The following is a 57,671-nucleotide window of genomic DNA, read 5'->3' as shown; positions in this document are numbered from 1 at the left end:
CGCCGATGGAGTTTCTGCAAAGCGCGCGCATCGACCGCGCCAGGAACCTGCTGGAAACCGGCGACCTGCCGCTCAAGACCGTGGCCTATAAAAGTGGCTTTGGCAGCGTGCGGCATATGCGTTTTCTGTTCAGTGAAAAGCTCGGCCTGACCCCCACTCAATACCGCGAACAGTTCAGCTAGCGCGATTGTCCGTTCCGCGCACCGTGATGACCGTGACGCTCCTCCCGTGGCCGTTGTACCGTCACCCATGCCTGCCAAGATACCCGTGAACTCTTTGATATGGAGGTGCGGGAACCTGGATGGACGGGTGCGATAGGTTCTGCGGTACCTTGAGCCTGCCAGGTTTTCAGCGCGCGAACGTGCATGAATAGCCTCAGAGCAATAAACAGCGACACGGTGCTGCGGTTCGGGCCGTACGCCTTTCACCTGCATCAACGGCTGATCCTGGACGGTGTTCGGCCGCTGCGCATGGGTGGACGGGCCCTGGATATTTTGCAGGTGCTGGTCGAGCGCGCCGGTTCGGTGGTCAGCAAGGAGGCGCTGATTGCCCACGTCTGGCCGACTTCCGTGGTGGAAGAAATCAACTTGCGGGTACACATTGCCGCCTTGCGTCGGGCCCTCGGCGACGGGGAGAACGGCCAGCGCTACATCGTCAACATTCCCCAACGCGGTTATAGCTTCATCGCCCCGGTGCAACGCGACCACGCAGGCACGCCGGTGCTGATCGAGAGGGTGCACAAGCTTCAGCACAACCTGCCTGCGCGGCTCACACCGGTGATCGGTCGTGACTCGATCATTGGCAGTGTGGTCCGGCAGTTGCCGGTTCGGCGTCTCATGACCCTGGTCGGTCCGGCCGGCATAGGCAAGACCACCGTGGCGCTGCGTGTGGCCGAGTTACTGTTGCAGCACTATCAAGACGGCGTCTGGGTGATCGATCTCACGGTCATCGATGACCCGTCGCAGCTCGTCGATCATGTGTCGCGAACTCTGGAACTGGACGTCGGCGCACAGGTGCTGGCACAACGGCATGCCTTGTTGGTGCTCGACAATTGTGAGCACCTGCTCGAACGTTGTCGGGCAGTGGTGGACGATCTGCTGGCCTCGGCGCCACGGCTGTCGATCCTGGCCACCAGCCGCGAACCACTGCAAGCGGCGGGGGAAACGTTGCTGTGTTTACCGGCTCTGACGGTGCCGCCCGCTTCGGTGATGTACAGCGTGGCCGAGGCCATGGGCTATTCGGCGGTGCAGTTGTTCGTGAGCAGCGCCCGAGCCCGTCAGCAAGGGTTTGCCCTGCGCCAACAGGACCTCAAAGCGGTGCGCGAAATCTGTCGACGGCTTGATGGACTGCCCTTGGCCATTGAACTGGCGGCGACGCAGATCGATGCGCTGGCACTGGTGGGGTTGCAAGCGCAACTCGACAACTGTTTTCAGTTGTTGACCCAAGGCCGACGCACCGCCGTGCCTCGGCATCAGACCCTCAAAGCGGCGCTGGACTGGAGCTATGAGCGGCTGAGCCCATTGGAGCAAGCAGTGTTGCAGCGGCTGGCGGTGTTCAAAATGGCGTTCACGCTGGACGCGGCGATTGGCGTGATCAGTTGCGCAGTGCTGTTGCCTGCCAGCCTGGTTAAAGGGGGGGAAAGCCTGGCGCGCAAATCGCTGCTGTCGGTGGAGCAGGGCAGCGGCGTGACCCGTTACCGCTTCCTCAACACCACCCGCACTTACGCCCTGGAGAAACTCGACCACAGTGGCTACTTGCGAGCCTATGAACTGCGTTATGAGCGCTACATCAGCCGGGCACGCTGGATATCAGAAGGTCAGGTGTCGCTGCAGCTCGTCGAGTAACCGACGGACTTTCGTCAGGTCCGGTGTGGCAAAACCCTCGGTGAACCGATGGTAAATCGGTGCCAGCAACTCATGGGCTTTCTGGAAGTGACCCTGACGCTGCCACAGTTGGGCCAGCGACGTGGCGCTGCGCAGCTCCCAGGCCAGCGCTCCCTGGGTTTTTGCCACGGCTAACGCCTTGAGCAGCACCGCCTCGGCCGCGTCGGCTCGGGTGGGGCAATCCTCGGCCAGCAACGCGTCGGCCCGGGCGCGCAGAATTTCCGCGGTGCTCCAGCCTGCCATGCCGTTTTCGGCCCGCTCCAGCAGCGCGTCATCGATGAAACCCGCATCCAGGGTGACCATGATTTCCTTGATCAACCCGGTGTTCGGCAGCGGGGACGACGGCGCATCGGCAGCGTCGATCACCTGCGCGTAATGTTTGGCCCAAGTGTAAAACAGCAGCACCGAGTGTTTCTGAGCTTGCTCAAGCAGCAGGCCCACGAGTTCGCGGGCGACCGGAGTGTCGCCGTTGTAGTGGGCGATCAGGCAACCGGACAGCGCCAGGGTGTAGCAGATGGACGTGCCGTGATCGATCTGGATCGCAATGTCGAGCGCCTGCCGCGCGGTGTGCCAGGCTTTTTCCGGGTGCCCTTGCAGCCAGAGGATGCGTGACAGAATCGTCAAGGCCGCAACGCTCTGGTCGTACTGCACGCCAAAGCCGTGGGTGAAGCGGTTGAGGTGACCGCTCTGGGCCAGGCGCTGAATGACCTGCTCGGCATTCTCCCGCGCCAGTGCCTGATCCCCGGCAAAGTGCTGAGCCAGGACCCGCAAGCGCTGATTGCTGAGGGACAACACCGCATTGCCGTGCAGGCCCAGTCGGTCGAATTGCCGGCTCTGCTCCAGAGCCATTTGGTAGTTGCCGCAACTGAGGTTGACCGCCATGTGCCCCGAGACAGCTCTGAGCTGACCCACCGCATCGTTGCACTGTTCGGCCAGTCGTTTGGCGCTGACGAACGCTTCGATGGTCTCAGCCGTGCCGCCCTGAGTGTGGTAGCAGGAACTGCCGAGGGCGAGCTTCAAGGTCATTTGCAAACGCGGGCAGGGCTGATACGCCGTTTCAAGCAACGCCAATGCTTTGCGCACATACACGCCGTGCTCCTTGAGCAGCGACAGTTCCTGCCAGAGTGGCGTCGAGGTCGCGGCGAGCTGGATCGCCAAGGCTTGTGGCCCTTGAGCATTCAAACCCCAATCGAGTGCGCAACGAATATCTTCCAGGCTGCGGGCGTAACGCTCGGTCCAGCGCTCGCTCGGGATGTGCTCCCAGTCGTTCTGGGCCTGCTGCATCAAGGCCAGGCAGCGTTCGACGTGGCGCTTGCGGGTGTCTGGCAGCTCTTGGGCCTGGGCGAGTTTTTCCAGTGCATAGCCGCGCGTGGTGTCGAGCAAGCGGTAGAACACCTCTTCATCACCCACTTCCACGTTCAACAACGACTTGGCGACTAATTGAGTGATCGAGGCAAACACGACGTCGGGCTCGACGTGCTCGCCGACAATCACGGCGGCCGCTGACTCCAGGGTAAAACCGCCCCGGAATACCCCCAATCGGCGCAGGCAGGTTTGCTCGCAGGCATTGAGCAGTTCGAAGCTCCAGTCCAGGGTCGCGCGCAGAGTCTGATGGCGGCCCAGGGTCGTTTGGCTGCCTTGGGCAAGCAGACGAAAACTGTCTTGCAGTTGTGACAGCAAGCCACTTAAACCCAGGTTGCCTACTTGCGCCGCCGCCAATTCGATGGCCAGCGGAATGCCGTCCAGACGCCGGCAGATTTCAATCGCCAGCGGCAATTCGTCGTCGCTCAGTTCAAAACTGTCGTGGCTGGCCATCGCCCGCTCGACAAACAATTGCAGCGCCGAAAACATCAGGGCTTGAGCGCGGTCGAGCACGGCGATGGTCGGCGGACAGTCCAACGACTCCAGGCGCTGCACGCATTCGCCTTCGGCCCGCAGACTCTCTCGACTGGTGGCCAGAATGTGCACTTGGGGCGCCGCGCGAAGGAGGCTTTCGCTGAGCAACGCAACGGCGTCGATCAGGTGTTCGCAGTTGTCGATGACCAGCAGCATCTGCCGTTCGCGCAGGAAGGTCGCGAGACTGCTCATGGGTTCGGTGTCGTGCAAGGATAAATCCAGCAGCGTCGCCAAATGCGTGGTGATTGTTAAAGGGTCATTGATCGGTGCCAGGTCCAGCAGGCGAATGCCGTCCCGGTAGTGGCCGATCAGTTGCTCGGCGACGCGCAGTGCCACGGTCGTCTTGCCGATCCCGCCGGGGCCCACGAGGGTGATGAAGCGCTGCCGCGCCAGTTGCGTCACCAGGCTGTCGACCAGCGCCTGGCGACCGATCATGCGGGTCCGGCGAATCGGCAAGTTATGGCTGCCCGGCGCATGGGCGTCGTTTTCCGGGTGTTGCTGGATCGGCTCAAGGGAAAACGGCGCGACAAAACTGTAGCCACGTTGGGCGACGGTGATGATGTAACGCTGGCCGGCCTGACCGTCACCGAGGGCTTTGCGCAGCGCGGCCATGTGCACCCGCAGGTTGATGTCCTCCACCACGCTTTTGGGCCAGACCCGGGCGATCAGTTGCTGCTTGCTGACCACATTGCCGGCGTGTTCCAGCAGGATCAACAGAATGTCCATGGCTCGCCGACCCAGGCGCAGGGGTTGGTCGGCCTCCATAACCAGGCGTTGTCCGGGGTAGATCCGGTAGGGGCCGAAATGGATGGCCTGTTCGGGGGAAAGGGTCAACGGGTCACTCCTGCTTGCATCCGTCTATCACGCGGTATCCGGGCATGTTCCTCAGGTTTTTTCGGCAGCGCAACGCAGCGTCGGGCAACTATTGGCGGCGCACAGCGGCGGCTGACTTAGCATCAACGCTCATCGCCCCCGTATTTATTGGGCGCGGCGCCGGCGCAGGGGCAGCCACGTTCGTGGGCGCTCTGCTGAAAATTAACAACGTTTAACTCGTCCTGTGTCCGGTCTACGCTCAAAAATCCATTTCTTCAAGTTCACCCGAAGGCATCGGCCTTCTTGCAACAAAAAGCGTGCCAAAAAGGATGAACACTTCTGGAGGAGCCGGAATGAGCAACGTGGTGGTGGTCTATCACAGTGGCTACGGGCACACCCGGGTCATGGCCGAAGCCGTGGGCCAGGGTGTGGAACGGCACCTGGGCAGCACCTGTCGGCTGATTCCGGTCGAAGAAGTGGATGATCACTGGGAGCGCTTGCACCGCGCCGATGCAATCATCTTCGGCGCACCGACTTACATGGGCAGTGCCTCGGCGGCCTTCAAGGGCTTTATGGAAGCCACCGCGTCGTTCTACCTGGCCCAGCCCTGGCGCGACAAACTGGCTGCCGGGTTCACCAATTCCGGCTGCCTGTGCGGCGACAAGCTCAACACCTTGCTGCAGCTGACGGTGTTCGCCGCGCAGCACTCGATGATCTGGGTCGGCCTCGACCTGCTGCCGGCACGTTCGAGCACCGGTTTGTTCGATGGGCAGTTGAATCGCCTCGGCAGTTCGCTGGGGGCCATGGCGCAGTCGAACGTTGAACAACCCCCCAGCCTTGCACCGCCGCCCGAAGACCGCCACACCGCCGCGCATTTGGGCGAGCGGGTGGCGCGCCTGGCTGAACGAATGGCCCACACCGCTGATTAACCGCCGCAAAACCCATGCATGAGGAGACATCACCATGAGCACCTTTACCACCCGAGACGGCACCGAGATTTACTACAAGGACTGGGGCACCGGTCAGCCGATCGTCTTCAGCCACGGTTGGCCGTTGAATGCCGACAGTTGGGAATCGCAGATGATCTTCCTGGCGTCCAAAGGTTACCGGGTCATTGCCCATGACCGCCGTGGTCACGGTCGTTCGAGCCAGCCATGGTTCGGCAACGAAATGGACACCTACGCCGATGACCTGGCGCAGCTGATCGACCATCTGGATTTGCAGAACGCCGTGCTGTTTGGCTTCTCCACCGGCGGTGGCGAAGTGGCGCGCTACATCGGTCGCCACGGCACCGGTCGCGTAGCCAAGGCCGGGCTGATTTCCTCGGTGCCGCCGCTGATGCTCAAGACCGAGGCCAATCCTGGCGGCCTGCCGCTGGCAGTGTTCGACGGTATTCGTCAGGCGTCCCTGGTCGACCGTTCGCAACTGTACAAGGATCTGGCCAGCGGTCCGTTCTTTGGTTTCAATCGGTCGGGTGCCAAGCCGTCCCAGGGCATGATCGACTGGTTCTGGCTGCAAGGCATGATGTCCGGCCACAAGAACGCCTATGACTGCATCAAGGCGTTCTCCGAAACCGACTTTACCGAAGACCTGAAGAAGTTCGACGTGCCGACGCTTGTGGTACATGGTGACGACGACCAGGTCGTGCCGATCGAAGCCGCCGGCATCGCCTCGGCGAAACTGGTCAAGGGTTCCACATTGAAGGTCTACCCCGGTGCGCCCCATGGTCTGACCGACACCCACAAGGATCAGCTCAACGAAGATCTGCTGGCGTTCCTCAAGGGCTGATCAAGATCAAAAGATCGCAGGCTGCGCCAGCTCCTACACGGCTATGGCTGCGATCTTTGTTTCGCATTCAAGATCAAGAGATCGCAGGCTGCGTCAGCCCTACACGTGAATCCCTGTAGGAGCTGCCGAAGGCTGCGATCTTTTGCTGTTGAGAGAGGGCAGGGCACGCACGGCCCGGCAACGCCAGGCAAACGGTGTGATGCCTTCGCTGCGGGTGAAGATATGGGAAAAATGTGCCTGATCGCAGAAGCCGCATTCCAGGCTGATTTGCGTCAGGGTCAGGTCGGTGTTCTGGATCAACTGCTTGGCCAGGCTGATGCGTTGTTGACGAATCCAGTCTTGTGGCGAGAGGCCGGTGCTGCACTTGAACGCACGGGAAAAATGACTGCGTGACAACGCGCAGGCCCGTGCCAGTTCTGTCACTTCCAGGGTTTCACCCAGATGGTCGAGGATCAGCCGCTTGGCCAGACTTTCACGCCAGGGGCTGAGCCCGCCAATGTTTTTTTTTCCCGTTAAGGGGGCGGACGCACTGATCGCGCTTTGCTGAAAATGAGCCATGGCCAATGTCCGTGTCGGTGGGGCGCGCGCGGGTTCACTGCAAGGTGAATCAGCACGTGCCCTCTGAAAAAAAGCTCTATGCAGGGAGCTTGATTCTTGGTCGCGGAGGCTTTGGCTTGCGAGTTAAACGTTGTTAATTTCGCCGTCAGGCCAAGGGTGAAACAGCGTCAACTGAGCACATCGCTGCAATTCGTGCCGACACAGGGCCGTGCAAGATTGACGACGTGTAGCGGCCTGCGCTGGGCCGCTTTTTTCTGGCTCGATCAACGGTGATCTCATGAAGCATTCCCGCGTTTGCAGGCTTGGCGGACTCGGCCTGGCATTGGCGCTGATGTCCGGCACCAGCCTGGCCCAGGCACCGGCTCAGGTGAACACTCAGGTACCCGGCTATTACCGGCTCGCGATGGGCGACTACGAGGTGACGGCGTTGTTCGATGGCTACAACGACCTGTCGCCCAAACTGCTCGACGGTCTGACTCAAAACCAGATCCGTGCGTTGCTGGCTCGTCGCTCGATTGAAACACCGGGGGTGCAAACCGCGTTCAATGCGTTTCTGGTGAACACCGGCAAACGATTGATTCTGGTGGATACCGGAGCGGGGCAGTGCATCGGTGCCACGGCGGGTCAGCTGTCGGCGAACATGAAAGCCGCCGGTTATCAGCCAGAACAGGTCGATACCATCCTGCTCACCCACTTGCATCTGGATCATGTGTGCGGGTTGGTGGACGGGCAGCAAAAACCGGTGTTCGCCAATGCAACGGTCTACGCGGCCAAGGCAGAAGCCGATTACTGGCTTGACCCTCAGGCCATGGTCAAGGCACCGGCCGGCGCCAGGGAGTTTTTCAAGATCGCCCAGGACTCCACCGCGCCGTACATCGCGGCGGGCCGCTTCAAGACCTTTACTGCCGGGCAGTCGCCAGTGCCGGGGGTTGTCGATGCCGAACTGGAGGCCGGGCACACACCGGGCAGTACCACGTATCGGTTCAGCTCCCAGGGCCAGAGTATTCTGTTCATGGGCGATCTGGTGCATAACCTGGCGGTGCAGTTCGAGCATCCTGAGGTATCGATTCGTTTCGACGTCGACAGTCAGCAAGCGATCAAGAGTCGCGCCAAGGTTTTCAGCGATGCGGCGGCCAGCAAGATCTGGGTCACGGCGGCGCATTTGCCGTTTCCGGGTGTCGGCCACATCACCGCAGTGGACAAGCATTTCCAGTGGGTACCTATCGAATACGGGCCTTACAAACGAGCGGCGAAAGTGCCGATGATCGAGTAAAGTCCGACAGACTCGCGCCTGGCTGAACACACAAGGGAACCGTGCCCATGAACCGTAACGATCTGCGCCGTGTCGACATGAACCTGCTGGTGATTTTCGAAGCCCTGATGTTCGAAAAGAACCTGACCCGGGTCGCCGAAAAACTGTTCATGGGCCAACCGGCGGTGAGCGCCGCGTTAGCGCGGTTGCGTGATTTGTTCGACGATCCGTTGTTGTTGCGCAACGGTCGCGGCATGGAACCGACCGCCCGGGCGCTGGCGATTCTCAAGGAGTTGCAACCGGCGATGGACACCATCTCGGGGGCAGTCAGCCGCGCCAAGGAATTCGACCCGACGACCAGCTGCGATGTGTTTCGCATCGGGCTGTCGGACGATGCCGAGTTCGGTCTCTTTCCTCCGTTGCTCCGGCAACTGCAAGAAGAAGCGCCGGGGATCGTGGTGGTCGTGCGCCGCGCCAATTACCTGCTGATGCCGGCGTTACTGGCGTCCGGCGAAATCTCGGTGGGCGTCAGCTACACCACCGACCTGCCGGCCAACGCCAAACGCAAGAAACTGCGCGACATCCCCTGCAAAGTACTGCGCGGCGACAACCGCCCGGAACCGCTGACCCTGGATGATTACTGTGCGCGGCCCCATGCGATGGTGTCGTTTTCCGGTGACCTGAGCGGCAACATCGATCTGGATCTGGCCAAGGTCGGGCGCACGCGACGCGTTGTGCTTGGGGTGCCGCAATTCAGTGGCTTGCGCGCGTTGCTCGCTGGCACCGAGATGATTGCCACTGTCCCCGATTACGCAGCCTGCGCGTTGGTGGAAGGCTGCGCCTTACGCGCCGAAGATCCACCGTTCCCCATCGACGCCGCGCAACTGTCCATGGCCTGGAGCGGGGTGCACGACAACGATCCGGCGGAGCGCTGGTTACGTTCGCGGATCAGTCATTTCATGTCTGAACCCCTGAAAATACCGGCCCCGTAGGAGCTGCCGAAGCCTGCGATCTTTTGATCCTGACAGCCGACCCGATTTTGCGGATATACCCGATCCCCTGTGGGAGCGAGCCTGCTCGCGATGACGGCGTGTCAGACAACATCATTGTTGACTGGAAGGCCGCCATCGCGAGCAGGCTCGCTCCCACAGGGGAATGTGTGTTGATTCGAGGGCTGTGTTTAATGGTGTTTAGCGTTACTTCCTGAAAGCTACAGATCCTTGCGCCGTTGCCTACGACTGCGCCAGAATCCGCCGGCTTGTGCGCTTTGGGCCTGGTCTTTATCGTTTCCGCATCGCTGCCAATCAGCGATCGGGTTTAGCGACCTGAACAGGTATAAGCGCAACAACGCTCCGTCATATTGCAGGCATTCCATGTCTGCAGTTTCGATATGGTGGCTGTGCGCGGGAGGCCCTCGGGTCTGCCGGGTCTTATACCTCTCGGTTCGCTAACCTGCGTACAGCCGCCACCCTTACTTGTTTAGCGACAGGTACTGGTGGTTCCATCAGGTATAACGGAGATTCACCATGTTCAAAGACACACCTAACCCGCCACAAACCGACGACGTTTCCCCCTACGATCCCCTCGATCCCAAAAGACTCAACGAAGCCGCCGAGCGTGCTCTCGATCACTACCTCAAACCGTCCGACCCCGACGGTGCCAATCAGCCCCCGCGCAAACCGAGCACGATTTATACCGTCGCCCCCAACATCGACATCGAAGAGCTACTGGCCAATGCCTGTGAATCCTTTGCCTCGGCCAAGGTGATCGCCAGTGACTGTGCCGGGTTTCTGGAGGGGCCGCAGCGCAATACGATACTGGGCGTCGCGCAGCTCATCATGATAGGTGAACTGGCTGTGAGTCGGGCGCTGGATAGTCTGGAGCTGAAGGCAGCCCCGGCCGTCTGACCGGATTCAATACGAAACGGCCTTCGGGCCGTTTTTTGTGCCTGAGCAGTAGCGGGCACACACACACAAAACCCTGTGGGAGCGAGCCTGCTCGCGATGACGGCGTGTCAGACAACATCATTGTTGACTGGAAGGCCGCCATCGCGAGCAGGCTCGCTCCCACAGGGGATGTGTCGTTTTGGCGTCCAGTGTGTTGGGGCAAAGAGAGCACGTACATTCAATTTTTCCCGACCCCTTGGCGGCACTATTCAGGCCAGTGATTGAACAAGGGTGAGCCATGAACGCTTCGCAACGGGATGAACAGGCGCGGGATGTCGGGCTGCTGTTTTTGCGGGTCAGTGGCGGTCTGTTTCTGCTGTGGGTTCACGGCTTGCCCAAGCTGCTGGACTTCAGTGCGCAGTTGCAACTGATCGAAGACCCTTTCCACCTCGGTGCCCACCTCACCCTGAGCCTGGCGATTTTCGCCGAAGTGCTGTGCCCGCTGCTGATCGTCGCCGGTGTTCTGGCGCGATTGGCGTGCTTGCCTATTCTGTTTGTGCTGCTGGTGGCGCTGCTGGTCGTGCACCCGCAATGGAGTGTGGCCGAAGGGCAGTTCGGCTGGTTGTTGTTGATTATCTTCACCTCTGTGTTTATCGCCGGGCCGGGACGGCTGGCGCTCAATGTTCGCTTGCCCGGAGTGCTCCGTTATGTCTGAAGCCCACACTCAAAAAGCGCCGGGGTCCGATGAGATCGTGACGCTGATCGTCAAGCACCGGGTCAAGGCCGGTTTCGAAGCGGCCTATGAAGCCTGGCTGCGCAACATCGTCAGCGTAGCGGGGCGCACGGAAGGACATCTGGGCGTGGACGTGATCCGCGGCAAGAACGCTGGCCTGGACATGTTCACTTGCGTGCTGCGCTTTTGCTCCACCGAGGCCATGCAGCACTGGCTCGACTCGCCGCAACGTCAGGCGCTTATCGATGAAGCCGCGCCGATGCTGGCCGACGGCGACCAGACCGAGGTCAACCCGGTCAACGAATTCTGGTTCGCGCCATTGGCCGATGCCGCCTCGCCGCCACCGCGCTGGAAGCAATCGGTGGTGACGCTGCTGGTGATTCTGCCGCACACCTTGCTGGTGCCACTGATCTGGGGGCCGCTGCTCAAACTCAACGCTTTTCTCTCCAACTACGTGGTCGCCACGTTCCTGATCACCCTGACCATCGTGCTGTCGGTGGTGTACGTGTGCATGCCGGCCGCGACGCGCTTGTTTGCGCCGTGGCTGACGGCCAGTCAGCCACGGGAGCACCTCGAATCCAACGCAAATTCGCCGCGCTGAGCTGGCGCTTTTTTGCTTCATTTCACTGATGACGAAGGAACTGCGATGAACGCCGATCTGATTCTGTTCAATGGCCAATTTCATACCGTAGACCGCGAAAAACCCCTCGCCAGCGCCGTGGCGATCAAGGGCGGCCGCTTCGTCGCGGTCGGCACCGACGCCGAAGCCATGGCCCTGCGCGGCTCGGGCACTCAGATGATCGACCTCAAGGGCCGTTGTGTCATCCCGGGCCTCAACGACTCGCACCTGCACCTGATCCGTGGCGGTTTGAACTACAACCTCGAACTGCGCTGGGAAGGCGTGCCGTCCCTGGCTGACGCGTTGCGCATGCTCAAGGAGCAAGCCGCCCGCACACCGACGCCGCAATGGGTACGGGTGGTCGGTGGCTGGAATGAATTCCAGTTTGCCGAGAAGCGCATGCCGACCCTGGAAGAGCTCAACCAGGCGGCGCCAGACACCCCGGTGTTCGTGCTGCATTTGTACGACCGCGCCTTGCTCAACCGCGCAGCATTGCGGGTTGCCGGTTACACCCGCGACACGCCGAACCCGCCGGGTGGCGAAATTGTGCGTGATGCTAACGGCAACCCGACTGGCATGTTGGTCGCAAGGCCGAACGCAATGATCCTGTACTCGACCCTGGCCAAGGGGCCGAAGTTGCCGCTGGAATATCAGGTCAACTCGACCCGCCAGTTCATGCGCGAACTCAACCGCCTCGGCCTGACCAGTGCGATCGATGCCGGCGGTGGTTTCCAGAATTACCCGGACGATTATCAGGTGATCGAGCAGTTGGCCAAGGACGAGCAACTGACCATCCGCATCGCTTACAACCTGTTCACGCAGAAGCCGAAGGAAGAGCTGACCGATTTCCAGAACTGGACCGGCAGCGTCAAGTTGCATCAGGGCGACGACTTCCTGCGGCACAACGGCGCCGGGGAAATGCTGGTGTTCTCGGCGGCGGATTTCGAAGACTTCCTCGAACCGCGTCCGGACCTGCCGCAAACCATGGAAGACGAGCTGGAACCGGTGGTCCGCCACCTCGTTGAGCAGCGCTGGCCGTTCCGTTTGCACGCCACCTACAACGAATCCATCAGCCGCATGCTCGACGTGTTCGAGAAGGTCAACCGCGACATTCCCTTCAATGGTTTGCCGTGGTTCTTCGACCATGCCGAAACCATCACCCCGCAGAACATCGAGCGGGTGAGGGCGCTGGGCGGGGGCATCGCGATTCAGGACCGCATGGCGTTCCAGGGCGAGTATTTCGTCGAGCGTTACGGCGCCAAGGCCGCTGAAAGCACACCGCCGATCAAGCGCATGCTGGCCGAAGGTGTGCCGGTCGGCGCCGGCACCGATGCGACTCGAGTGTCCAGCTACAATCCATGGACCTCGTTGTACTGGATGGTCAGCGGCCGCACTGTCGGAGGCTTGGCGCTGCACGAAGAAGGCTTGTCGCGGCAGACCGCGCTGGAATTGTTCACCCACGGCAGTGCCTGGTTTTCGTCGGAACAGGGCAAGAAAGGCCAGATCAAGGTCGGTCAGCTGGCTGACGTGGCGGCATTGAGCGCGGACTTTTTCAGTGTCGAGGAAGAAGCCATCAAGTGGATCGAGTCGGTGCTGACCGTGGTCGGTGGCAAGGTGGTGTACGCCGCCGGCGACTTCGAAAAGCTGGGGCCGGCCAGCGTGCCGGTGCTGCCGGACTGGTCGCCGGTGGCGAAGGTTCCGGGACACTGGCGGCCGAACGCGCCGATGCAGGCGCAGGTGCACCAGTGCAGCGGCCCGTGCGCCGTGCATACCCACAGCCATGAGAAGGCCCGTATGTCGAACGTGCCGGTGAGTGACTTCGCCGGTTTCTGGGGCGCCTTCGGCTGTTCCTGCTTCGCGTTCTGAGTCTTGCAACAAAGCGTCGGCCATCGTGGTCGACGCTTCACCTCATCACCATCCGAGGAGTTTCACATGAGCAACGTTCCTTACAAACGCTTGAACAAAGACGACGCCGTTGTGCTGCTGGTCGATCACCAGACCGGTCTGATCTCGCTGGTGCAGGATTTCTCGCCCAACGAATTCAAGAACAACGTGCTGGCCCTGGGCGACATCGCCAAGTTCTTCAACTTGCCGACCATCCTCACTACCAGTTTCGACAGCGGCCCGAACGGTCCGATCGTGCCGGAGCTTAAAGAGCAGTTTCCGGACGCTCCGTTCATTGCTCGTCCAGGCCAGATCAATGCCTGGGACAACGAGGATTTCGTCAAGGCGATCAAGGCTACCGGCCGCAAGCAACTGATCATCGCCGGCGTGGTGACCGACGTCTGTGTGGCGTTCCCGACCTTGTCGGCGCTGGCCGAAGGTTTTGAAGTGTTCGTGGTGACCGATGCTTCCGGCACCTTCAACACCACCGTGCAACAGGCGGCGTGGGCACGCATGTCGGCGGCGGGTGCACACCTGCTGAACTGGTTCTCCGTGGCCTGCGAGCTGCAAGGCGACTGGCGCAACGACATGGAAGGCCTGGCCAACCTGCTGTCCCAGCGTCTGCCGAACTACCGCAACCTGATCAACAGCTACACGAAATTTACCGCCAAATAAGTGCAAAACCTGTGGGAGCGAGCCTGCTCGCGAAAGCGGCGTGTCAGATGACATCAATGTCACTGATATTCCCTCTTCGCGAGCAGGCTCGCTCCCACAAGGTCGGTACCTGACAGTTGTTTAACGACTCTGCAACCACCCCAAAAAACCACCTTTCCTGATCGGTGCCGGTCTGGCCATCAACGCCAGCCGACTGTTCTGCTGCCGCACCGCCTGCAACTTGTTCAACGCCCGACCCACTTCGCTGCGCTGTTCCATGCACTGTCGGGTCAGGTTCTTGTCGAGACGGTAGATGATCGAAGACGTCAGCGCGGTAAAAGTCGCCTGTGACGGCGTATCGGCCAGGATGCTCTGTTCGCCCATGACTTCGCTCGGCCCCATGCGACCGGCCTCGGTGAAACCGTTGCCGTCCGGTACGCTGGCGCTGACGACGCCGGTGGCGATCACGAACAGGCTGTCTGGCACTTCATCCAGATCCAGCACCACCTGGCCTGCGGCGTATTGTTGCGCGACCATCGATTCGGCGAGACGGTCACGTTCTTCATGGCTCAGCGAGCGGAAAATCTTCACTTCATCGAGCAGCGCGCGGGCGCGGGTCGAGGGTTCGATCACGCCGTCGGGGTGTCGCGAGATGCCGGCCGCTTCCAGATGGCGATGGGCGAGGTCGAACAGTTGATTGCGCACGTCACTTTTCTTGCCCAGCTCAGCGATGAAACCGCTGGCCACGTACTCGGACATCTCTTCGCCGGCCTCTTTCAACACCGCTTTGGGGGCCGGGTTCAGCAACAGGTTGCTACTGCCTTGCAGCGTGCGGTCGAGGGCGTCGAGCACCCGGCGTGGGCGGATGTGGTTCGCCACCTTGATGCTGATCGACACTCCGTGCAGATTGTTCGGGCGGCTGAGGTTGACGATTTTGGCCTTGGCCGCCACCGAGTTCGGCACCACGGCCATCGTGCCGGCGCTGCTCAACAGGTGCGTGGCGCGCCAGTTGATGTCCAGCACTTTACCCTCGACGCCATCGATAACGACAAAGTCGTCCACCTGATAGGGTTTGGTGGTATTCAGCACAATGCCGGAGAACACGTCGGCCAACGTACTCTGCAACGCCAGACCGACCACGATGGCGAACACGCCGGAAGTCGCGAGCAGCCCTTTGACCGGCAGATCCAGCACATAACCGGCGGCCGCGACGATGGAGGCCAGAAATACCAGCGCACCGATAACGTCCTGCAACAAACGGCCGCTGTGGCCTATTCGGCGCATCAGCACCAGACCGAACACTTCCGTGAGTACCCGTGCGGCATACAGCCACCAGAGAATCCCCAGCGCCGTTGCACCGAGTTGCGCCACCTGGTCATCGGCAAATAACGGTGCCTGCAACGGGCTGACGCCGGCATTGATGACCAGCGCACTGAACGCCAGAAACAGCACCAGCCGCACACCGACCTTTGGTGCGCGATGCTTGAACGGGGCGAGGTGCCAGAGCAGAGCGTCGAGCACCAGCAGCAGGGCGCTCCAAGGCAACAGGTGGGCAGAGAAAAGGCTCATGGATTGCACTCCAACGGGCACAAAAAAACTCGCCACACCCTGGGGTGTGGCGAGAGGTTGGACTTAGTTCAGATGCGTCTTGAGCTCGGCCGCGGCCTGACGTACCGCCGCTTTGACTTCCGGAATCTGATTCAGCGGATTGAGCAGGCCAAAGTCATGAATCATCCCGTTGTAGCGCACCGAGGTCACCGGCACACCGGCCGCATCGAGGTGGCGGGCGTAGCCTTCGCCTTCGTCACGCAGCACGTCGAATTCGGCGGTCTGCACCAGTGCGGCAGGCAGGCCCTTGAGTTGTTCGGCGCTGGCGTTGAGCGGCGAGGCATGAATCTGCGCACGCTCGGCCGGGTTGGTGGTGTAGTTGTCCCAGAACCACTGCATCATCCCTTTGGTGAGGAAGTGCCCCTCGGCGAATTGCTGGTACGAGCCGTCGTCGAATTGTGCGTTAGTCACCGGCCACATCAACAGCTGGAAGCGCAGGGCAGGGGTTTTCTGCTCCTTGGCCATCAGTGCCACGACCGCCGCCATGTTGCCGCCGACGCTGTTGCCGGCCACCGCCAGTCGCTTGCCATCGACACCGATCTCTTTGCCATGCTCGGCCACCCATTTCGTCGCGGTGTAGGCCTGGTTGATAGCGGTCGGGTATTGCGCTTCCGGCGACGGCGTGTAGTCGACGTATACCGCGACTGCACCGGAGCCCACTACCAGGTCACGGATCAGGCGCTGGTGAGTCGGGAAGTCACCCAATACCCAGCCGCCACCGTGGAAGAACATGAACACTGGCAACTCACCCTTGACCTTGGCCGGACGCACCACTTTCAGGTTGATGGTCTGGCCGTCGACTTTGATGGCCTTGTCGCTGATTTCAACGCCCGACAGATCGACCTTCACCGAAGCCTGGGCGCCGGTCAGCACCGCGCGGGCGTCTTTCGGGCTCAGTTGTTCCAGCGGTTTGCCACCGCCGGCGGCGAGGGCATCGAGGAAGGCCTGGGTGTTGTGTTCGACACCGGGGCTGCCGGCGGCGAATGCGTTGCCGATGGACAGGGCGAGGACGGAAGCGGCGAGGGCTTTCTTGATGTTCATGTGTCATTCCTTTTTAAATCGTTTGAGTTTTTGTATGCCTTGGGATCGGGCTGCTGTAGTGCTGGGGTTCGGGCCTCAGCAACACCGTGAGCACAGATTAATGAGGTGCCGGAAAGTGAAAAAGCGGCTATAAAGTGAATGACTGTCAACCAGGGCGCGACAATGAACCCGTTCGAAGATATGCGTATTTTTTGCCAGGTCATGGACTCCGGCAGCTTCACCGCAGCGGCTGATCAGTTGGGGCTGTCCAAGCAGTTCGTCAGCCGCCGCCTGATGCAACTGGAAGAGCGCCTCGGCGTGCGCCTGCTCAACCGTTCGACCCGGCGGCTGGATGTCACGCCGTTGGGGCAGAGTTATTACGAATCGGCCCTGCGCCTGCTTGGCGAAGTCGAGCAAGTGGAGCAGGGCATCGCCGGCCAGACTACCGAGCCTCGCGGCACCATTCGCTTGAGCGCGCCGCTGTCATTTGCAGTCGCACATTTGGGCAGTCTGTTGCCGGTATTCTTGCAGCGTTATCGCCAGGTCACGGTGGAGGTCGACCTGAGCGATCGGCCAGTGGACTTGCTCGGCGAGGGCTACGATCTGGCATTGCGCATTGGCGTGCTGGAAGATTCGACGCTGATCGCCCGACGCCTCGCCGCCATCGAGCGGGTGTACTGCGCCAGCCCGGCGTATCTCGCCGAGCGCGGTACGCCGCTCAAACCCGAGGATCTGCACAGCCACGATTGCCTGCCCTATGGCCACGGTCGTCAGGTGCAATGGCGGTTCGACGGGCAGGGCAAGCCGTTGGCGGTCACCGTTACCGGCCGGATGCGGGTCAACAACGGTGAGTTGCTCAAGGACGCGGCCATTGCCGGCATGGGGATCACATACCTGCCGACCTTCATCGTCGGTTCGGCCCTGAAGGACGGTCGGCTGGTGTCGGTACTGGATGATTTTCGCCCCGAGCCGCTGACCTTGTCGGCGGTCTACCCGCAGCATCGTCAGGGCTCGCGACCGGTGCAGGCGCTGATCGAGTTCTTGCGTGAGCGGTTGAATCAACGCGAAGAGGGTCCGCACTATCGGTGATTACAAGATCGCAACAAAGCTCGAATGGCGATTTTCCTGACGCTGATCCAGACTCGTGCCGGCCTATCAAAGGCCCGAATTCTGGAGCGTGCAATGGAAATGCCGACAAAAGAAAAAGCCATCGCCAGCAATCGCGATGCGTGGAATGACTCCGCCCAACACCACAAGAACACCCCTGAGTGGCGGGCCTGTTTGAGTGCCGTGAGCCATGGCGATTTTTCCTGTCTGGATGACACCCTCACCGGGTTGCTTCAACAGGTCGGCGTCGACGGCAAGGATGTGGTGCAACTGGGCTGCAACAACGGACGCGAAAGTCTTTCGCTGTTTGCCTTGGGGGCCCGTCGTGTCGTGGGCATTGACCAGTCGGAGGCCTTTCTCGATCAGGCCCGGGAGCTGGCATCCCGTTCGCCCCATGAGCCCGAATTCATCGAGGCTGACATCCATCGCCTGCCGACAGATCTTCACCAGCGCTTCGATGTAGCGCTGATTACCATCGGTGTATTGAACTGGATGCCGGACATCGCCGAATTCTTGCGCCATGTCGCGCAAACCCTCAAGCCCGGCGGTGCGCTTGTGGTGTACGAAACCCACCCGTTCCTCGAAATGTTCGACCCCGAATCAGCCGATCCCTATCGCCCGGACAGCTCGTATTTTCGCAGCGAACCTTTCGTCCAGAACCAGCCGATCGTCTACGAGGGTAAAGTCGAACAGCAGGCGTCAGCGTCTTACTGGTTCGTTCACACCCTGGGCGCCATCTTCACCGGTGCCGTCGAGGCGGGGTTGCAGATCAGCCATTTCAAGGAATACCCGCATTCCAACCGCGAAGAACTCTACGATCGGTATCAGCAGCAAAAGGCGCAGTTGCCGTTGTGTTACACGTTGGTGGCGGTGAAGCGCTGAGTTTCGGTTTCGCGGGCAAGCGCCAATGCCAGTCACAGGGAGCCGAACTTGTGGGAGCGGGCTTGCTCGCGAAGAGTGCGTGTCAGTCGATATTAATGTTGCCTGGCACACCGCCTTCGCGAGCAAGCCCGCTCCCACATTGGTCTTAGTCAGCCGCAAAACTAGTGGCTGACAGAGATCGATGTGGAAGCAGGCAAGCCCGCGATAGCGACGACATAGTCCTCAGTCAGACAACGACAATCGCTCCCACCCGCCAAAATCACGCCTGAGCCGCCGTCACTGCCGGCTGCACAGGTTTGCGCAGCTCAGTCAGTCGCGAGCCGCTGTAGTGGGTTTCGCGGAAGAAGCGCCAGCGGCCAAACAAGTCGTAGACGTGGGTGATACGCCCTTGCTCCTGGTAGTCCATGCGCAGGTGCATTTTCATGGCCTGGATGTTGCGGGTATCGCAGACGTCCACGACCTTGTTGCAACCCTGGACCCGCATCGCATCCCAGATCTTGAACTGGGCGTCCACCGACAGGCTGGAACCGAAGTAGAGCGGGATCATTTCACCGCCGAACTGGAAAAACTCACCGGGATTGACCCGGAACCAGCAGCCGTAATAGTGCTGGTCAAAGTAGTCCCTGGCGCTGCCCCAGATAAAGCCGATGGCGTCACCTTCCTCATCCACGTACATGTGCCCGGTGTGACCCTCGGCGGCGATTTGGGCCATGGCCTTGACGCGGTTACCGTAATACTTGCTGAAAGCCGTGGCGTTCTCCTGGGTAATGGTCACCAGATGCAAACCCGTATAAGGCCGTAGTTTGTGCGGTGCCACCGGGGTGACCAGATCACGCCCCAGCCACAACAGTTCTCGGTGGAAGTACACATAGCGCTTCCAGAGCGTCTGCAAGGTATGAAACAGGCCTTTTTGTTTGATGCGTTCGCGAAGCTTGGCGATGGCGCTCATGAAGTCCTCCGAGGCTGAAGCCAGGGTGTGGTGGGTAAAGTTTGCGATGGCAATAGATCCAGGGTTGTAATCTCAGTCCGGTCGAGGTGCAGCGGCTGCTCTTTGAAAATTCCGGGCACTACGGCATAGGAGACTCTCGGAATACCGGGTAGACAGCGTTCCAGTACATGGCTCAGAGACTCCCCCGGGTTCAAATACGCATCGCCAAAATCGGCGCCGATATGCACAGGGTGAACGACGATTTCCAGCAGGCCATCGTTGGGCATCGCCACGTTGCGCAGGTCGACCGGCGTGCAGACGTACTCGGCGGACGCCCCGGCCAAGTGGTTCAATCGATAATTGAGCAATGTCTTGAATACCCGCTTGGGCACACTCAGGTTATTGCCCAGATGGCGGGCCAGTCGCACGGGCACCCCTTGGTAAGCGGCAAAGCGCGCGACGATTTCGCCGATGGGCCAGATGTTGTGCACGTGCTGATGGGAATCGATGTGGCTGGGGCGCAGGCCGTTATCCAGGCAGCGTTGCCATTGGGCTTCGAGCTCCTCCAGCACTGCATTGCGATCATGGCGGTTGAGCCAGAGGCAATGGCGAGCCAGGTTGAGGTCGAACAGGCCCTGGCTGTCACAGAACGTCGAACGCGCGAGAATCGACGGGCTCAACGGCCGACCGTAGGTGAGGTTGAAGTGCAAGCCGATACGCCCCATGAGCAACGGTTGCCGGGCCAGGACGCAGGCCGCCTCGAAGGCCGGCATATTCGCCATGGCGGTGGCTGAGCTGATGACTCCGGCCTGGAAGGCGCCCAGGATCACCGCGTTCTCACTCACGCTGAGACCGAAATCGTCAGCGTTGACTATGACTTGGTGAGGCATGTTCACCCTCCATGGTTTTTTCAATGGGCGCAGGGCCTTTGTCGGCAGGCTCGGGTGTAGGAGTGGGGGCAGGAACAACCAGCGCGGCAGCCCGCCATGCCCGCCATTTTTTTAGCCAGGGTTTGAGCCGGTGCCACAATCGCATGGCTAATCCAAGGGCGAGGCCGCTGGGGCGCCAGGAGTAGAAACTCCAGCGCCAATGCTCAAGTTGCCCGGTCATGCGCTCCTGGAGTTGATGGCTGGAGTTCATCAGGCTGACCCGCGAAGCGTCGATCCAGCGCCAGTTATCGTCCAGACCCCAGCGAATCCACTCTTCGAGCAGCACACGGCCGCTGCCCAGATCGGCGTATTGCGGCATGAAGGCCAGGTTGTAATCGTACAACCGGCCCTGTTCCAGCAACCCGAGGCGGTAGCTGATGCAGCGCCCATCCAGTTCCAGCACCACCACCCGCACCAATCCCTGTTCGGCGAGAGCGGTGAAGGCCTGGTTGATCCATTGTCGGCTGCGGCTGTTGGTGAAAATTCCGATGCCTTCAATACCTTTCCAGCTTTGTTTTTCGACTTCTGCGAGGGTCTGCAACAGCGGCCCCACGGTGGAGGCGTCAGGGACGATCCGCCGGATCTCGGCACCACAGGCCGCGATGCGTTTACGCGCACGGCGCAGTTTGTAGCGCGGGTCGCCGGAAACTTCCTGGCGGTCAGCTTCGCTGATCAGGTGCACCGGCACCCGGCAACTGAGGCGGCGTTCGCCGGTCGAGCTGTGGGCCATCCATGCGGTCAGCGCGCTTTCTTCGCCGATGGGTTCCGACAACTCGTTAAGTTGCAGCATCGCATGGGGCAGGTGACGGCGGATGATCACCAGCGCCTTGTGCATGCTGCGCACATCAAGGCAAGTGAGCAGCGCCAGGCGATCGGTCAGGGGATAACCCAGATGACGCAGGACACTGAACGGTAGTCCGCCAAAGCGCTCCATGGACGCCACCAGCGGCAGGCACAAGACCAATTCCTCGCCTTGCCAGCCGAGCATCACATGCAATCGTTCGCTGGCTGTTAATGCCCGTTCCGACGCGCACAGCCAGGCCAGGGTGTTGAACGGCGTGTGATCCGTCACGCGCAGGCGCAACCCCTCATAGGCCGCTGCCGGAAAGTCCGGGGCGCACAATGATGTGCACCATTCGAATCGTGCCACCATAGGATCAGGCTACCGACACAGGAACGGGTGAACGGGACGGTTTGCGTAGCGCATCCAGGCGTGAGTCGTTGTAACGAGTCTCACGAAAGAAGCGCCAGCGGCCGAATAGTCTGTAGACGTGCATGATGCGTCCCTGTTCTTGATAGCCCATGCGAATGTGCAGCTTCAGTGCCGGTACGTTGCGGGCATCGCAGACATCCACGACCGTGTTGCAGCCTTGGGCCTGCATCGCTTTCCAGAGGCGCAGTTGCAGGTCCACCGAGAGCGTGGTGCCCCAATAGGCCCGGGCCAGTTCGCCGCCGAATTCGAAGAATTCGCCTTTCTTTATCGGGAACGTGCAGCCGTAGAAATGCCGGTCGTGATACGCCCGGGTGCTGCCCCAGATGAACGCCACCGCGTTGCCTTCGCCGTCCAGATACATGTGCCCGGTGTAACCCTCGGCGGCCAGTTCCTCCATGGTGTTGACGCGATCGCCAAAGTGACGGGCGAAGGCTGCGGTGTTGTGCACGGTGATGGTCTTCAACTGCAGCGGTTTGTAAGGCTTGAGCTGATGGGGCGGCACCGGGCTGACCAGGTCTCGCTTCATCCATAGCAATTCCCAGTGAACAAATACGTAGCGTCTCCAGATGAGCCTGAACGTTGCGCGCAGGCCTTTTCGTTTGATGTGCTGGCGAAGTTTGCCTAAGACATTCATGGCAATGCCTCCTGACAGGGACCGGCCGCGGAGGGCGTACTGCAACGCGCAGTCGATAGCGGCGCGGTCGTGGTAATGCAAATTGACGGCGTTCATGAAGCGCTCCAGCTCAGGGCGAACAGGGTTTGCCCAGGCAGGTCGAAGCTGACGCGACCGTCATGACAGTTGAACTGAGCGCTACGAGTGCGGCTGTCGGCACCGAAATACACCAGCGCTCCCTTGGCCAGCGGGCATGTCGTCCCGGCCAGGTCGACACGCTGCAAGCGCGTCCCTTTGTTGACCCCCAGCAGACTGCGCTGGCGTTCGGTGGCCATGGCCAGCACGTCGACTTCGAAGGCATCGTTATCCAGGCGCATGACGTTTTTCAGCCAGTGTTGGTGGATGAATTGCTGGGCCAGACCCACCGGTTTGAGCTCGAAACGATCATCGCCGAGCATCCGCACCATGCCTTTTGGGTAGTTCGGTTCGTCGGCGGCCTGGAACCAATTGAGCATGTCCAGCAAACCGTCCTGCGCCGAGTTGATGACCACCGAGGTCCACCACAGCGAGGCGAAATGGGTCTCCTGATCGTAGGGGCTCAGGCTTGAGCCGCTGGACAAATTGGTCTGGTCCAGCAACAGGGCCTTGCGCGGCCGACCCTTGGCATCAAGGCCCACCAGTTCGGCGGCGCGGCGCACGCTGTCGCGATACACACGGGTTGCCAGCAGGTCGCGAATCATCCATTCGTGCCAGGCAAGGGCGTCGATCTGATCGCCGGATTCGGTCAGCAGGCGCCGGGCCCAGTCGATACCGCGCTTGTCGGCGGCGTTGTCAGTGAACGGGCCGTTGACGAAGCGCGAGCTTGCAGGCATGGCAATGCGCACACCCGCCTTGGCATTGGCCGGGTCGCTGCGCACCTGCCGGGCCATGCTGCTAAAGATGGCCTGATAGTCGGCGTAACTCGAATAGTTGAGGTTCGGTTCGTCGGCGAAAGCGATGTAGTGGGTGCCTGTGCCGCCGAGCGCACGGGTGGCGGTGAGCCAGGCGTCGAGGCCGGCGTTGCTCAGAGGGTCGGCCCGCAGATCGGCCTGACGCTGGCTGCCGGCCAACAGCGTGATGTCCTGCGTGATGCCGAAGCGGTTCTGATAGAGCTGGCGGAACGGATCTTCGTGGTGCGGGTTTTGCGCGGTGACGTCGACAAAACTGTAATAGGTGCCCGCCTGGGGACTGAGGGCATCGAGCACGGCGAAACTGGATTGAGGTGGCAGCACGTAGGGCAAGTAAATGCCCAGGTTCGGGGTCGGGCCGAGCATCTCTTTGTGCAGGGTCAACCGGGTCTGGCCATCGTCCTCGCGCAGCGGTTTGAGTTGCTGCGGGTTCTGGGCGAACAGGTTCGCCGTGCCATCGAGCCAGAACGCGACTTTGCCGTTGCCTTGCAGGCGCAGGCGCCAGACCTGTTCGTCCTGGGTTACGGGCAATGCCACCTGATCGAACTGCCAATAGGCGCGATAGGGTTTCAGCGCCAGAGACACTTGTTTGTTATCGCCCACGCGCTGGGCCAGCAGGGTGTTGACGCCGCCGTGAAATTTACCCGCCAGCACTGCGTGTTCACCCGGCGCGATCTTGAAGTACAGCTCATCGGCGCCACGGGTTTCGGCGCTGAAATGCACCTTGGCCGGGGCGAACAACGCCACGGTGTGTTCGTCGTGTTCGATCGTGTAGCGGCGGAAGCTGTAGCCCGGAATTTCCAGTCGGTAACTGGCGGCGCCCGGGGCCAACGGCCAGCTCTGCGTGCCTCGGGTTTCACTGGCGGCGATCAGGCGTTCGCCCTTCAGGTTGCCGGTGCCGTCGAGCAGGTACAGGTGTTCTTCATTGGCATCCGCCTGCCACGCCGGAAACCAGCGGATGGTCAGGGTGTCGGGGCGATCCGTTTGCAAATACAGGCTGCCGTCGCGAATGTCGGCCCAGCGCATGGGCGCAGCCTGCACGCTGAGCGAGAGGCCCAGGCTCAACAGCAGCGCGAGGCGTTTCATGCCGATTTCCGTTGCAGCATCTGAAGCATCGGTGCCACATCGCTGGGCAAGATGATCAGGGTTTGCCAGGCCGGCACGCCGCTCAACCGGCAGTACAGCACCAGCAGCGCGAGGGTCACTGCCAAATAGGCGATGGACGAAGCCGCCGCGGCGCCGACGATGCCATAAACCGGGATCAGCAACAGGTTCAGGGCCAGGTTCAGCAACGCGCCGAGGCCCATCAACAATGAGATCGTGCCGGGGCGATTTTTGCCCAGCAAGTCCAGGCGCAGGATGCTCGCATAGCACAAGCCGAGCAGACCCGGCAGCAGCGCCAGCAACGCCGGGTAAGCCGGCTGATAGGCAATGCCGAACAACGTGACGATCAGCCATTCACCGATCACCGCCATGGTCAGGCAGGCACCGAGCATCACCGTGGCGGTCAGGCGCAGGGCCAATGGGGTCAGGCGATCCATGCCTTCGTCCTGTTGCAACAGGCGTTTCATCAGCGGCGTGGTCACTGCTTCCGGGACGATCAGCAGCAATTCGGCGGCAGCGCTGGCCATGGCGTAATGACCCAACGCCGTGCTGCCGAGCAAGGCACCGATGAACAAATAGTCGGAGCGCAGAATCACTTGCTGGAACAGCAGGTCTGGATGGCTGCGCGCGCTGTAGCGCAGCAGTTCATTCTGGCTGGCGCGGTCCCATTGCAATTTCAAGGGCTGAGCGCGTTTGAGCCAGAACCAGCCGACCAGCACCACCAGGCTGATACCGGCCAGCCAACTGATCAGCGCCGCTTCCAGCGCGGCGTCTTTCCACATCCAGAACAAGGCCAGAAACAGCAGCAGTGGTGCCAGGGACTCCACCAGCCGCAAGGCATTGAACGCCACCACACCGCCCGACGCATTGTGCAAGGTCAGCAGGCCACTCTTGAGCACAGTCAGCGGCACCGCCAGCAGCAACAGCCAGGCGAGCAATCCCAATTGCAGGGTGATGTCGAGTTCGCCGCCGAACGCCCGGACCAGCGCCACCACCAGCAACGTCAGCAACCCCGCCAACAGACAACCGAAAACCAGCACCTGGCTCAGCAGCAAGCCCACGGGTCGTTGCTTGGCCGCCTGATAACCCACCGCCGAATTCAACCCGCCACTGGTGGCGGCGCTGATCAAATCGGGCAGGGTACTGAGCAGCGCAAACAGACCGCGTTCGCTGGGGCCCAGAATCCGCGCCAGCAACACATTGCGCAGCAACCGCAGGCCGATCATCGCCAGTTTGGTGCCCATGCTCAGGGCCAGGTGCTTGAGGTAGCGACTGCGGCTCATGGCCGGGCTCCTCGGTAGATGCGCCAGGACAGCAATTGCGGGTTGCACGCCGTGCGATGGCTGATGCCGATCCGCGGCAACGCCAACGGATCGCCCATACCACGATAAATTCCGGCGACGGTGCCCAACGCAAACGGGAAGTCGTGGTTGGCCACGTGTTCGCGTACCCGGGCATCATGGTTGCCATTGGGGTAGCAGTAGACCGGCAGCGGCCGGTTGCAACCGTTCAGCAGGGCATTGCGGCTGCGGCTCAGCTCCTCATCCAGACGTTGATCGTCAAGGCTGGTGAGGATCGCGTGGCTGGCACCATGGGGGCCGAAGCGGACCAGCCCGCTGGCTTCCAGCGCGCGTACTTGATGCCAGTCCAGCGCCTGAGGCAACGACTCATCCGGGCATTGATCGGTGAGCCAGTTCAGCACGTCAACCGGCAGGGTTTTCAGGCTTTGCAGAAAACGCGAAAGCGCCAGGCTCCGGCGCTGTACATCCAGATCATCGAGCAGCACCGGTAGCGGTCGACCGACCTCTTGCAGGCATTCAATCAAATGCGTCCGCGCTTTTTCACCGTGGCTGTGCCACAGGGTTTCGCCCAGGCTTTCCCACCAGAAACGTTGTCGGTTGCCAATGAAATCGGTGGAGAGAAAAATGCTCGCCGGCACCTGATGTTTTTTTAGCAACGGGAAAGCATTCAGCGCGTTGTCGCGCCAGCCATCGTCGAAGGTCAATGCAACTTTTGGCCGCTCGGATTGGAAGTCGCCGGGTTGCAGGATCTCCATCAAGGGCACGCAGTCGAAGTGTTTTTTCAACCAGAGCAGCAGATGTGCAAAGGCCTTCGGCCCGACGCACAGTTCATTGCGATGGGGCAGGTCGGCGGCACGGTCATTGGCCAGCACCCGGTGCAGCATCAGGATCACCCCGGCGCCGTGCAATTGGTGACGGCCTACCGGCGAGTTGAGATAAAGCCAGCCACTGGTGCGTTTTAATAATTGTTTGATCGCCATGGCGCGGACCTTTCAACGATTTTGCTCAGGGTTCCATTGCGCGTACCGCTGGCCGCGCAAGAACTGCCACAGACCGACACTCATCCCGGCGAGGGTCACCAGAACAAATGCGGCGAGGCGAAAAGGTTTGGGTAAACGGTGCTGCACATCCAACAGGCCGGCGATGGCCATCGCGTAACCGAGCAGTTGCGCGATCAGGCTCAGGCGATAGAAGCCATGTACATTCCACAGCCAGAAATTGCTCAGCAACAACGGCAGCAACAGGACCGGCGCCAGGCGACGAATCAGTTTGTGGCTGATCAGCGCAATCGCATACAGGCCATGACGCAGCGGATTGAGCAGCTCCCGGCGCTGAGCCAGGCTTTGCAGACCGCCAACGGTGACCCGTTGACGACGGCGCCATTGTTTGTCGATCTCATCGACGCCCTGATCGGTCACCCGGGCTTCGGGCACATAGACGATGCGTTTGAATGCCACTGGCGCGCAGGTACTGATAAAGAAGTCATCGTTGACTTCCGCCGGCACGTTCTGAAATAACGCGCGGCGCAGGGCGAGCAGGGCACCGTCGGCGGAGACCATGCAGCCGGTGCGATTTTCCAGTTTGCGCAGCCAGCCTTCGTAATGCCGATAAAGGCTGTCTCCCAGGCTCAGACCGTTGCCCATCACCGGGATCAGCATATGCCCCGCGCAAGCCCCGACCTGTGGATCGGCCAAGGGTGCGAGCAAATGACCGAGGGTGTCGGCAGACCATTGGTTGTCGGCATCGGTGAACACCAGAATTTCGTTTGTGCTCAGGGCGACGCCGGCATTCAGGGTGGCCGCCTTGCCCTGACGGGGCAGGTCGAGCACGCTGATGCGCGGGTCGATGACCTTGCGGGCACAGGCCACGGTGTCGTCCGTGGAGCCATCGCTGGCCAGAATGATCTGTAACGAGCGCGGCTGATAATTCTGCGCGAGCAGGATGTGCAGCTTCTCTTCAATGTGCCGGGCCTCGTTGTGGGCGGCGATGACGATGCTCACATCCATCGGTGCCGGTGGCACGTGACGCCGCACGGGAAACAATGGCGCGAACAGCGTCAGCAGCAGCGGGTAGCCGAGGTAGGCATAAAACGGCAGTAACAGGCACAGCCAGAAAATGAGTTCAGCCACGGGCAGGCCTCCTGGCAGTCCAGTGACAAAGGCTCAGGATGAGCGCAGCACCGGCCAGGTGCAGACGCACCCAGTGCAGACCCCAGAGTTGCAGCGTCAGGCGCAGGTCACGGTGTTTCAGACTCTGGCGCAGGCTCAGGCCGAGCGCTGGCAGGCTGGTGACGAACAGCATGAATAACGCCACTTGGAGGAAACCGTTGAACAGGGCGGATATCGCCATGAAGTCCAGCAGCCAGGCGACCATTGAAAGGGCCGGGAACCTCAGCAAGCGCAAACTCATTCCGTGGGTGCGCAACAGTTGCAGGTGGCTGCCCTGGCGCCACAACTCCTTGCCCATCCATTCGCGCCAGCTGCCTTCGTAACCCCAATGCAGCGCGACGCTTTGGTTGACGCAGAGTAAACGTGCGCCGGCTTTACCCAGGCGCAGGGTGAACGCCTTGTCTTCGCCGGTGCGCAGGGTTTCGTCGAAGCCACCGACCTTGTCGAACCAATGGCGGCGCATCAGCAGGTTGGCGCTGGGCAGCCATTGCACCGGGTGCACGGCGTCAGTGCCCGGGCGGGCCATGCGCCGTTGCCAGGCGGTGGCAAACCACGGTGCCTGGAGGGGGGTGTGTAAGTCCAGGGCGAAGACATCGGCCTGGCCTGCGGACTCAAGTTCAAGCAGTCGAGTGAGCCAGTCCTCGGGCACTTCGATATCGGCATCGATGAAACCCAGCCAGTCTCCTCTGGCGATCGCCGCGCCGCGATTGCGCAAGGCGCCGATCAGCAGGCCGGGCAGCATCAGCACCTGCGCACCGAACTGACGGGCGATATGCGGGCCGTGATCGTCAGAGCCGTTATCGACCACGATCAGCTCGCATTTCAGCCCGGCGGCCTCGGCGGCTTTTTTCGCGGCGAGCAAGGTGCGACCGATGTGTCGGGCTTCGTTGTACATCGGGATGACGAGGCTGATGCGGCTCATGCCTTGGCCTCCGTCAGCGGACGTTCTTCAGCCTTGAGACGCAACACCCAGGTCAGGGCGAGCATGATCCACAGGTACTTGTGATTCGGTGCGCTGAGGAACATCAAAAACAGGGTCAACGACAGATAGCTGATGCCCAGGTGCGTGATCAGGTCGGCCTGCTCCCAATCCCGTCGCAGCATCCAGGCGTGACGGGCGCGGACCAGGTTGTACATCCCGAGGCCGAGCATGCCGACGAACAACAGCCCGGCGGGAATCCCCAGTTCACTGAAGATTTCCATGTACGTGTTGTGTGCACGACGGTACAAGTCGCCGGGTTTGCGGTTGGCGGAAAACACCTTGGCGTAACCGGAGGTGGCGTAGTGCAGCGGGAAGGTGCCAGGGCCGGAACCGAGCAACGGGTGCTCACGAATGATCTGGCTGCCGACCACCAGGTATGACGTGCGGCGGCCGAGGGATTCGTCCTGGCTTTTGGCGCCTTCTTTCAAGACGCTCAAGGACTGGATGCGCTTGAGGTAACCGGCCGGCATCGAATAAATCCCCAGCGGGATCACGATCGCCAGGCCGAGCATGGCAAAACCCAAGTGGCGCGGACGGATGCGTGGCAACTGCGCGCGGTAGTGCCAGGCGCCGATCATCAAGCTCAGGAACAGCACCACCAGCCCGGAACGGGAATCGGTCTTGGTCATGCCGCCCAGCAGCAAAATGCAGCAGCCGCCCCAGAACAATCGGTGCAACAGGTTCGGGCTGCGGATCACCAGCAGCAGAGCCAATGGCACGGCGAAGGCGATCAGCAGGGCAAACGAGTTCGCGTCGTCCAGCAACCCGGAGGCGCGGCCCTGGTCCTGATACTTGGTGGAGAAGATGGCCAGCACGCAGGTCGCGGTGACGCTGAGGGTCACCAGCCGGGCGAACAGATCGAGGTTCAGATCACGGCCGATCAGCAAGGTGATCACAAACAGAACCAGGCCGACGCTCAGATCCCGCAGATGCGCCTGGGACATGTCCATGCTGTCGGTATTGAACATGCTCAACAGGTACAACACCATGAACCAGATCAGGTAGCGCCAGATGTTGCTGCGCAGGCGCTCGGACGGAATATGGTGGATGGCCAGTTGCAACATCAGGATCAGCGCCAGCGAAGCACCGATGAATTTGGTGCCCGACAGGGCACTGCCCTTGAAGAAACCTTCGAATGGCACCAGCGCCGCGATGCCCAACAAACCCCAGGCGGGTTTTCGGTACAGCACCGCGACAGCCACCAGGCCGAGCACCGCGCCTGGCGCCAGATACGGGTAAGGGCTGGCCAGCAGACCGAGGCAGACCAGGGCGAGCAGACTGACGATCGAGAGTGGAAAAATCACGCGCGTGCCTCCCGTGCAGTACGGATATAAAGCTGCGACCAGCGTTCGGCCAAAGCCTTCAGGTCGTAACGGTCCAGTTGCGTACGTTTTGCGTTGTCGATCAGTTCGCGCGCCAGTGCCGGCTCATTGAGCAGTGTGTCGATCTGCCGGGCGAGGGCGGCGCTGTCGGTGGGGGCTGCCAGCAGGCCGTTGTGCCGGTCTTCCAGTACATCGGGAACCCCGCCGACACCGAACGCCACCACCGGCACTCCGGCCTGCATCGCTTCCAGCAAAATCATCGGCGTGCCCTCGGTGCGCGAGCTGATCACCAGCGCATCGAGTTGCTGCCACCACCGGTTCATGTCGGTCTGGTAACCCGGCAGGGTGATGCGATTGTGCAAGCCGGCAGCGGCAATCCGCGCCAGCAGCGTTTCCTGTTCCGGGCCATCGCCGAGCATCACGGCGTCCAGTTGCGGGTGTCGCTGACAGAGCGGAATCAGTGCATCGAGAAACAGGTCCGGGCCTTTCTCACTGCTCAACCGACCGACGTAACCGGCCAGCCAGCGCGGGTGTTTGATGTTGTGAGGCCGCGGGCCGCTGACCTTCGGCAGACCATTGGGAATCACTTGCAGCTTCTCCGCCCGAATACAGGCCTTGCGATGCAGCGCCGCGATGCTTTCAGCGACACACACCACCCGACTCACCGACGCAGTGCGACACAGTTGCAGGCTCAGCCAGGTGTAGAAGCGTTGCTTGCGACTGCGCGGCGTGAACCCGTGCTGGGTAATCACCAGCGGCAAATGCAGCAACGTCGCGCCGACCCAGCCAAACAACAGACCTTTGAAATTGTGGGTGTTGAGCAGCGGCTGTTCAGCTCGCCGCTGACGTAAATGTCTCAACAATTGGCCCAGTCCCGTGCAGCCATGGCAGTCGATCCCTGCTTCGCGAAACCGTTCGATCAGGGCTGGCGGCGCATCGAGAAACAGCACTTGGTGCTGCCCCGGCGTCGCCAGGCAATGGTCCAGCAGCATCCGCTCGGCCCCATAGAAGCCGCCGCTGCTGATCAAATGCATGATCGGCAGGGCGCTGGCGCCGAGCGGCCCGTTCAATGCCGCACCCAATGCACGAAGCTAGGCACGGTCCAGTTCTTGTGCGGGTTGTTCGGCAGGGCATCCTGATCATTGATCACCAACAGCACCGGCATCCCCAGTTCATGGGTGATTTGCGCTGGGTGTTTGAAGCGGTGATCGAAGAACTCACGCACGTAGACGAAGGCAATCGCCAGCAGCAACCCGGTCAGCATCCCGAACGGAATGATCAGCAGCGGTTTGGGAAACGCCGCTTCAGTCGGTTCAAACGGTGGGCTGAGCACCCGCGCGTTGGACATGTCGTTGTCCAGCGAACGGGTGGTGCTGCTTTCGGCAAAGCGCTGGGCATAGGTGGAGAACGCCGCGTGCAAGGCATTGATCTCGGTGTCCATCTGCTGCAGTTTGCTCTGGGCCACTTGCAACTGGTGGATGCGGTTTTTGAACTCGGCGATGCGCGCGGTTTTCTGGTTGATTACCGAGGTGACAATCGCCAGGTCGCTGGTACGCTCCTGAATCCGGTTGCTGACGATTTTCAGAAACTGCTGGCGGGTGCGGGTAATTTGCTCGCGGGTCAACAGCATCGGTTCACTGCCCGGCTGGAAGACCGCCAGGTCGTTCATGTAGCGGCTGACCTGAGTCGTCAGTTGCTCACCGAGCTGCCTGATCTCCCGGTCTTCGAAGGCAATGTTGTCCACCGTGGTGGTGAAGGTGAAGGGAAAGGTGTAGTCGTTGAGCCGAGAGGTATTGGTGGCTGCCGCCAGCGCGGTTTTCAGGTAGTCGAGCCAGCGCTGGCTTTGCAGCAAGCGATCCTGATACTGGTTCAGCGCCTCTTCCTCGGTATTGATGGCGTTGAGGCGGAAGGTGATCTCTTCCTTCGGATCGGATGAACCGACCCCTTCAAGCAACGTCAGTCGGGTGCCTTCCAGGCCATCGAGACGCACCTGATATTGCTTCTTCTTGGTTTCGTAGAAGCTCTGTGGCAGCTCGATCGATTGCATTTCCTGACGGCTGGCCAGGTAGTTTTGCAGCAATGCCGCGACAAACCGGGTGCCTTGGGCCGGATCGCCAAAGCTGTAGACGATGGAGATCACGTTGGAGCCCGGCAGGGTTTCGATTTTCAGGTTATCGACGGCCTCTTGGGTGTAGGTATCCAGGGTGGTGTCCCGCACGGGATCGGTCTCAAGCCCGAACGCATCGCGCACCGGATTGATCACGTATTCACGCAAGGGGGTGGTCACGAAACGTTTGAACGGTACGGTCACCAGTTTGTTGAAGACCCCGGGGTTGGGCACGTACTCGCCTTTGTCCCGCAGATCGCTGATGGTCTGACGGATCAGGGCCGGCGAACGCAGGATATTGCTCTCGGTTTCCATGTCCGCCAGTGACGGTGGAATGAACGAGGCATCGCCCTGGGTCAGGGATGTGGTGGCATCCCCCTGGGAGAGTTTTTTGGACTGCACGATCACCTGGGCGGTGATATCGAAGCTCTGTTTGAGCATCAGCGGCAAGACCAGGGCGATCACTGCAAAGATCAGGAAGACGCGCTTCACCAACTGTTTGTTGGCGAAGAAAATCCTGAAGAACTCATGCAGGTAGTTTTCCTTTGGGTTCATGGTCGGTCACCTGAGAGTTAGTTGTTGCTGCCTTTGTTGTCGACACGGTAGGCGAAGCTGAAGCCCACGCCCTGGAACAACACCACGTCCGCCAGTTGCCGCGCGAGCTCACCGGCGCTGGCCAGTTTGGTCTTGGGCACGTAGAGCATGTCGTCCGGTTGCAGGTAAGCAATCTGCGACGCGTCACCGGACAAGGCTTTTTCTACGTCGTAGTGCACCGCCTGCACCTGATTGCCGGTGCGGCGCATGATCACCACCGAATCGAGCCGCGCCTTGACGTTAGTGCCACGGGCCAGGGTCAGCGCTTCAAGCACCGAGACGGGCCGGCGAATCGGGTAGGAGCCCGGTTGCCCGACTTCACCCAGCACATAGATTTCGTTGCCCGACGTGGATTTGAGCATGACGTCGACCGTCATCCGCCCTGGCAATTGCGCGTAGCGTTGATTGAGGAACGTTTCCAGTTGGCTGACCGTCATGCCTTGCAGCGGCACGGAGCCGACTTCCGGGAAACTGGCATAGCCGTCGTTGCCCACGGTGATCTCCCGGCTCATGCCGGTAGCGGGGTGGTTCAGCGCGCTCTTGAGGTTCTGTTCGTTGCTCAGCGGGCTGGTCACCAGCACAGTCACCTGATTGCGATTGGGCTGGAACAGGGCTTTGCGCTCATAGGCGCGCTGGATCTCCTGCCGCGCTTCGACAGACGTCAGCCCGGCGATTTTCACCGAGGTGTTGGCCCCGGGCAGTTCGATGGTGCCATCGGGCAGCACCAACTGAGTGCCGTTGAGCTGGCTGGCCGCGGTGAAGTTCAGGGCGACCTGGTCACCGGACTGAATGCGGTAAGCGTCCGAGCCACTGGTGCTGACGTGGAAGATCACGTCCAGCACATCCTTGGGCCGCAAGGTCTGTTCGACCTTGGGCATGTCGGTGGCCTGGGCGTTGGCCGGCTCGGCCGTGAGGATCTGCACCGGCATGTTCTGGGTTTCACTGGTGCTGGAGCAACCTGCAAGCGGCAGCAACAGCAGGACAAGCATTTTGGCGTTCATGACGTCATCCTTTGTGTAGTCGCTTACAGGTTTTTGTAGAGCCATTTGGGCATGTAGTACTTGCGCCGGTTGAACACGCTGCCCACCAGTTTGGCGCCGGCCTGGGTCAGGCGCTGAACCGCGGCCTGGGCCACTTCCCAACGTGTGTCTTCAGCGGGTACCACCATGATCACGCCGTCCACCAAGGTGCTGATAACCAGGGTGTCGGCGGCCGAATACACCGCGTCGCCGTCGATGACCACGAAGCGATAACGACTGCTCAGTTGCTTGAGCAACGGGCTCAGCTGTTCGGCCGTCAGGTGTTCGGCGCCGCGGATGTGTCGCCCGTTCGGCAGGATGTGGAACGGCAGACTCGAGACATTCACCAGACAATCCTGCAGCAATGGCGGGTTGTCGGCGTTGAACAACAGGTCTCGAAAGCCACGCTCTTTAGTCAGCCCCAGCTGTTGCGTGAGGTTGTTCGCTGACTGGCTGGCGTCCACCAGCAGCACTTGGCCGCTGCTCATTGACGCCAGTTGGCTGGCCAGCGCCAGGGCGCTGGTCGTGGTGCCGGCGCCTGCGTTGGCGGCGGTCAGAAAGAGGATCCGCAGATCCAGGTCGAGCACGGTCGAAGTCAGGTTGGACTCGCTCGGGCTGGCGATGGTCAGGCTTTTCGTGGATGAACCGTCCATTTAACTCGCTCCGTGGCCGCTGAACACTTTGAAGGGGGTTTTCAACAGGATCTTCAGATCAAGCAAGAGGCTCTGCTCGGCGATGTAGCTGAGGTCCAACTCAACGCGCTGGTCGAAGTCGATATCGCTGCGCCCGGAGATCTGCCACAGGCCGGTCATGCCGGGGTAGATGCTCAGGCGTGCAAGGTGGCTGTCTTTGTAGCGGTATGCGTTGAACGAGGTCGGTCGCGGACCTACCAAACGCATGTCGCCGCTTATTACATTGATCAGGTTCGGTAACTCATCGAGGCTGCTGCGCCGCAGGAAACCGCCGATGGGGGTAATCCGCGGGTCGTCGTCGATCTTGAAATCGATGGCGTCGGCACCGTGTTTGTTCAGGTGCCGCAGCGACTCCTTGAGCTCCTCGGCGTTGGCCACCATGGTGCGAAACTTGTACATGCCGAACATGCGGCCGCGGTAACCGGTGCGTTTCTGCACGAACATCACCGGCCCCGGGCTGCTGAATTTGATCACCAGCGCCAGACCCAGCAGCACAGGAGAAATCAGCAGCAGAATCAGCAGCGCACCGACGCAGGCGACCACCCGATTGGTTCGCGAAAGCGTCCAGGGCCGACCGCCATTGCGGCCGGTCACCCAGCCGCGACCCTGCCTGTGGATCGCCTTGTCCAGGCGCATTCGGTGATCGGGGTCCAGGCGTTTGTCACGCTGCATGTGATTGAGCAACATGCCTTTTTCTTGTCCAGTCATAGTGTCCTCCGCTGAAGCCCGGACGCGAGTGACGAGTGGGCAATGCGCAGTGGGTAGTAGTCACGGAACCAGGCGATGAATCGTCCGAGTCCTTCATCCAGCGCGATCCCTGGCTGGAAACCGGTGGCCTGCGCCAGATCGCTGGCATCGGCGCAGGTGTTGAGCACGGCGCCCGGTTGCAGGGGCAGCAACTCGACTAGGGTTGTCATGGTCGTGGGGGCTCGGGCGCGATGTGCCGAATCCCGATGCCGCTGTAATACAACCCGGCCGCCGCCGCATGCTCCGGGTTGTAGAGGTTGCGCCCGTCGACGATGACGCGCGCGCGCAGTTTGCTGGCCAGCAGGTCGAAGTCGACCACACGGAAGTTTTTCCACTCGGTGCAGATCACCAGCGCGTCGGCATCTTCCAGGGTGTCGTCGCGGGTGGCGCACAGGTGCAAGTCATCGCGGTAGCCGTAAATGCGCCGGCATTCGGACATGGCTTCCGGATCGTAAGCCTGCACGCGGGCGCCTTCGGCCCACAGCGCCTCCATCAGATAACGGCTGGGGGCTTCGCGCATGTCATCGGTATTGGGTTTGAAGGCCAGGCCCCAGATCGCGATGGATTTGCCGGCCAGGCCTTGGGGGAATTGCGCCTGCAGTTTGCTGAACAGGATGTGCCGTTGCGTGTCGTTGACGTCGGTGACGCTACGCAGCAGACGCAATGGCATGCCGTTGTGTTCGGCGGTGTGCAACAGGGCGCGCAGGTCCTTGGGGAAGCACGAGCCGCCGAAGCCGCAGCCGGGGTAGATGAAGTGGTAACCGATGCGCGGGTCCGAGCCGATGCCTTTGCGTACCGCTTCGATATCGGCCCCCAGCAGTTCGGTGAGGTTGGCCAGTTCGTTCATGAAACTGATGCGGGTGGCGAGCATTGCGTTAGCGGCGTACTTGGTCAGCTCGGCGCTGCGGTTGTCCATGAACATGATCTTTTCGCGGTTGCGGCAGAACGGTGCATAGAGTTCGCTCAACTGGTTGCGCGCTTCTTCGTCATTGGTGCCGACGATGATCCGGTCCGGGCGCATGCAATCGGCCAGGGCGCTGCCTTCCTTGAGAAATTCGGGGTTGGACACCACCCGCACATTCAACGCACCTTTGCCGCGGCTTTGCAGTTCTTTGTTGGCGGCGCTCGCCACCTGGTCCGCGGTGCCCACCGTCACGGTGGACTTGATGATCAGGGTGCGATCGGCCTCCATGAAACTGGCGATCTGCCGGGCTACATCGAGCACGTGACTGAGGTCGGCGGATCCGTCTTCATCGGCGGGAGTACCCACCGCGATGAAAATCAGCTCGGCGTGCTCGACCGCGTCACTGGCCTGAGTGGAGAAGAGCAGGCGACCGGCCTTGATGTTGTCTTCCAGTGTGCTGGACAGTCCCGGTTCGCTGATCGTAGGCACGCCTTGCTGCAGCTGCCTGATCTTGTTGGGGTCGATATCGATGCACAGCACACGATGTCCGACATCGGCCAATGCTGCAGCTTGAATCAGACCGACATAGCCCGTACCAAATACGCTCACGTCCACATTGGCGTGCCTCGTAAAACGGTGGATGTAACTGAAATGAGACTGTCAAAAGGGGTATAGCCCAGCCGTGGGAAAGCGTGTCAGCAAAATGACGGGTAACTGGCCCCAAAAACCCTGATTTCACGGGCTATTTGCCATCAAGTGCTTGCCGCTGCTGGATTTGCCGCGGTTTTGAGGGGTTGGTGAGGATTTCAAGTAATCGATAAACGGTCGTAAGGCTTGAAACACAAGGGTTACAGCCGGTTCAGCGTGTCAGATTTGAGGCAACTTTTTTTTGACGCTTTAGGGAAAAAACCGGCATTTCTTGCGCTTCGGTGGCTCGATGCTAGTGTCAGAAAGTGGCTGGCAATCGATGGGTCAGCCGCGTTCACGGAGTGACTGCAACCACCATGATCCGATACCTCAAGGAACTGTTGCTGGTTCTGTATTTACTCAAAAATTACGACGCTTACCTCGATCGACTCAACGCACTGGGCGTCGGGTTGCCGATGCTGCTGTATGGCGGGATGTTTGTGGTGCTGACGCTGGCACTGTTCATGACCGCCTACATTCGTCAGACGCTGATCCGTCATCTGTTTGCGTTGGTGATGTTTGGCTCGGCGGTTTTCTTTGACGTCTATACGCATGTGACTGCCGGTTACCTGACTTATAGCAATTTTGTGTCACTGGTGTATTCCGGTGGGTTCATTCAGGAAGCGGCGTACCAGTACCGCGATGCGATCATCAGCGCGATGGTCAGTGGTGCGTTGCTGTTGTTCGGTATCGGGCTCAAGCCGCGTCGCCGGGCGCCATTACCGGGTGCGCTGTTGGTGGCGGCGCCGGTGTTCGGGGTGTTGCTGCTCAGCATGGTGTTGTTCGTGCGGGCCGGTGAGGGGGCCCGTGGCTTGCCGATCATGTACACGCCGTTGACTTACTTGAATCTGTTCACCTACGAAGCGCTGCACAACACCGTCGGCCCGCGCGAACCGGTGAGCCTGACGCGCATCGATCAACCGGTGGGGCACGACATTGTGCTGATCATCGACGAGAGCATTTCCGGCAATTATCTGGACATCAACACGCCATTCGGTGTGCACAGCAACCTCAAGGAACCGCACCCGGGCGTGGATATTTTCAATTACGGCTACGCGGCGTCGATCGCCAATTGCAGCGCCGACACCAATGTCACCCTGCGCTATGGCGGCACCCGTGGCGACTACATGCGGATCAACAGCACGCTGCCGTCGATCTGGCAGTACGCAAAAAAAGCGGGGTTGCGCACGGTTTACATCGATGCCCAGCGCACCGGCGGTAACTTGCAGAACCTGATGAACGCAGCCGAGAAAAAGGACATCGACGAGTTCGTGCAATTCGACCAGACCAGCGTGCGCGACCGCGACATGGCAGCGGCCGCCAAGCTGATCGATCTGCTTAATGACGGCAAGCCAGAGCTGGTCGTGATCAACAAGGTCGGCGCGCATTTTCCGGTGCACGACAAATACCCGGATGCATTTATGGCCTATCGTCCGACATTGCCCCGAGGGCAATTTGTCGAGGTGGCGGACACGGGCAAACGCGATGGGTTCAACGGTCAGCCGGATGATTGGTTGCTGTACCGCAATGCCTACAAAAATACCGTGTTGTGGAATGTCGGCGAGTTCTTCGCACGGGTTTTCGCCCAGGCGGATTTGCGCAATGCGCTGCTGATCTACACCTCGGATCATGGCCAGGATCTGCATGAGCGCGGTAACCCGGGGCTCAATACTCACTGCGGCGGTAATCCGGTGGAGGAGGAGGGGGTGGTGCCCCTGGTGGTGATTTCGGGCAGCGATTTGAAGGCCCTGGATTGGCAGGCGCAGTTGCCGGCCAACAAGGATCGCTCCAGTCACTACAACATCTTCCCGACATTGCTGCAGGTGATGGGTTATGACCTGGCGGGGATCGAGGCGGTGTATGGCAAACCCTTGAGCGTGCCGACGGTGGACGATTTCACGTTCAACTATCGCTTCAACGCACGGCTCGGTGCGGAGCCAGCGTGGAAGTACATTGATCTGAACAGCATTGTGACGCCGGGGCGGGCGGTGCCGAGTATGGTGGTGGGGCAGTGAGATTTTGATGGACTGACCCGGCCTCATCGCGAGCAGGCTCGCTCCCACATTTGATAGGTGTGAACGCAGATTTTGTGTACACCAAAAATTCAATGTGGGAGCGAGCCTGCTCGCGATAAACGATAACGCGGTGTCGCTGCCGTCCGCTATCCTAGGCCCACTGTCTTCAACGAGCCTCCCCTCATGCTTTCGGTTCAGGGCGTCTTCAAAAGCTACGCCACCCCCCAAGGTCCACTGCCGGTATTGCAAGGTGTCGACCTCTCGTTGAAACCCGGCAGCAGCCTGGCGCTGATGGGCGAATCGGGCAGTGGCAAGAGCACCTTGCTGCACCTGATTGCCGGGCTGGACAAAGTCGATCGCGGCAGCATCCGCAGCGGCGAGCATCGGCTGGAGCAGATGAACGAAAGCCAATTGGCGAACTGGCGCCGCACCGAGATCGGTCTGGTGTTCCAGCAGTTCAACCTGATCGGCAGTTTGCGGGTCGAGGACAATCTGGCGTTTCAGGCGCGTCTGGCCGGGCGCCACGATCCACGTTGGCAGGCGCATCTGGTGCAACGTCTGGGGTTGGGAGATTTACTGCGGCGCTATCCGGAACAGTTGTCCGGCGGGCAACAGCAACGGGTTGCCCTGGGGCGGGCCCTGGCATCGCAACCCAAACTGCTGCTGGCCGACGAGCCCACCGGCAGCCTCGATGAAGCCACCAGCGATGAGGTGTTGAAGTTGTTGCTGGAACTGCTCGACGACACTCCGACGACGTTGTTGATGGTCACCCACAGCCTACGGGTTGCCGCGCGCCTGGCGGACAAAGTGGTGCTGCACAGTGGCCGCCTGGCTGGCGCGGACGAGCGCTGAGGTGCGGGTTTTTCGCGAGACGCTGCGGGCGCTGCTCAGCCATTGGCGACAGCACCCAGTGCAATTTTTCAGTGTGCTGACCGGGCTCTGGCTCGCCACCAGCCTGCTGACCGGCGTGCAAGCGCTGAACAGCCAGGCGCGAGAAAGCTACGCCCGCGCCAGTCAGATGATCGGCGGCGAACCGCAAGCCAGCCTCAGCGCGCCCGGGGGTGGGGTGTTTTCTCAGCAAGTGTTTGTCGATCTGCGTCGCGCAGGCTGGCCGGTATCGCCGGTGTTGCAAGGCCGGGTGACGCTCAAGGGCCATGAAGACCAGCGCTTGCAGTTGATGGGCATTGAACCGGTGTCGTTGCCGGCCGGTTCCGCAGTGGCCGGGCGGTCGTTGCCGATCGAGCAGATTGTCGAGTTTTTCACCCCGCCGGGCAGCACCTGGATTTCTCCATCGACCTTGCAGACCCTGGGCCTGCACGAAGGTGAAACACCGCTGGCCCAGAGCGGCCGCACCTTGCCGCCACTGCGCGCGCAGCCCGACATGGCGCCTGGCGTGTTGCTGGTGGACATCGGCTTCGCCCAGCAGATTCTGCAATTGCCCGATCAACTGTCACGCCTGCTGTTGCCCAAGGATTTCAGCGCGCCCCTGCCGGATGCGTTCAAGGGCCAACTCCAGCTCAAGACCAGTGGCGAAGAAAACAATCTCGCGCGCCTGACCGAGAGCTTCCATCTGAACCTCGATGCCTTGGGTTTTCTGTCGTTCGTGGTCGGTCTGTTCATCGTTCACGCGGCGATCGGCCTGGCGCTGGAGCAACGTCGAGGCTTGCTCAGAACCCTGCGCGCCTGTGGGGTCAGTGCGCGTATGTTGATTGCTTGCCTCGCCGTCGAGCTGGGTGGTCTGGCGCTGATCGGTGGTGTTGCCGGTGTCGTCAGCGGCTATCTGCTGGCCGGCATACTGTTGCCGGATGTGGCCGCCAGTTTGCGCGGGTTGTATGGCGCCGAAGTGCCGGGGCAGTTGAGCCTCAGTCCGTGGTGGTGGCTTAGCGGTATCGGTCTGAGCCTGTTCGGCGCCTTGCTGGCCGGCGCCAACAGTTTGCTGCGAGCGGCGCAATTGCCGTTGCTGGCGCTGGCCAATCCGCAAGCCTGGCATCAGGCCCACACCCGCTGGCTACGGCGCCAGGCTTGGGTCGCCGCGATGGCGGCAGTGATCGCCTTGTTGGCGTTGATCCTGGGCGACAGCCTGACCAGTGGCTTCGTGCTGATGGCCGCGTTGTTGATCGGCGCCGCGCTGGCCTTGCCAGTGGTGTTGAATAGCGTGCTCGACTGGGTGCTTGGGCGCAGTCGTTCGGTGCTCGGCCAATGGTTTCTCGCTGACTGCCGCCAGCAACTGCCGGCCCTGAGCCTGGCCTTGATGGCGCTGTTGTTGGCGCTGGCGGCGAACATCGGCGCCGGCAGCATGACCGCCGGTTTCCGCCAGACTTTCAGCAACTGGCTCGAACAACGTTTGACCGCCGAGCTGTACCTCAATCCGCAAAATCCCGCCCAGGCTCGAGAGCTGCACACCTGGCTCAAACAACAACCTCAAGTCACGGCGGTGCTACCGAACTGGCAAGTGTCGATCCAGTTGCAGGGCTGGCCGGTGGATGTCTTTGGCGTCATCGATCACCCCACCTATCGTCAGCACTGGCCGTTGCTGGAAACCTTGGGCGAGGACCCTTGGGAGCGATTGGCCAAGGACGACGCATTGATGCTCAGCGAACAACTGGCCCGGCGGTTGAAGGTACACCTTGGTGATCACTTGACGATCCCGACGCCGAATGGCCCATGGTCGCCACGGATCGTCGGGATCTACGCTGACTACGGCAATCCCAAGGGCCACTTGCTGGTCAATATCAATCACCTGTTGCGCGGCTGGCCACAGTTGACGCCCAGCCGTTTCAACCTGCGCATCGACCCGGCATCGATTCCCGGGTTCCTGACCGCGTTGCAAGCCCGCTTCACCCTGGACGACAGCCGCATCGTCGATCAGGCCCGGCTCAAGGGCTGGTCCACGCAAGTGTTCGAACGCACCTTCGCCGCCACCGCCGCGCTCAACAGCCTGACGCTTTGCGTCGCGGGCGTGGCGCTGTTCATCAGCCTGCTGACCCAGAGCCAGAGCCGCCTCGGACAACTCGCGCCGCTGTGGGCTTTGGGCGTGACCCGTCGCCAGTTGATGCTACTGAACCTGGGGCAAACCTGGTTGCTGGCAGTGCTGACGCTGGTGCTGGCATTGCCCTTGGGCATCGCGTTGGCGTGGTGCCTGGACACGGTGATCAACGTTCAGGCGTTTGGCTGGCGCTTGCCACTACAGGTGTTTCCACTGCAACTGTTGCAGCTGATGGGCCTGGCGTTGCTCGCCACATTGCTCGCATCGGCGTGGCCGTTGTACTCGCTGTATCGCACGCAACCGGCCGATTTGCTGAGGACGTTTGCTCATGAAGATTAAGCTCGGCGTGTTGCTACTGGCCGCGCTGCTGAACGGATGTGACAACACGCCTGCGCCGGAAAAAGGCTTCGCCGGCCTCGGTCATCAGGCGGCGGCATTTACTCCGGTGGTACCCGGACGAGTCTTCAATTTTCCGGCAGACCACGGCCCCCACGATGGCTTTCGCATCGAATGGTGGTACGTCACCGCCAACCTCAAGGACGATCAGGGCCAGGAATTCGGCGCGCAATGGACGCTGTTTCGCAGCGCCTTGAAAGCGACGCCCGAGCAACCCGGTTGGGGCAATCAGACCATCTGGCTGGGCCATGCAGCGGTGACGTCTGCAACGGCGCATCACGCTGCCGAACGCTATGCCCGGGGCGGCGTCGGCCAGGCCGGGGTGAGCCTGGCACCGTTCAACGCATGGATCGATGATTGGCGCTTCAGCAGTCAGGCCACCCATGAAGACCCTCTGGCGGACCTGCAACTCAGCGCTCGCGACAAGGCCTTTAGCTACCAATTGCGACTGACTTCCACACGGCCGCTGGTACTTCAGGGAGACAAAGGCTTCAGCCAGAAATCCGAACAGGGGCAGGCGTCGTACTACTACAGCCAACCGTTTTTCCAGGCCAGCGGCACCCTGGAAATCGACGGCAAAACCTACACCGTCAATGGCCCGGCCTGGCTCGACCGCGAGTGGAGCAGCCAACCCCTGACCGCCAACCAGACCGGCTGGGACTGGTTCTCCCTGCACCTGGACAGCGGCGAACAGGTCATGCTCTACCGCATGCGGCAGAAGGACGACGCGCCATACCTCACCGGCACCTGGATCGATGCCCAAGGGCAGACGCAGTTATTGCATGGCGACGACATCAGCCTCACACCGCAAGACACCGCCAACGTGGCCGGGCGTTCGATGCCCGTGCGCTGGTCAATCAAAATCCCTGCCAAGCACCTCGATATCACCATCGGCGCTCTCAACCCCAAGGCCTGGATGGACTTGCGCATTCCCTATTGGGAAGGGCCGGTGCGGCTCAGCGGCAGTCATGGCGGGCAGGGGTATCTGGAGATGACCGGCTATTAAGATCAAATTCGGCAGCTCCTACGGTTATGCGTACGCCGCAATGGCGTGGGTGTACTCGGTCAATGTAGGAGCTGCCGAAGGCTGCGATCTTTTGATCCTGCTCTTAATGCGTCCAACCCACAGGAACTAAGCCACAGGAACTCTGAGAGACCTCCATCTCTCTACCGTAATAACCCCGGCAGGAGCCCGCCATGAGCGACGACCTCAAACCGCCCGACCTTGCCACCTGGCAACGGCTGTTCGACGACAAGGCCTACTGGCAGCAATCCCCCGATGCGCATTACAGCGAACTGCTGCGCATCGCCGACGATCTGCTGGGGCAGGGCGCCATCGACCTCGAGCAATGGCAACTCCTCAAAGCCAAGGCCGATCAATCCCACAAAGACTCACCCGCCGTGAACGTCGCCCACGAAGTCGACGATCCCGAAGCGTGAGGAAAACCAGGTGAAAATGAAAGATCTGAACGTAGAGCAGAGCGTTGTGGCGACCTATACCGATATATGAAAGTCACCCGCCAGCACTCAAATTGATCATTACTTGTACGTATTGATTGTTCTTGTGCAAATAGTTGTATCAGAACAGTCAGTTTTAATGATCGAATCGGTGGTTTTAAGAGATTTGTATCCGATGTATTAGCAAAACCTTACGAAATATTACGTGCATAAATTTCATGTTTGTACACGAGGACATATCGGACAATTTCTATTAAAATCCTACCCGTTCGCCCGGTGTCAGGGCTCTTTACCGGTGCATGGATTGCCAGGCCATTACACTGGGCGAACACCTTCTTTGGGAGGTGGTTTTTAAAAGTTTCGGATATAAAAATGGGCGACCTTGGGTCGCCCATTTTTATTGGCTGACTTAAAGCTGCACCTGCAAGCGTTGCCCGACCCCATCCAGCAAGTCGCAACCGTCCCGCAATGGGTTGGTCAACCCTCGTAAAGTGCTGCGAATATGCCCTGCGAATCTCATAAGGAGATGAAGTCGATGCAAAATGGTGCGCTTGGACGGTTACGGAGATGCATTGAAACGATCAATATTGATACTCTCTAAACAGAAACCTCTTCAGGATCAACGAACAGGGGATAGAGAATGGCTGGAGCCACAACTGGACTCGAGGATGGGAGTCCTTTAATGATCGAAGGGGGAGTCAATCGTTATGGCGATATCAAAGAAAAACAAGTGTTGTTTTAAACGGGCATCGATTGGCATGCTGGCCGCTTTGCTGTCGATCGGCGTCGCTAAAGGTTTCGCAGAGGATAAGGAAGTCAAAGGAATGCAGAGTATTCAGTTTCGAAAGGTCATTGACCTCAGCCATGTCATTAGCACGACGATTCCACTGTGGCCCAACGACCCTCCAGTGACATTCGACGTGGTGGCTTCACAGGAAAAAGACGGCTATTACCTGCGGCGTTTCAGTATTGGCGAGCACAGTGCAACCCATATGAACGCGCCTAATAGTTTTCACCCCAATGCCATTGGGATTGATGCCTATAAGCCAGAGTCCCTGGTGCGACCGGCCGTCGTGATTGATATACGAAGCCAGGCTCAGGAAAACCCGGACTATGTGATTGGCGTCCAGGACATCGAAAAATGGGAACAGGCTAATGGGCGCATCGACCAAGGCTCTGTTGTGCTGTTTTATACGGGATGGCAAGCCCTGTGGAACGATCCCAAGCGCTTTATCAATGAAGACGCGAAAGGCCCACACTTTCCCGGTGTGGGTGCTGCTACGACCAGGTTTCTGCTTGAAGAGCGCCAGATAGCCGGTGTCGGTATCGATACACATGGCGCTGATCCAGGTCAGGATACGGTTTATGCCACCAACAGCCAGATTCTGGCGAAAGATGGCATTGTCCTGGAATGCCTGACTAATCTCGATCAGCTACCCGCGAAAGGCACGACACTGGTCATCGGCGTGCTTCGACTCAAAGAGGGGTCGGGTTCTCCTGTCTCCGTGATGGCGTTTGTACCCTGAGTTCATTTCAACTTGAAATCGCATCCACTACCGGATTGCTGGCCTTGAGCTGACGCCGGTAGTTGGCTGCACGCTGAAGCACTCGGGTCAAGGCCTGAAAGTTTGCCGGTTTGGTTAAAATGTCGTCGGCGCCGGCGGCCCTGAAACGCTCTATCTCGCTCGAAAACGCGCTCGCGGTGAAAGCAACGATGTAGCAAGTATCGCCCAGTGCCAGTTCGCGGATTTTACGGATAGCCTCTAGCCCATCCATGACAGGCATGTTGATATCCATAAAAATGATATCTGGAGTCGACGTCATATACTCATCGACCGCCTCCCGGCCATCCGACGCAAAGTTGGGTGTATAACCCAACACCTGCAACATCGCCATGGCAACTTTCTGACTCACGGGATGGTTCTCCACCAGCAGGATATCGAGTGGATAATCTGCGGCAAACGATGCGTCGAAACCAACCGCGGCGTGATCGTCCCCGAGGGGGATTTCCGAGACTGAAAAAAGCTCCATGGGAAGTGAGAAGGAGAACGTCGATCCCACGCCAGGTTGACTGGTAAAGGACAACGTCCCTTGTTGCGCCTCGACCAGATTCTTGCAGATTGAAAGACCCAGCCCGCTCCCGGTAAAGCGTTGACTGGCCGGCTCTTTAAACTGGGCAAAGGGCTTGAACAGACTGTCTTGCCGTTCCATGGGGATACCTATGCCGGTATCGCGTATGGAGAATTCGAGTCGGGCTCGAGGGCCGTAACCGCTAGTCCTGACCACAAGCGATACTGTTCCGGTTTCGGTGAATTTGACCGCATTGCCCAGCAAGTTGATCAATATCTGGCGAAGGCAATCGATATCGGTTTTGACCAAGGGCGGTACATCCGGTGAGACTTGGGCCTCAAGTACTATCGGCTTGTTCTGAATGTTTTGCCGGATCATTTCAATACTGGCTGAAACCAGGGTTCTCACGTCGAATACACAAGGCTTCAACTCAAGTTTGCCCGCTTCGATCTTTGCCAGGTCGAGAATATTGTCGATAAGAGACAACAGGGTTCGTCCACTGGTATGAATCGTTTTTACCAGACCGCTTTGCGAGAGAGTCAGGGCAGACTCCGCCAACAACTCGGTCGCGCCGATGACACCGTACATGGGGGTGCGGATTTCATGGCTCATGGTGGCTAAAAATCTCGTCTTGGAACGATCCGCATCTTCGGCGGCATTTTTTGCGTGATTTAATACCTGTTCGTTTATTTGCAGTTGCTGAAGATGAGCACGCATGCGTAACAAGTCGATCACAAACAAAAGACTGAAGGCGAGAAATACCAGAATGGCAAGGATGATGTGGTTCAGGGAGTCCTGATTAAGTTGTTGGTAGTAGTCCGCCAACTTCATCTCCGCACCCGCAACATAAACCGTACCGTCCTGCGACTTCATTGGGACGAAGACGGCGCGAAAGTCTCCCCAATGATCCGAGTAATCGATCCAGGTGGGTTCGGTGCGCTCAAAGCTGTCGAGTAAAGCCTGACTGGCATCTGGATAAGGATCGAAAAAACGTACGTAATTCTGTTCTTGAATTTCTTTTTTCGATGCGCTGGAGCTGATCAGATAGGCTTCCCCAGCGCGTTTGACCACGCTGTAGACAAACGCGGTGCCCATGGACTCGTTGAACCTGGAGAGCCGCTGAATGGCATCCCAGTCTTGCGCTTCCGTTTTCGACTGTTTGTCGATCAGATTGTCATGGTAACGGTCGCCGAGGATGGCCGACGCGCCCAGCGCGGCATACAGCAGTTTGTTATTAATGTTGTCAGTGAGGATTCCTTGAGTCTCGACGTAGAGGTAGTAGATATAACCACTGACACCTACGATGTAGACCAAAAGTAAAGCCCATGTTTTCCGTCTGAGTTTGAACATATATCACAGCCTCCATACTGTTAGCGCAAGCATAGATTGAAGACTGGCTGAAAACCAATATTTCTCAGCGAGGAAATTACTTGACCAAATAGCCAGTTTTTCTGCTCTTTCTGGGTGGTCGCGATTTTGTGGAAGAGTCCAACTTAGTGGAAGTTGGAAGACTTTTGCTCCTATATCAAGAAATTTACAGACGAAGTTTTAGCAACCTCTTGCGAAATGCTGTGTGTATAAATTTGAAGGATGATATTAAACGTCGGATATAAAAATGGGCGACCCTGGAGTCGCCCATTTTTATTGGCTGAATTAAAGCTGCGCCCGTAGCCGTCCGACCACATCCAGCAAATCGCAGCCGTCCCGCAGCGGGATGCCCAACACCCGCGCAAACTCTTGCAACAGCACAGCTGCCGGTAATCGGCATGTATCGAGTCATGGCTGCACCTCCTGAGCGTCGGATACCCCACCGGGTGGATCGAGGTTGTCCAGTGCCCGGTTCACCAACAATTCACCTAACACGGCCAATTACTGAATCAATAGCGCCAGGCTGCGGTGCGAGCCTTGGAGTTCACAAGCAAAGTCGGTCGTTACGTTGAGCGAGGCGAGGGTTTCGCAGGCGTGGCTTAGCAGGGTTTCGGTGTCGATGTTGGGGAGGAGGGTGAAAACGTGGCTGATGAGGGCGGGATTTTTTGGGTCGCGGAGACGGGCACTGATGGTGCGTTGGGTTGCTTGGCTGAGTTGGAGGGGGTCGAGGGAATCGGGTGGAAATTCTTTCATTGTGAAGCTCCGGAATTAATGGAGCCGCAAAGCGGTATTTGCATGCCTTGATCGTGTTCGGTCTGTCAAAACCGGTCGCTGAGATTGCAGCGGCTGGGGAGGTTATCTGGGGCGGGATGGGTATACAAGATCATGGGGGGCGACAGAAGTTGCGGGAAATGTCCGATGCTTTTGTCAGGAGACGAACTTCAACTCAACAGGCGGTTCCACGGTTACTACCGGGTTTGATCATGAGTAAGTGGTCCATTTGTTGATTTCGACATTGCTCGACGAACTCCAGTGCGCTATCTGGTTTTTCCAGATATCGGTCGAAGAAGGCTTTTGGGATTTCGTAGTACTCCTCGTAGTCGACGAGGCGGTTGCTGACCGGGATTGACAGGTAGAACTTGCCGGACGTTTCTTCGTGTCCGATGCTGAAGTAATCAGTTTTGTTTGTAAAAATATCTTTGAATTTCATCTGGATGCCAGTACGTATTAATTTTGTCAAAATTAAGATTTGTAACGGTGCTGGATATTTCGGTCATGATTGTTCTAGGTTAATGGGGCTGATTTCTAATAAGAGCTGGTCAAGGATTATGACAGCCCTCCCGATGTTTTGTGCTACGTATTTCACGCGAAGCATTATAAAAACTCGCCGACTGTTTTTTATATGGGGGCTGAGGCTTGCTTGCTATTAGATGAAAATCTTCTTGTGGCATAAATCAGTTTCTGAAGTAAATCTCATCCAGTTGACGTCTACGTATCAGCAGATATTCCTCCCACACCTTGGGAAAGTCCTCATCTTTGGTAAATGGGAAGGTCAGATAGATATGTTTACCTGTCACGCTTATGTACTCACGTGCGCGTTTGAAGGCGGGTTGTTCGTACATCGAGATGCTTTCATCGTATCCGTCATGACGGTGAGAGATACTTACCCGATGTGGAGCGATCATGCCTCGTGCAAAATCAATCACCCAACCATGATTCAGTCCAGTGCTCAAATAACCGTAAACACCGTCGTTTGAGAGACGGATACACGATTTGGCCTGAGCACCGTTGTCGTCATTTACTATTACTATCTTGTCGTTGAAGTATTGGATACTTTTCTGATCCGGTCCGTTCAAAATCAGATTCCAGCCTTCGGCGGACATTCGAAACTCACCTTGGTTTTCGAATTCGGCGATCCAGCTGTTTGAAAGAGTGATTCGATGTTTGTTCATGTTTTATCCTGAAAGTTTGGCGCAAATGGAGAAGGCAGGATGGGACAGATTTATTTTTATGAGTGCGTAGAAAATAACCTGTCCCCTTTTTTGTAGTTTTTCTTCGCCTTTTTTCCTTGATGCCAGCTACAGTTTTTCTAGATCAAAATTGCAACCATTTGTCTTTATTTTAGACAGAAATTGGTCAAGGCTAATCACAGGCTTGCCAGCATTTTGGTTGGCGTACTCTCTGCGTAGAAGTTTGAACAGTTCGCCGATTGTTTTTTTGTTTCTTTCGCTGAGGTTCGCTATTAAGTCAAAGCTGTCTTCGGACATGAACGATGTATCATTTCGCATTAGATAGTAACAGCTTATATTTAACAGCAAGGAATCCGCATCTTGGTAGCAACTCTGCAGCGATGTTAAATACTTGCTGAATACGTCTAATAGTATTTTATTTGGGCTTTCTTTAGATTTTAGATATCCGCAGAGACCTTGCCAGTTGTTGATATAGAGGTGATCTCCCCAATCAGGGGCTCGAGAAAAATATTGTCCTTGACCTTTAAAAAACTCCGAGGGCTCATTGTTTTCTAGTGCGATCTGAAATTTGGTTTTCATTGGAGTTTTTCCCAGTCCTCAAATTGGCTTAATAATTCATCGACACTTTTATTATGTTGTATTTTCTCAGAGCCTATTAGGGCCGCCTCTTTGGTGCCGCTTTTCGTTGCTCCGCCGGGAACCCACTCTTTTGGAGGTAGGAAGGCCCGCAATTCTCTGGTTTATTTTCACGAGCGCTTAGAAAAAAAATCTATCCCCTTTGTCTTTTATGCTTATAAACTTTCTAGATTTGTTGGTCCTCCGTCATTGAGAAGCTTTGTCATTCGCCGGTTGTAAAGCTCAATATTTTGTGCGTTGTTGGCTTTGTTCAGTTCTTGACGCAGGAAACCCATGGAATTGGATATTATCTGCTTTTCGTTTTTAGACATGTCGCGAACAAGATCGAACCCATTTGCAGCTAGGGTTGGAACTCTTTTTCGCATGTAGTAATAGCAGCCAATGTTTTCGAGAAGGTCATTTGCATCTTCTACAGTTTTATTAATAGTTGTTACGTATTTTTTGAACGCGTTTTCTAATATTGACTCTGGATTTTTTTGTGTTTTTAGAAAGTTGCAAAGTCCTTGCCAGTTAATGATGTGTAGCGGGGTGTCCCAGTCAGGATCTTTCGTGAAGTAAATACCAGTCCCTCTGAAGTAGTCTGGGAATTCGTCTTTGTTGCGCGCTTTTTCAAAGTTGCTGATCATTGAACACCAAAAAGGGAGGGCCGTCAGAAAGCCAGATTAGGCATTGGCTCGCTTTATCTGTGTCGTCCATCCAGGCCGATTCTTTCTTGTCCAGCTCAGCAAGTATTCCAGACACATCCCGGCGATAGAAAATTAGCCAACCGTCTCGTCCTTCGTGGACGATCGAATAGGTGTGTTCATGGCCTTCGACGGTCAGCGACCAACAGCCGAAGTATGCTTGTTGATCTGAGAATTCTGTGAGGGTGAACCCAGCATGCTGAATAGCGTTTTCCAGATAGGAATAAAGCACGCGACAGACTCCTGTCCTTTATGAAGAAAACGTCATTTGATAATTGCTACGGGTAGGGTAGCTGGTGCTTTCGGTACCTAAATAATTACTGGGGGATTTATCTGCATAAAATTTAAAGATTTATAGGTGCCTTTTCTAAATATTTTTAGTTTGAGGACCTACATAGAAGTCTGGTTTAGACTGCGCAAGTTATTCCAGCCCAGTTGATGGCGGCTGCCATCGGGATGGCGAATTTCCAGCAGCCGGCCTTGGCGGTTGTAGCTGTAGAGGGTGGAGTTACCGTCCGGGTCAATCTGTTGAGTGATGTCGCCCTGACTGTTTCGTTGATACCTCTAGGCGGCTTTGCCACGGCGCACGTCACTGACGAACCCGTTGATGTATTCATACGACTGCACAAGAAAGCAGTAGGAGCGCCAGCGCGATAAGCAAGAAATAACGCATGACTGTGTACATTTTCATGCCCAAAATAGGATGGGTTTATTTTTATGAGCGCTTAGAAAATAAACCTGTCCCTTTTGCATTTTTTAGTCTGATTTTTTGCTCGTTATTGGCTTTGAATGGTGCTCTCATATTTTTTTAGGCATTCTAGAAGTACTGTCATAAAGTGTCGATGATTTTCTATGTCGTCGTCAAAATATGTACTTAGCTTGTCGAAAACCGAGTCGAAATTCTCATCTTTGTCCAAATAGAATTCTAAGGTTTTTATAAAGCGGTCGCGTGCGCTTTTGGGGTAGGCGATGAATTCTGGTTGTAGTACTTGGTCAAATAGTTCTGACAATTCATCCCTGTCGTTAACATTTTTTGAAGCTATTATTTCCTCGCGCTCATCATTATCTGTGTAGTCAATATCAAAGATGAACAGTAAGTTGTGCAAGCTTGATAGTTCAGGGGTAGGCTTCATTGTTTAGTAGTCCGGGTACGATGTAATCAACTTTCCGTTAGCGTCTAAATGTGTCACTGCTTTGGTTTGTGTTCCATATTTAAGGGTTCCTTTTTTGTACCCTTCACCAATTTTTCGACCCATGTCGATTGGTTTGCTCGCCAAGTCGGCATCGCCAGTTTTGTTGAAGATTTGTAGTGCTCGATTTATCGCGTTCAGCTGATCACGATGACTGGTGTAGCGTGTTGCAGCGCTAGGTAATTTTGCTTGCCCTGCTTTTTTACCTTTATTGTAGGTTTCAATAACTCCGGTCGTTGGGTTTCTGCCGGTGCTTGCTCTTTCGTATTGAGATTGTAGAGTCGTCTGCGCACCATGCTTTTCAAGGAAGTGAGCTCCAGGTGTAGCAGCTTCCATTTTTTGCAGTTCTTTGTGTGCATTCGCCTCCGCTAGCTCATTGATTCGAGCTTGCCTCTCTGCTCGCGTCATCTGTGGTAAAGGAGGCTCTCCCTCATCCACCGCTGCTTTGGCAGCCGGATTATCAACTCCCGTCGAGGGAGTCCTGCCTCCGCTGCCAGGACACCCATTCAACCCCAACGGATCCACCCACCCCGTAGGGTTAGGTACGTACTGGTAGTTATTCAACCCACCCGCCAGCTTGATCGGATCCGGCGTCAAAAACCGTCCAGTCCCCGGATTGTAGTAGCGATGCCGGTTGTAATGTAACCCTGTCTCGGCATCGAAGTACTGGCCCTGAAAGCGCAATGGGTTGTCGATTTCGGCGATGTCCAGCGCGGCGAGGTTGCCGTAGGCGCGGTATTTTGCCGACCACATGATCTCGCCGCTGTAGTCGGTGAGTTCCTGCGGGGTGCCGAGGTGGTCGAGTTGGTAGTAAAACGGCGTGGCTTTCAGTGGGCCTTCGCCATCGAGCATCGCCAGCGGTCGGAAGCTGCCGGGTTCGTAGATGTAGCTGCGATAGCGGTTGTCGGAGCTTTCGGCGATGAGGCGTTCGCCTTGCCACAGGAACTCAGTGGTGTGGCCATCGACGGTTTTGGCGATGCGTCGGCCGAAGGCGTCGTATTTGTAGCTCGCGATGCTGCCACCGGGCAGGCGGACGCCGATCAAACGGTGCTGGCAGTCGTAGCGGTACTCAGTGACAAGTTTCTGACCGGTACCACGACGTTCGCGGATCAGGTTGCCGTGGGCGTCGTAGTCGTAATGGCGATCGCCCTGCATCAGTAGGCGATTGCCTTTGACGTTAACCAGGTTCGCGCTTGATTGATCGCCTTGGCCCAGCAAGTTACCTGCCGGGTCGTGGGCGAAGCTTTCAGGCGTAGCGCCACGGACGTTGATCAGGCGATCGAGCGGGTCGTAGTGGTAGCTGCGGTTGCCTTTGCGGCTGTCGTCGATGCCGGCGAGGTTGCCGTTGGCGTCGTAGGTGTAGCGGCGCTGGAACAGATTCTTTTCGCGCTGGCTGACGCTGTGGGCTTGTAACCGACCTTGTTCGTCATACTGATATTGGCTGAGCAACAGCCCTTGTTGGCGCTGCTGTTCTCGGCCGGCATTGAATTGGTGAGTGGTCAGGCGCGAGCCGTTGAGGTCGATGCTGCTCAACTGGCCACCGGGCTGGTGGCGGTAGTCGAGCTTGCTGCCGTCGGGCAGGCGGCAGTGCTTCAGTTGGCCGGCGCTGTCGTACTCGTAGCGCAGAGTGCCCCAGCCCTGATGTTCGGTTATCAGACGATCTTGCAGGTCGTATTCATAGGCGAGTGGCCAGTGGTTGTCGTCGACTTTGACCAGGCGACCGAGGGCGTCATAGCTGTAGTGAATTTCTTCACCGTCGGCCAAGGTTTTCACTAGCAGGCGGCCAGCGGCGTCGCGCTGGTACTCGGTCACCAGCTCGCTGCCGTCGTCGCCGAACTCGGTTTTCTTCAGCAACCGACCGTTGAGGTCGTATTCGTAGGCGGTGCGGCGACCGTCGAACCCGGTTTCCTGCTGGATCAGACCGTTCGGGTAGTAGTCGAGATGGTAGTGCTCGCCACGTTCGTTTTCGATTTCGGTGAGCAATAGGCGCGAATTGTCGTAGCGGTAGCGCAATTGGCTGCCATCCGGATTGATCCGGCGGCTGACCAAGTGCAGTCCATCAGCGTATTCGTAGCGGGTCACGCGGCCGAGTTCATCACGTTCGGCGGTGACGCGACCGTATGGGTTGTAGGTGAAGGCGCGGGTGGCACCGCCTGGCAGGGTGACTTGCGTCAGGCGATCGACGGCATCCCATTGATAGTGGGTGATGGCGCCGCTTTCTTCCTGGCGAGTGATCTGTCGACCTAGTGCGTCATAGCGATATTTTCGCTGACCACCGTCGGGCAGACGCTCTTCGAGTAACTGGCCGAGGTTGTTCCAGCCCAGTTGATGACGACTGCCATCGGGGTGACGAATCTCCAGCAGGCGACCCTGACGGTCGTAGTTGTAGTGAGTTTCGTTACCGTGGGGATCGGTTTGTTGGGTGATATCGCCCTGGCGGTTTCGCTCGTACTGCCAGCGAGCTCTGCCACGTTTAACCTCAATGAGTTGACCATCGAAGTAGTTGTAATGTGTAGCCTCATCTTCGGCAGGCACAACGGACATCAAGCGCCCGGCGTCGTTGTAGTGGTACTCGGTGACGGCGCCGAGTGCGTCTTTTTCAGCGATCAGGCGACCTTCGTCGTCATAGGCTTTTTGCGTTTCCGCGCCATCAGGGGCGGTTTCGCTGATCAGTCGTGCATTTTCATCATGCACGTACACTTGTTCGCTACCGTCGGCGTTAAAGACAGTAACCGTACCTTTGTCGTCCCATACGTAACGTGCTTCCAGTTGCGAGTAGCTTGCCCAGTGACGGACGCAACGGGAAAGCTTGCCTTCACGTTCCCACTCCCAGAAGAAGCTGGCGCCTCCGGCCAGTTGCCGTTCCAGAATGACATGCTGATCGTTGTAGCGGTAATACTCGGTTTCACCTGCCGCATTGGTCGAGGATACGAGCTGATTACGTGTGTTGTAGCGGTAGGAGACCAAGGTCTGAATGGTTAGCCATGGATCCTGGCGCTCACCGCGATCGTTGTACTCGGAACGTTGTTGCTGATGATCCACCGCCGCAATATGGCGGTCGTCGTAGCGCAAGAGCAAGGCTCGACCTGCGCCGTTATCGATACGCTGAATACGGCCGACCAGGTCATAGCTGATGTGTACTCGGTTGTCATAGGCATCGCTGATGGTGATCAGACGCCCGGCGCGGAAGTGGTAAAAACGGTCGCCTTGCCCAGCCTGGTTCAGGATCAGCTCACCGGGTGCGTCGCCCAGGTAGATTGCCGACTGCGCCAGACTATTGATGATGGCCGGACGCTGTTCGCTCGGCATCGGGAAGCGGGTCTGACGGTTTTCATTGTCGGTCCACAGCACGCCTTCATCGTCCAGTTGCAGATGATGGGACAGTGAATGGCTCCAGCCATGGCCGAGACGACTGTCTATCTCGACCGCACTGCTGCGGTACAGACGTGTCCACTCCAGCCGTAGCAATCCGCCCAACTCGCCGTCGGTAAGGGTCAGCAACTCCTCGCCAGTCACCATCGAAACGGGTTCGCCGTTGGTACAGGTGCTGTTAGCGCACTGTGCGGGTTGATCGGCTGGGTTCTTGGATTGGGCAGGTGCGTTATCGACTTTTTCCTGCTGTTCGATACGCGTGGTGTTGTCTTTCTTCCCGCGCGCATGGATCTGTGCGTCGGTTTCCACCTTTGCGCCTGTAACCGGTGGCTTTTTTTTCGGAGCTGTTGCCGTTACCGCAGGCTTGGGTGCGGCTATTTCAACGCTGGCCTTGCGTGCCTGATTGACCGCCGAATTGCCGTTGAGCAGCAACGGCTGGGCCGCTTCGGTGTGGACCTTGGCGTTCTTCTTGCTGATTTTCATCAGCATGCCGGTGAAGTCTTCGATCAGCTTCAGCACCTTGCCACCGTTTTGCGTGGCGTTGAGTGCCTTGGTGCCAACACGCACTGCCAGGCCGAGGCCACCGGTCAAAACCACACCGACCAGGATGTTCAGCAGGACTTCTGTGGTCAGTTCGGAAAGCACTTCCGTGCAGGTCTGCGGTGGCAGCATCTTGACCCAGGCCATGATCGCGGCCACGTAGATCCACATCAACGGCTCGTCGCTGGCGATCAGCAGGGCGGTGTGAATGGCCTCAGCGGAAGCGTCGTAAATTTTCTTTATTTGCTCTTCGGTGAAGAAGTTTTTCAGCTTCTCGTAGTTCTCCCGAGGATGCGCGACCAGGTTGTATAGGCTTTTGATATCGCCCCACAAGCCCATGATGGCCTTTAGGAAACCTTTCCAGGCAGCTTCCAGCTCTTGCAAGGCACGGCCGGGCATGGACGCGCTGTTATGCGCCTGCCAGAGGGGTAAGAAGTCAGTACTCCACTGAGTCTGCAGCCAGCCGCTCAGATCACCGATCACGCCCTGATAGGAATTGAACAGGGTGTCGATTTGCGCGGGTGTGGGGTTCGGGAAAAAAGTGATTTTGTATTGCTGGTTCGGCGTAAGACCTTCGACTTCCAGAATCCCGCTGGGGCCTATGGTCTTGGTAATGGCTTGGCCTGCTTCATTTTTGCCATACAGCTTGCCGTCAGTCACGGGCACCAAGCGAACCGGCGTATTACCAATCGGGACAAAACGCGCAGACTCGAAGCTGTGAATCAGTTTGAGCTTGCCATTGGCTGGACAGTTTGCGTAAAGGTCGACTTTTTCTTTGCTGTCTTTGTCCTGAGTACCGACTTCGTCACCGACCTGAAATTGTTGTTCGGCATCCAGCGCACCGCCATACCAGGCTTCGGCATGGGCACGGTAGTCGACAATACACTTCTTGAAATCACTGATGATGACCTGAGCATCTGGTTGTTTTGCTGTCAGGTTCCCAACGATCGAACCCATCAAAATGCTCATACAGCCACCTCATTTTCCAAGTGGGCTTTCAGCAGCCCTGTGTAGTTTTCTTCCGTGAGTGGGGTGCGTTTTACGAAGCGCGCCACTTTTTCTCGCAGGTTGGATTCGGGGAACGAGAAGTACAGGTCGGCATGATCTTCCTTCAACCACTGCATCATGTTGCCGATGACGGTCGACGGATTTTGCTTGGTCAGGCCATCCAGCAACGTCTTAGGCACTTCCCACCAAGGCCAGTCCTTCGCCGGTGGCACCGCGCGCGGCCCCACCTCCAGGCTCTTCCCATTGATCAGGTACCGATCAAACACCGGCAGTACTTCACCGGCGGCATCGCCGAGTCCTTCCAGAATCGGGTAGATATGCCGCCCATCCCAGAACCGGAAAAACACTTCAGTCCCATCCGGCATGCGAACCTGAGTGAGGCTACGCAGGTGTTCGAACACCACGTTCGGTTCGCTGCTGGAAACGGCCAGCCACCCCCAATCGAGGGCGTCGGTTTCGGTAATCCACGGCAGGAAGCTTGAGTTGGGTTTCAACTCAATGAGGTAGGGCATCACCGGCTGCCAGCCCGCGTAAGGTGTACCACCCCAAATCGGAGTCGCCTGGGTTGTGGGTTCGTTTTGGTAAAGCGTCTTGAGCGCTTCGGCATCGCTGGCCGCGCTAACGATCAAGTACAACCGCTCACCCGTCTGCAACGGCCGTTCAGCCAGCCACGCCTGTGGAGTCATCAGATCAGATTGCACAAGCACCTGCCTTGCACTTCTCGCATTCTTCACAGAACGGCGCGTTGCGCTTCAGCGTATTAATCTGCGCCGGGGTCAACACCGCACCCGCCTTGTCCGCATCCGCCTGTTTCAGCGCACCGGGCATCAGCGGTGCCGCGCCGGTGCCGCTGCCCGGGCTGCCGCCGGAGTTCATGTTGATCGCCGGGCCGCTGAGGGTGACGCCGCTGGCGTCGATCTTGATGAAGCTGCCGCCGCCCTTGAGGGTGAGTTCGCTGCCGGCTTCGAGCACGACTTTCATGCCGCTGCTCAGGTGGATTTCCTGGCCGGCTTCGATGAACTGGCCGGTGCCGACCTTGATGTGCTGGTTCACGCCCACGGTCAGGTGGTCGTTGGCGCGGGTTTCGACTTTGCGGTCGGCGTAGACGGTGTGGTGTTCTTCGGCCTTGAATTCGCTGT

Annotated in this window: 48 protein-coding genes and 4 pseudogenes (1 of these 52 running past the window's edge); 19 read left to right on the top strand and 33 right to left on the bottom strand. The window is 58.7% G+C overall.

The window, feature by feature from the left end; translation table 11 throughout:
- A protein-coding gene (locus KGB14_RS18575; protein ID WP_223488193.1) for a GlxA family transcriptional regulator crosses the window boundary here: on the top strand, positions 1 to 182 show its final stretch. Its footprint begins 769 nt before the window's first position; 182 of the gene's 951 nt are visible here — the last part of the coding sequence; its start codon lies beyond the left edge, outside the window; it ends in the stop codon at positions 180 to 182.
- 183 nt (positions 183 to 365) lie between these two features.
- On the top strand, positions 366 to 1,844 hold the full coding sequence (locus tag KGB14_RS18570; RefSeq protein WP_223488192.1) for an ATP-binding protein: 1,479 nt from the start codon (positions 366 to 368) through the stop codon (positions 1,842 to 1,844).
- Here the strand turns inward: KGB14_RS18570 and KGB14_RS18565 are convergent.
- Complete coding sequence (locus KGB14_RS18565; RefSeq protein WP_223488191.1) at positions 1,809 to 4,613, bottom strand: ATP-binding protein; 2,805 nt, start codon at positions 4,611 to 4,613, stop codon at positions 1,809 to 1,811. The genes KGB14_RS18570 and KGB14_RS18565 overlap by 36 nt on opposite strands.
- A gap of 332 nt (positions 4,614 to 4,945) precedes the next feature.
- On the opposite strand from KGB14_RS18565, the gene KGB14_RS18560 reads away from it, so the two are divergent.
- Positions 4,946 to 5,521 carry a flavodoxin family protein gene (locus KGB14_RS18560; protein ID WP_223488190.1) on the top strand — a complete coding sequence of 192 codons (576 nt, stop codon included), beginning with the start codon at positions 4,946 to 4,948 and terminating at the stop codon, positions 5,519 to 5,521.
- A 34-nt stretch (positions 5,522 to 5,555) separates the two neighbouring features.
- Positions 5,556 to 6,380, top strand: a complete 825-nt coding sequence (locus KGB14_RS18555) for an alpha/beta fold hydrolase (protein ID WP_223488189.1) — start codon at positions 5,556 to 5,558, stop codon at positions 6,378 to 6,380.
- Between the two features lie 99 nt (positions 6,381 to 6,479).
- On the opposite strand, the gene KGB14_RS18550 is transcribed toward KGB14_RS18555, so the two are convergent.
- Complete coding sequence (locus KGB14_RS18550) at positions 6,480 to 6,938, bottom strand: helix-turn-helix domain-containing protein (protein WP_223488188.1); 459 nt, start codon at positions 6,936 to 6,938, stop codon at positions 6,480 to 6,482.
- 277 nt (positions 6,939 to 7,215) lie between these two features.
- On the opposite strand from KGB14_RS18550, the gene KGB14_RS18545 reads away from it, so the two are divergent.
- The 7 genes from KGB14_RS18545 (at position 7,216) to ycaC (ending at position 13,987) form a co-directional block, all read left to right on the top strand.
- Complete coding sequence (locus KGB14_RS18545) at positions 7,216 to 8,211, top strand: MBL fold metallo-hydrolase (protein WP_223488187.1); 996 nt, start codon at positions 7,216 to 7,218, stop codon at positions 8,209 to 8,211.
- Between the two features lie 47 nt (positions 8,212 to 8,258).
- Positions 8,259 to 9,182 carry a LysR family transcriptional regulator gene (locus KGB14_RS18540; RefSeq protein ID WP_223488186.1) on the top strand — a complete coding sequence of 308 codons (924 nt, stop codon included), beginning with the start codon at positions 8,259 to 8,261 and terminating at the stop codon, positions 9,180 to 9,182.
- A 534-nt stretch (positions 9,183 to 9,716) separates the two neighbouring features.
- Positions 9,717 to 10,097: a DUF6124 family protein gene (locus KGB14_RS18535; protein WP_223488185.1), complete on the top strand. Its 381-nt coding sequence runs from the start codon at positions 9,717 to 9,719 to the stop codon at positions 10,095 to 10,097.
- A gap of 277 nt (positions 10,098 to 10,374) precedes the next feature.
- Positions 10,375 to 10,791 (top strand): DoxX family protein, encoded by a 417-nt coding sequence (locus tag KGB14_RS18530; RefSeq protein WP_064618759.1) that lies wholly within the window; start codon positions 10,375 to 10,377, stop codon positions 10,789 to 10,791.
- A complete protein-coding gene (locus tag KGB14_RS18525; RefSeq protein ID WP_223488184.1) occupies positions 10,784 to 11,410 on the top strand; it encodes an antibiotic biosynthesis monooxygenase in 627 nt (208 codons plus the stop codon). The genes KGB14_RS18530 and KGB14_RS18525 overlap by 8 nt, the downstream gene beginning before the upstream one ends.
- 45 nt (positions 11,411 to 11,455) lie before the next feature.
- Positions 11,456 to 13,294: an amidohydrolase gene (locus tag KGB14_RS18520; protein WP_223488183.1), complete on the top strand. Its 1,839-nt coding sequence runs from the start codon at positions 11,456 to 11,458 to the stop codon at positions 13,292 to 13,294.
- 66 nt (positions 13,295 to 13,360) lie between these two features.
- Positions 13,361 to 13,987 (top strand): isochorismate family cysteine hydrolase YcaC, encoded by a 627-nt coding sequence (gene ycaC / locus KGB14_RS18515; RefSeq protein ID WP_223488182.1) that lies wholly within the window; start codon positions 13,361 to 13,363, stop codon positions 13,985 to 13,987.
- 120 nt (positions 13,988 to 14,107) lie between these two features.
- Here the strand turns inward: ycaC and KGB14_RS18510 are convergent, their stop codons facing one another.
- The gene (locus KGB14_RS18510) at positions 14,108 to 15,535 is read right to left on the bottom strand and encodes a mechanosensitive ion channel family protein (protein ID WP_223488181.1); all 1,428 of its coding nucleotides are present in this window, start codon (positions 15,533 to 15,535) and stop codon (positions 14,108 to 14,110) included.
- A gap of 63 nt (positions 15,536 to 15,598) precedes the next feature.
- A complete protein-coding gene (locus KGB14_RS18505; protein ID WP_223488180.1) occupies positions 15,599 to 16,615 on the bottom strand; it encodes an alpha/beta hydrolase in 1,017 nt (338 codons plus the stop codon).
- Positions 16,616 to 16,777: 162 nt separating this feature from the next.
- On the opposite strand from KGB14_RS18505, the gene KGB14_RS18500 reads away from it, so the two are divergent.
- Together KGB14_RS18500 and KGB14_RS18495 are read left to right on the top strand one after the other, a co-directional pair.
- Positions 16,778 to 17,683, top strand: coding sequence for a LysR family transcriptional regulator (locus tag KGB14_RS18500; RefSeq protein ID WP_223488179.1), 906 nt, complete (start codon positions 16,778 to 16,780; stop codon positions 17,681 to 17,683).
- A 93-nt stretch (positions 17,684 to 17,776) separates the two neighbouring features.
- Positions 17,777 to 18,583: a class I SAM-dependent methyltransferase gene (locus KGB14_RS18495; RefSeq protein WP_223488178.1), complete on the top strand. Its 807-nt coding sequence runs from the start codon at positions 17,777 to 17,779 to the stop codon at positions 18,581 to 18,583.
- 259 nt (positions 18,584 to 18,842) lie between these two features.
- Here the strand turns inward: KGB14_RS18495 and KGB14_RS18490 are convergent, their stop codons facing one another.
- The 17 genes and pseudogenes from KGB14_RS18490 to KGB14_RS18410 form a co-directional block, all read right to left on the bottom strand.
- Positions 18,843 to 19,532, bottom strand: a complete 690-nt coding sequence (locus KGB14_RS18490; RefSeq protein ID WP_223488177.1) for an N-acetyltransferase — start codon at positions 19,530 to 19,532, stop codon at positions 18,843 to 18,845.
- On the bottom strand, positions 19,529 to 20,401 hold the full coding sequence (locus KGB14_RS18485; protein WP_223488176.1) for a ChbG/HpnK family deacetylase: 873 nt from the start codon (positions 20,399 to 20,401) through the stop codon (positions 19,529 to 19,531). Before KGB14_RS18485 ends, KGB14_RS18490 begins: the two co-directional genes overlap by 4 nt.
- A complete protein-coding gene (locus KGB14_RS18480; protein WP_223488175.1) occupies positions 20,373 to 21,593 on the bottom strand; it encodes a GNAT family N-acetyltransferase in 1,221 nt (406 codons plus the stop codon). Before KGB14_RS18480 ends, KGB14_RS18485 begins: the two co-directional genes overlap by 29 nt.
- A gap of 4 nt (positions 21,594 to 21,597) precedes the next feature.
- Entirely contained in the window at positions 21,598 to 22,287 is a 690-nt protein-coding gene (locus tag KGB14_RS18475; protein ID WP_223488204.1) for a GNAT family N-acetyltransferase, read from the bottom strand.
- A gap of 92 nt (positions 22,288 to 22,379) precedes the next feature.
- Complete coding sequence (locus KGB14_RS18470; protein ID WP_223488174.1) at positions 22,380 to 24,299, bottom strand: hypothetical protein; 1,920 nt, start codon at positions 24,297 to 24,299, stop codon at positions 22,380 to 22,382.
- Positions 24,296 to 25,600 carry a lipopolysaccharide biosynthesis protein gene (locus KGB14_RS18465; RefSeq protein WP_223488173.1) on the bottom strand — a complete coding sequence of 435 codons (1,305 nt, stop codon included), beginning with the start codon at positions 25,598 to 25,600 and terminating at the stop codon, positions 24,296 to 24,298. Before KGB14_RS18465 ends, KGB14_RS18470 begins: the two co-directional genes overlap by 4 nt.
- Positions 25,597 to 26,598 (bottom strand): polysaccharide deacetylase family protein, encoded by a 1,002-nt coding sequence (locus KGB14_RS18460; protein WP_223488172.1) that lies wholly within the window; start codon positions 26,596 to 26,598, stop codon positions 25,597 to 25,599. The genes KGB14_RS18465 and KGB14_RS18460 overlap by 4 nt, the downstream gene beginning before the upstream one ends.
- Positions 26,599 to 26,610: 12 nt before the next feature.
- The gene (locus tag KGB14_RS18455) at positions 26,611 to 27,747 is read right to left on the bottom strand and encodes a glycosyltransferase family 2 protein (protein WP_223488171.1); all 1,137 of its coding nucleotides are present in this window, start codon (positions 27,745 to 27,747) and stop codon (positions 26,611 to 26,613) included.
- Complete coding sequence (locus tag KGB14_RS18450) at positions 27,740 to 28,708, bottom strand: glycosyltransferase (protein WP_223488170.1); 969 nt, start codon at positions 28,706 to 28,708, stop codon at positions 27,740 to 27,742. The genes KGB14_RS18455 and KGB14_RS18450 overlap by 8 nt, the downstream gene beginning before the upstream one ends.
- Positions 28,705 to 30,072, bottom strand: coding sequence for an O-antigen ligase family protein (locus KGB14_RS18445; RefSeq protein ID WP_223488169.1), 1,368 nt, complete (start codon positions 30,070 to 30,072; stop codon positions 28,705 to 28,707). Before KGB14_RS18445 ends, KGB14_RS18450 begins: the two co-directional genes overlap by 4 nt.
- A complete protein-coding gene (locus tag KGB14_RS18440) occupies positions 30,069 to 31,124 on the bottom strand; it encodes a glycosyltransferase family 4 protein (protein WP_223488203.1) in 1,056 nt (351 codons plus the stop codon). Before KGB14_RS18440 ends, KGB14_RS18445 begins: the two co-directional genes overlap by 4 nt.
- A gap of 32 nt (positions 31,125 to 31,156) precedes the next feature.
- Positions 31,157 to 32,752, bottom strand: coding sequence for a GumC family protein (locus KGB14_RS18435; protein WP_223488168.1), 1,596 nt, complete (start codon positions 32,750 to 32,752; stop codon positions 31,157 to 31,159).
- Positions 32,753 to 32,769: 17 nt separating this feature from the next.
- Positions 32,770 to 33,792 (bottom strand): polysaccharide biosynthesis/export family protein, encoded by a 1,023-nt coding sequence (locus KGB14_RS18430; protein WP_223488167.1) that lies wholly within the window; start codon positions 33,790 to 33,792, stop codon positions 32,770 to 32,772.
- A gap of 23 nt (positions 33,793 to 33,815) precedes the next feature.
- Positions 33,816 to 34,463: a CpsD/CapB family tyrosine-protein kinase gene (locus tag KGB14_RS18425; RefSeq protein ID WP_223488166.1), complete on the bottom strand. Its 648-nt coding sequence runs from the start codon at positions 34,461 to 34,463 to the stop codon at positions 33,816 to 33,818.
- Complete coding sequence (locus KGB14_RS18420) at positions 34,464 to 35,210, bottom strand: sugar transferase (RefSeq protein WP_223488165.1); 747 nt, start codon at positions 35,208 to 35,210, stop codon at positions 34,464 to 34,466.
- A pseudogene (locus tag KGB14_RS18415) lies at positions 35,207 to 35,410 on the bottom strand (UDP-glucuronate 5-epimerase); the annotation flags it as partial. The pseudogene KGB14_RS18415 and the gene KGB14_RS18420, both read right to left, overlap by 4 nt.
- Positions 35,411 to 35,415: 5 nt before the next feature.
- A complete protein-coding gene (locus KGB14_RS18410; RefSeq protein WP_223488164.1) occupies positions 35,416 to 36,768 on the bottom strand; it encodes a UDP-glucose dehydrogenase family protein in 1,353 nt (450 codons plus the stop codon).
- 389 nt (positions 36,769 to 37,157) lie between these two features.
- Between KGB14_RS18410 and KGB14_RS18405 the strand changes: the two genes are divergently transcribed.
- The 6 genes from KGB14_RS18405 (at position 37,158) to KGB14_RS18380 (ending at position 45,221) form a co-directional block, all read left to right on the top strand.
- A complete protein-coding gene (locus tag KGB14_RS18405) occupies positions 37,158 to 38,855 on the top strand; it encodes a sulfatase-like hydrolase/transferase (RefSeq protein WP_223488163.1) in 1,698 nt (565 codons plus the stop codon).
- 183 nt (positions 38,856 to 39,038) lie between these two features.
- Positions 39,039 to 39,707, top strand: a complete 669-nt coding sequence (locus KGB14_RS18400) for an ABC transporter ATP-binding protein (protein WP_223488162.1) — start codon at positions 39,039 to 39,041, stop codon at positions 39,705 to 39,707.
- A 1-nt stretch (position 39,708) separates the two neighbouring features.
- On the top strand, positions 39,709 to 42,180 hold the full coding sequence (locus KGB14_RS18395) for an ABC transporter permease (protein WP_223488202.1): 2,472 nt from the start codon (positions 39,709 to 39,711) through the stop codon (positions 42,178 to 42,180).
- Positions 42,170 to 43,243, top strand: a complete 1,074-nt coding sequence (locus tag KGB14_RS18390) for a lipocalin-like domain-containing protein (protein WP_223488161.1) — start codon at positions 42,170 to 42,172, stop codon at positions 43,241 to 43,243. The genes KGB14_RS18395 and KGB14_RS18390 overlap by 11 nt, the downstream gene beginning before the upstream one ends.
- A gap of 191 nt (positions 43,244 to 43,434) precedes the next feature.
- Positions 43,435 to 43,677, top strand: coding sequence for a hypothetical protein (locus KGB14_RS18385; protein WP_223488160.1), 243 nt, complete (start codon positions 43,435 to 43,437; stop codon positions 43,675 to 43,677).
- A gap of 725 nt (positions 43,678 to 44,402) precedes the next feature.
- Positions 44,403 to 45,221 carry a cyclase family protein gene (locus tag KGB14_RS18380; RefSeq protein WP_223488159.1) on the top strand — a complete coding sequence of 273 codons (819 nt, stop codon included), beginning with the start codon at positions 44,403 to 44,405 and terminating at the stop codon, positions 45,219 to 45,221.
- A gap of 7 nt (positions 45,222 to 45,228) precedes the next feature.
- Here the strand turns inward: KGB14_RS18380 and KGB14_RS18375 are convergent, their stop codons facing one another.
- The 12 genes and pseudogenes from KGB14_RS18375 to KGB14_RS18320 all read right to left on the bottom strand — a co-directional run.
- Positions 45,229 to 47,115: an ATP-binding protein gene (locus KGB14_RS18375; protein WP_223488158.1), complete on the bottom strand. Its 1,887-nt coding sequence runs from the start codon at positions 47,113 to 47,115 to the stop codon at positions 45,229 to 45,231.
- A gap of 426 nt (positions 47,116 to 47,541) precedes the next feature.
- Positions 47,542 to 47,886: pseudogene (locus tag KGB14_RS18370) on the bottom strand (DUF6124 family protein).
- A 193-nt stretch (positions 47,887 to 48,079) separates the two neighbouring features.
- On the bottom strand, positions 48,080 to 48,343 hold the full coding sequence (locus KGB14_RS18365) for a hypothetical protein (protein ID WP_223488157.1): 264 nt from the start codon (positions 48,341 to 48,343) through the stop codon (positions 48,080 to 48,082).
- Positions 48,344 to 48,587: 244 nt separating this feature from the next.
- Complete coding sequence (locus KGB14_RS18360) at positions 48,588 to 49,085, bottom strand: hypothetical protein (RefSeq protein WP_223488156.1); 498 nt, start codon at positions 49,083 to 49,085, stop codon at positions 48,588 to 48,590.
- Positions 49,086 to 49,211: 126 nt separating this feature from the next.
- Positions 49,212 to 49,682, bottom strand: a complete 471-nt coding sequence (locus KGB14_RS18355; protein ID WP_223488155.1) for a hypothetical protein — start codon at positions 49,680 to 49,682, stop codon at positions 49,212 to 49,214.
- Between the two features lie 212 nt (positions 49,683 to 49,894).
- Complete coding sequence (locus tag KGB14_RS18350) at positions 49,895 to 50,365, bottom strand: hypothetical protein (RefSeq protein WP_223488154.1); 471 nt, start codon at positions 50,363 to 50,365, stop codon at positions 49,895 to 49,897.
- Positions 50,349 to 50,654, bottom strand: coding sequence for a hypothetical protein (locus KGB14_RS18345; RefSeq protein ID WP_223488153.1), 306 nt, complete (start codon positions 50,652 to 50,654; stop codon positions 50,349 to 50,351). The genes KGB14_RS18350 and KGB14_RS18345 overlap by 17 nt, the downstream gene beginning before the upstream one ends.
- 176 nt (positions 50,655 to 50,830) lie before the next feature.
- Positions 50,831 to 51,043, bottom strand: a pseudogene (locus KGB14_RS28700) (RHS repeat domain-containing protein); the annotation flags it as partial.
- A 155-nt stretch (positions 51,044 to 51,198) separates the two neighbouring features.
- Positions 51,199 to 51,555 carry a hypothetical protein gene (locus KGB14_RS18335; RefSeq protein WP_223488152.1) on the bottom strand — a complete coding sequence of 119 codons (357 nt, stop codon included), beginning with the start codon at positions 51,553 to 51,555 and terminating at the stop codon, positions 51,199 to 51,201.
- Between the two features lie 3 nt (positions 51,556 to 51,558).
- Positions 51,559 to 56,493 carry an RHS repeat-associated core domain-containing protein gene (locus KGB14_RS18330; RefSeq protein ID WP_223488151.1) on the bottom strand — a complete coding sequence of 1,645 codons (4,935 nt, stop codon included), beginning with the start codon at positions 56,491 to 56,493 and terminating at the stop codon, positions 51,559 to 51,561.
- Positions 56,490 to 57,218, bottom strand: a complete 729-nt coding sequence (locus KGB14_RS18325; protein WP_263294668.1) for a DUF4123 domain-containing protein — start codon at positions 57,216 to 57,218, stop codon at positions 56,490 to 56,492. Before KGB14_RS18325 ends, KGB14_RS18330 begins: the two co-directional genes overlap by 4 nt.
- 4 nt (positions 57,219 to 57,222) lie before the next feature.
- Positions 57,223 to 57,671, bottom strand: a pseudogene (locus KGB14_RS18320) (DUF2345 domain-containing protein); the annotation flags it as partial.

The sequence above is a fragment of the Pseudomonas sp. A-RE-19 genome, from assembly GCF_019956555.1.
In the GTDB taxonomy this organism is placed as follows: Bacteria; Pseudomonadota; Gammaproteobacteria; order Pseudomonadales; family Pseudomonadaceae; genus Aquipseudomonas.
Note: the sequence above shows the minus strand (reverse complement) of the source record. Positions and strands in the feature narration are given on the sequence as shown.

Excerpts from the sequence above, each read along its gene's own strand:
- KGB14_RS18430 (WP_223488167.1), bottom strand. The coding sequence starts at position 33,792 with ATGAACGCCAAAATGCTTGTCCTGCTGTTGCTGCCGCTTGCAGGTTGC.
- KGB14_RS18470 (WP_223488174.1), bottom strand. The coding sequence starts at position 24,299 with ATGAAACGCCTCGCGCTGCTGTTGAGCCTGGGCCTCTCGCTCAGCGTG.
- KGB14_RS18500 (WP_223488179.1), top strand. The coding sequence starts at position 16,778 with ATGAACCCGTTCGAAGATATGCGTATTTTTTGCCAGGTCATGGACTCC.
- ycaC (WP_223488182.1), top strand. The coding sequence starts at position 13,361 with ATGAGCAACGTTCCTTACAAACGCTTGAACAAAGACGACGCCGTTGTG.
- KGB14_RS18450 (WP_223488170.1), bottom strand. The coding sequence starts at position 28,708 with ATGAGCCGCATCAGCCTCGTCATCCCGATGTACAACGAAGCCCGACAC.
- KGB14_RS18390 (WP_223488161.1), top strand. The coding sequence starts at position 42,170 with ATGAAGATTAAGCTCGGCGTGTTGCTACTGGCCGCGCTGCTGAACGGA.
- KGB14_RS18480 (WP_223488175.1), bottom strand. The coding sequence starts at position 21,593 with ATGGTGGCACGATTCGAATGGTGCACATCATTGTGCGCCCCGGACTTT.
- KGB14_RS18375 (WP_223488158.1), bottom strand. The coding sequence starts at position 47,115 with ATGTTCAAACTCAGACGGAAAACATGGGCTTTACTTTTGGTCTACATC.
- KGB14_RS18350 (WP_223488154.1), bottom strand. The coding sequence starts at position 50,365 with ATGATCAGCAACTTTGAAAAAGCGCGCAACAAAGACGAATTCCCAGAC.
- KGB14_RS18355 (WP_223488155.1), bottom strand. The coding sequence starts at position 49,682 with ATGAAAACCAAATTTCAGATCGCACTAGAAAACAATGAGCCCTCGGAG.
- KGB14_RS18555 (WP_223488189.1), top strand. The coding sequence starts at position 5,556 with ATGAGCACCTTTACCACCCGAGACGGCACCGAGATTTACTACAAGGAC.
- KGB14_RS18380 (WP_223488159.1), top strand. The coding sequence starts at position 44,403 with ATGGCGATATCAAAGAAAAACAAGTGTTGTTTTAAACGGGCATCGATT.
- KGB14_RS18465 (WP_223488173.1), bottom strand. The coding sequence starts at position 25,600 with ATGAGCCGCAGTCGCTACCTCAAGCACCTGGCCCTGAGCATGGGCACC.
- KGB14_RS18495 (WP_223488178.1), top strand. The coding sequence starts at position 17,777 with ATGGAAATGCCGACAAAAGAAAAAGCCATCGCCAGCAATCGCGATGCG.
- KGB14_RS18535 (WP_223488185.1), top strand. The coding sequence starts at position 9,717 with ATGTTCAAAGACACACCTAACCCGCCACAAACCGACGACGTTTCCCCC.
- KGB14_RS18540 (WP_223488186.1), top strand. The coding sequence starts at position 8,259 with ATGAACCGTAACGATCTGCGCCGTGTCGACATGAACCTGCTGGTGATT.
- KGB14_RS18475 (WP_223488204.1), bottom strand. The coding sequence starts at position 22,287 with ATGAATGTCTTAGGCAAACTTCGCCAGCACATCAAACGAAAAGGCCTG.
- KGB14_RS18400 (WP_223488162.1), top strand. The coding sequence starts at position 39,039 with ATGCTTTCGGTTCAGGGCGTCTTCAAAAGCTACGCCACCCCCCAAGGT.
- KGB14_RS18560 (WP_223488190.1), top strand. The coding sequence starts at position 4,946 with ATGAGCAACGTGGTGGTGGTCTATCACAGTGGCTACGGGCACACCCGG.
- KGB14_RS18485 (WP_223488176.1), bottom strand. The coding sequence starts at position 20,401 with ATGCCTCACCAAGTCATAGTCAACGCTGACGATTTCGGTCTCAGCGTG.
- KGB14_RS18405 (WP_223488163.1), top strand. The coding sequence starts at position 37,158 with ATGATCCGATACCTCAAGGAACTGTTGCTGGTTCTGTATTTACTCAAA.
- KGB14_RS18420 (WP_223488165.1), bottom strand. The coding sequence starts at position 35,210 with ATGACTGGACAAGAAAAAGGCATGTTGCTCAATCACATGCAGCGTGAC.
- KGB14_RS18335 (WP_223488152.1), bottom strand. The coding sequence starts at position 51,555 with ATGAAGCCTACCCCTGAACTATCAAGCTTGCACAACTTACTGTTCATC.
- KGB14_RS18325 (WP_263294668.1), bottom strand. The coding sequence starts at position 57,218 with ATGACTCCACAGGCGTGGCTGGCTGAACGGCCGTTGCAGACGGGTGAG.
- KGB14_RS18525 (WP_223488184.1), top strand. The coding sequence starts at position 10,784 with ATGTCTGAAGCCCACACTCAAAAAGCGCCGGGGTCCGATGAGATCGTG.
- KGB14_RS18385 (WP_223488160.1), top strand. The coding sequence starts at position 43,435 with ATGAGCGACGACCTCAAACCGCCCGACCTTGCCACCTGGCAACGGCTG.
- KGB14_RS18530 (WP_064618759.1), top strand. The coding sequence starts at position 10,375 with ATGAACGCTTCGCAACGGGATGAACAGGCGCGGGATGTCGGGCTGCTG.
- KGB14_RS18570 (WP_223488192.1), top strand. The coding sequence starts at position 366 with ATGAATAGCCTCAGAGCAATAAACAGCGACACGGTGCTGCGGTTCGGG.
- KGB14_RS18460 (WP_223488172.1), bottom strand. The coding sequence starts at position 26,598 with ATGGCGATCAAACAATTATTAAAACGCACCAGTGGCTGGCTTTATCTC.
- KGB14_RS18505 (WP_223488180.1), bottom strand. The coding sequence starts at position 16,615 with ATGAACATCAAGAAAGCCCTCGCCGCTTCCGTCCTCGCCCTGTCCATC.
- KGB14_RS18435 (WP_223488168.1), bottom strand. The coding sequence starts at position 32,752 with ATGAACCCAAAGGAAAACTACCTGCATGAGTTCTTCAGGATTTTCTTC.
- KGB14_RS18520 (WP_223488183.1), top strand. The coding sequence starts at position 11,456 with ATGAACGCCGATCTGATTCTGTTCAATGGCCAATTTCATACCGTAGAC.
- KGB14_RS18440 (WP_223488203.1), bottom strand. The coding sequence starts at position 31,124 with ATGCATTTGATCAGCAGCGGCGGCTTCTATGGGGCCGAGCGGATGCTG.
- KGB14_RS18425 (WP_223488166.1), bottom strand. The coding sequence starts at position 34,463 with ATGGACGGTTCATCCACGAAAAGCCTGACCATCGCCAGCCCGAGCGAG.
- KGB14_RS18330 (WP_223488151.1), bottom strand. The coding sequence starts at position 56,493 with ATGAGCATTTTGATGGGTTCGATCGTTGGGAACCTGACAGCAAAACAA.
- KGB14_RS18550 (WP_223488188.1), bottom strand. The coding sequence starts at position 6,938 with ATGGCTCATTTTCAGCAAAGCGCGATCAGTGCGTCCGCCCCCTTAACG.
- KGB14_RS18545 (WP_223488187.1), top strand. The coding sequence starts at position 7,216 with ATGAAGCATTCCCGCGTTTGCAGGCTTGGCGGACTCGGCCTGGCATTG.
- KGB14_RS18365 (WP_223488157.1), bottom strand. The coding sequence starts at position 48,343 with ATGAAATTCAAAGATATTTTTACAAACAAAACTGATTACTTCAGCATC.
- KGB14_RS18490 (WP_223488177.1), bottom strand. The coding sequence starts at position 19,532 with ATGAGCGCCATCGCCAAGCTTCGCGAACGCATCAAACAAAAAGGCCTG.
- KGB14_RS18510 (WP_223488181.1), bottom strand. The coding sequence starts at position 15,535 with ATGAGCCTTTTCTCTGCCCACCTGTTGCCTTGGAGCGCCCTGCTGCTG.
- KGB14_RS18360 (WP_223488156.1), bottom strand. The coding sequence starts at position 49,085 with ATGAACAAACATCGAATCACTCTTTCAAACAGCTGGATCGCCGAATTC.